General features: G+C 73.9%; 48 protein-coding genes and 3 pseudogenes (1 of these 51 running past the window's edge). 23 read left to right on the top strand and 28 right to left on the bottom strand.

Translation table 11 applies throughout. The annotated features are described in order from the left end of the window. Positions 1-660 carry the 3' end of a 6-phospho-beta-glucosidase gene (locus ACZ4W9_RS03355; protein WP_467932844.1) on the top strand. 678 nt of this gene lie to the left of the window's left edge, so only the last 660 of its 1,338 coding nucleotides appear in the window; the start codon falls outside the window, past its left edge; it ends in the stop codon at positions 658-660. A 252-nt stretch (positions 661-912) separates the two neighbouring features. Here the strand turns inward: ACZ4W9_RS03355 and ACZ4W9_RS03350 are convergent, their stop codons facing one another. Further along, positions 913-2,034 (bottom strand): ATP-grasp domain-containing protein, encoded by a 1,122-nt coding sequence (locus tag ACZ4W9_RS03350; RefSeq protein WP_467932843.1) that lies wholly within the window; start codon positions 2,032-2,034, stop codon positions 913-915. 177 nt (positions 2,035-2,211) lie between these two features. Then, on the bottom strand, positions 2,212-3,714 hold the full coding sequence (locus ACZ4W9_RS03345; RefSeq protein WP_467932841.1) for an MFS transporter: 1,503 nt from the start codon (positions 3,712-3,714) through the stop codon (positions 2,212-2,214). Between the two features lie 375 nt (positions 3,715-4,089). On the opposite strand from ACZ4W9_RS03345, the gene ACZ4W9_RS03340 reads away from it, so the two are divergent. Together ACZ4W9_RS03340 and ACZ4W9_RS03335 are read left to right on the top strand one after the other, a co-directional pair. Next, positions 4,090-4,995, top strand: a complete 906-nt coding sequence (locus ACZ4W9_RS03340; RefSeq protein ID WP_467933109.1) for a metallophosphoesterase family protein — start codon at positions 4,090-4,092, stop codon at positions 4,993-4,995. Then, positions 4,943-5,641, top strand: a complete 699-nt coding sequence (locus tag ACZ4W9_RS03335) for a 4'-phosphopantetheinyl transferase family protein (RefSeq protein WP_467932840.1) — start codon at positions 4,943-4,945, stop codon at positions 5,639-5,641. The genes ACZ4W9_RS03340 and ACZ4W9_RS03335 overlap by 53 nt, the downstream gene beginning before the upstream one ends. 75 nt (positions 5,642-5,716) lie before the next feature. Here the strand turns inward: ACZ4W9_RS03335 and ACZ4W9_RS03330 are convergent, their stop codons facing one another. Both ACZ4W9_RS03330 and ACZ4W9_RS03325 read right to left on the bottom strand, forming a co-directional pair. Next, on the bottom strand, positions 5,717-5,941 hold the full coding sequence (locus ACZ4W9_RS03330) for a hypothetical protein (protein WP_467932839.1): 225 nt from the start codon (positions 5,939-5,941) through the stop codon (positions 5,717-5,719). Positions 5,942-6,166: 225 nt separating this feature from the next. Further along, positions 6,167-6,823 carry a helix-turn-helix domain-containing protein gene (locus ACZ4W9_RS03325; protein WP_181798509.1) on the bottom strand — a complete coding sequence of 219 codons (657 nt, stop codon included), beginning with the start codon at positions 6,821-6,823 and terminating at the stop codon, positions 6,167-6,169. A gap of 243 nt (positions 6,824-7,066) precedes the next feature. On the opposite strand from ACZ4W9_RS03325, the gene ACZ4W9_RS03320 reads away from it, so the two are divergent. Together ACZ4W9_RS03320 and ACZ4W9_RS03315 are read left to right on the top strand one after the other, a co-directional pair. Next, positions 7,067-7,738 carry an MmyB family transcriptional regulator gene (locus ACZ4W9_RS03320; RefSeq protein ID WP_467932837.1) on the top strand — a complete coding sequence of 224 codons (672 nt, stop codon included), beginning with the start codon at positions 7,067-7,069 and terminating at the stop codon, positions 7,736-7,738. A gap of 146 nt (positions 7,739-7,884) precedes the next feature. After that, positions 7,885-8,310 (top strand): annotated as a pseudogene (locus tag ACZ4W9_RS03315) (discoidin domain-containing protein); the annotation flags it as partial. Positions 8,311-8,359: 49 nt separating this feature from the next. Here ACZ4W9_RS03315 and ACZ4W9_RS03310 read toward each other — a convergent pair. Beyond that, entirely contained in the window at positions 8,360-9,646 is a 1,287-nt protein-coding gene (locus tag ACZ4W9_RS03310; RefSeq protein WP_467932835.1) for an MFS transporter, read from the bottom strand. A 169-nt stretch (positions 9,647-9,815) separates the two neighbouring features. Here ACZ4W9_RS03310 and ACZ4W9_RS03305 point away from each other — a divergent pair, with 169 nt between their 5' ends. Further along, the gene (locus ACZ4W9_RS03305) at positions 9,816-11,864 is read left to right on the top strand and encodes a phosphocholine-specific phospholipase C (protein WP_467932833.1); all 2,049 of its coding nucleotides are present in this window, start codon (positions 9,816-9,818) and stop codon (positions 11,862-11,864) included. Between the two features lie 66 nt (positions 11,865-11,930). Further along, on the top strand, positions 11,931-12,782 hold the full coding sequence (locus ACZ4W9_RS03300; RefSeq protein WP_467932832.1) for an LURP-one-related family protein: 852 nt from the start codon (positions 11,931-11,933) through the stop codon (positions 12,780-12,782). Between the two features lie 73 nt (positions 12,783-12,855). Here ACZ4W9_RS03300 and ACZ4W9_RS03295 read toward each other — a convergent pair whose 3' ends face one another. Both ACZ4W9_RS03295 and ACZ4W9_RS03290 read right to left on the bottom strand, forming a co-directional pair. Next, the gene (locus tag ACZ4W9_RS03295; RefSeq protein ID WP_467932831.1) at positions 12,856-13,905 is read right to left on the bottom strand and encodes a hypothetical protein; all 1,050 of its coding nucleotides are present in this window, start codon (positions 13,903-13,905) and stop codon (positions 12,856-12,858) included. Continuing rightward, positions 13,902-14,696, bottom strand: coding sequence for a phosphatase PAP2 family protein (locus tag ACZ4W9_RS03290; protein WP_467932830.1), 795 nt, complete (start codon positions 14,694-14,696; stop codon positions 13,902-13,904). The genes ACZ4W9_RS03295 and ACZ4W9_RS03290 overlap by 4 nt, the downstream gene beginning before the upstream one ends. Positions 14,697-14,881: 185 nt before the next feature. On the opposite strand from ACZ4W9_RS03290, the gene ACZ4W9_RS03285 reads away from it, so the two are divergent. Both ACZ4W9_RS03285 and ACZ4W9_RS03280 read left to right on the top strand, forming a co-directional pair. Further along, positions 14,882-15,496: a TetR/AcrR family transcriptional regulator gene (locus ACZ4W9_RS03285; RefSeq protein ID WP_467932828.1), complete on the top strand. Its 615-nt coding sequence runs from the start codon at positions 14,882-14,884 to the stop codon at positions 15,494-15,496. 253 nt (positions 15,497-15,749) lie between these two features. Then, positions 15,750-16,019 carry a hypothetical protein gene (locus tag ACZ4W9_RS03280; RefSeq protein ID WP_467932826.1) on the top strand — a complete coding sequence of 90 codons (270 nt, stop codon included), beginning with the start codon at positions 15,750-15,752 and terminating at the stop codon, positions 16,017-16,019. A gap of 83 nt (positions 16,020-16,102) precedes the next feature. Here ACZ4W9_RS03280 and ACZ4W9_RS03275 read toward each other — a convergent pair whose 3' ends face one another. Beyond that, positions 16,103-17,143 (bottom strand): DUF2510 domain-containing protein, encoded by a 1,041-nt coding sequence (locus ACZ4W9_RS03275; protein WP_467932825.1) that lies wholly within the window; start codon positions 17,141-17,143, stop codon positions 16,103-16,105. A gap of 218 nt (positions 17,144-17,361) precedes the next feature. On the opposite strand from ACZ4W9_RS03275, the gene ACZ4W9_RS03270 reads away from it, so the two are divergent. Further along, positions 17,362-20,043 carry an ATP-binding protein gene (locus ACZ4W9_RS03270; protein ID WP_467932824.1) on the top strand — a complete coding sequence of 894 codons (2,682 nt, stop codon included), beginning with the start codon at positions 17,362-17,364 and terminating at the stop codon, positions 20,041-20,043. Between the two features lie 224 nt (positions 20,044-20,267). On the opposite strand, the gene pcaDC is transcribed toward ACZ4W9_RS03270, so the two are convergent. From pcaDC to ACZ4W9_RS03235, 7 genes are read right to left on the bottom strand one after another with little or no spacing between them, the layout of a single operon-like run. Further along, entirely contained in the window at positions 20,268-21,389 is a 1,122-nt protein-coding gene (gene pcaDC / locus ACZ4W9_RS03265) for a bifunctional 3-oxoadipate enol-lactonase/4-carboxymuconolactone decarboxylase PcaDC (RefSeq protein ID WP_467932822.1), read from the bottom strand. Then, entirely contained in the window at positions 21,386-22,726 is a 1,341-nt protein-coding gene (gene pcaB / locus ACZ4W9_RS03260; RefSeq protein WP_467932820.1) for a 3-carboxy-cis,cis-muconate cycloisomerase, read from the bottom strand. The genes pcaDC and pcaB overlap by 4 nt, the downstream gene beginning before the upstream one ends. Continuing rightward, positions 22,723-23,325, bottom strand: a complete 603-nt coding sequence (gene pcaG / locus ACZ4W9_RS03255) for a protocatechuate 3,4-dioxygenase subunit alpha (protein ID WP_467932819.1) — start codon at positions 23,323-23,325, stop codon at positions 22,723-22,725. The genes pcaB and pcaG overlap by 4 nt, the downstream gene beginning before the upstream one ends. A gap of 5 nt (positions 23,326-23,330) precedes the next feature. Next, entirely contained in the window at positions 23,331-24,104 is a 774-nt protein-coding gene (pcaH, locus tag ACZ4W9_RS03250; protein WP_467932818.1) for a protocatechuate 3,4-dioxygenase subunit beta, read from the bottom strand. An 18-nt stretch (positions 24,105-24,122) separates the two neighbouring features. Then, entirely contained in the window at positions 24,123-25,343 is a 1,221-nt protein-coding gene (locus ACZ4W9_RS03245) for a thiolase family protein (RefSeq protein WP_467932817.1), read from the bottom strand. Further along, entirely contained in the window at positions 25,340-25,984 is a 645-nt protein-coding gene (locus tag ACZ4W9_RS03240) for a CoA transferase subunit B (RefSeq protein WP_467932816.1), read from the bottom strand. The genes ACZ4W9_RS03245 and ACZ4W9_RS03240 overlap by 4 nt, the downstream gene beginning before the upstream one ends. Next, entirely contained in the window at positions 25,984-26,739 is a 756-nt protein-coding gene (locus tag ACZ4W9_RS03235; protein WP_467932814.1) for a CoA transferase subunit A, read from the bottom strand. Before ACZ4W9_RS03235 ends, ACZ4W9_RS03240 begins: the two co-directional genes overlap by 1 nt. A 186-nt stretch (positions 26,740-26,925) precedes the next feature. Here ACZ4W9_RS03235 and ACZ4W9_RS03230 point away from each other — a divergent pair, with 186 nt between their 5' ends. Both ACZ4W9_RS03230 and ACZ4W9_RS03225 read left to right on the top strand, forming a co-directional pair. Beyond that, positions 26,926-27,390, top strand: a complete 465-nt coding sequence (locus ACZ4W9_RS03230; protein ID WP_467932813.1) for a MarR family winged helix-turn-helix transcriptional regulator — start codon at positions 26,926-26,928, stop codon at positions 27,388-27,390. Positions 27,391-27,508: 118 nt separating this feature from the next. Beyond that, positions 27,509-28,699: a zinc-dependent alcohol dehydrogenase gene (locus tag ACZ4W9_RS03225; RefSeq protein WP_467932812.1), complete on the top strand. Its 1,191-nt coding sequence runs from the start codon at positions 27,509-27,511 to the stop codon at positions 28,697-28,699. Between the two features lie 88 nt (positions 28,700-28,787). Here ACZ4W9_RS03225 and ACZ4W9_RS03220 read toward each other — a convergent pair whose 3' ends face one another. Then, positions 28,788-29,861, bottom strand: a complete 1,074-nt coding sequence (locus ACZ4W9_RS03220) for an ATP-dependent DNA ligase (RefSeq protein ID WP_467932811.1) — start codon at positions 29,859-29,861, stop codon at positions 28,788-28,790. A 73-nt stretch (positions 29,862-29,934) separates the two neighbouring features. On the opposite strand from ACZ4W9_RS03220, the gene ligD reads away from it, so the two are divergent. The 3 genes from ligD (at position 29,935) to ACZ4W9_RS03205 (ending at position 32,728) form a co-directional block, all read left to right on the top strand. Next, positions 29,935-30,954 (top strand): non-homologous end-joining DNA ligase, encoded by a 1,020-nt coding sequence (ligD, locus tag ACZ4W9_RS03215; RefSeq protein WP_467932809.1) that lies wholly within the window; start codon positions 29,935-29,937, stop codon positions 30,952-30,954. A 216-nt stretch (positions 30,955-31,170) separates the two neighbouring features. Beyond that, positions 31,171-32,247, top strand: coding sequence for a LacI family DNA-binding transcriptional regulator (locus ACZ4W9_RS03210; RefSeq protein ID WP_467932808.1), 1,077 nt, complete (start codon positions 31,171-31,173; stop codon positions 32,245-32,247). Between the two features lie 235 nt (positions 32,248-32,482). Further along, complete coding sequence (locus tag ACZ4W9_RS03205) at positions 32,483-32,728, top strand: WhiB family transcriptional regulator (protein ID WP_467932807.1); 246 nt, start codon at positions 32,483-32,485, stop codon at positions 32,726-32,728. A 25-nt stretch (positions 32,729-32,753) separates the two neighbouring features. Here ACZ4W9_RS03205 and ACZ4W9_RS03200 read toward each other — a convergent pair whose 3' ends face one another. The 4 genes and pseudogenes from ACZ4W9_RS03200 to ssgD form a co-directional block, all read right to left on the bottom strand. Continuing rightward, positions 32,754-33,728, bottom strand: coding sequence for an acyl-ACP desaturase (locus ACZ4W9_RS03200; protein ID WP_467932805.1), 975 nt, complete (start codon positions 33,726-33,728; stop codon positions 32,754-32,756). A gap of 226 nt (positions 33,729-33,954) precedes the next feature. Next, positions 33,955-34,731, bottom strand: coding sequence for a dimethylargininase (gene ddaH, locus ACZ4W9_RS03195; RefSeq protein ID WP_467932804.1), 777 nt, complete (start codon positions 34,729-34,731; stop codon positions 33,955-33,957). Between the two features lie 112 nt (positions 34,732-34,843). Beyond that, positions 34,844-35,140 (bottom strand): annotated as a pseudogene (locus ACZ4W9_RS03190) (ATP-binding cassette domain-containing protein); the annotation flags it as partial. Between the two features lie 403 nt (positions 35,141-35,543). Next, positions 35,544-35,960, bottom strand: a complete 417-nt coding sequence (ssgD, locus tag ACZ4W9_RS03185; protein ID WP_467932802.1) for a spore wall synthesis regulator SsgD — start codon at positions 35,958-35,960, stop codon at positions 35,544-35,546. Between the two features lie 304 nt (positions 35,961-36,264). Between ssgD and ACZ4W9_RS03180 the strand changes: the two genes are divergently transcribed. Then, the gene (locus tag ACZ4W9_RS03180) at positions 36,265-36,603 is read left to right on the top strand and encodes a plasmid stabilization protein (protein WP_467932800.1); all 339 of its coding nucleotides are present in this window, start codon (positions 36,265-36,267) and stop codon (positions 36,601-36,603) included. A gap of 9 nt (positions 36,604-36,612) precedes the next feature. Here the strand turns inward: ACZ4W9_RS03180 and ACZ4W9_RS03175 are convergent, their stop codons facing one another. After that, positions 36,613-36,909 carry a YciI family protein gene (locus ACZ4W9_RS03175; RefSeq protein WP_467932799.1) on the bottom strand — a complete coding sequence of 99 codons (297 nt, stop codon included), beginning with the start codon at positions 36,907-36,909 and terminating at the stop codon, positions 36,613-36,615. 59 nt (positions 36,910-36,968) lie between these two features. Here ACZ4W9_RS03175 and ACZ4W9_RS03170 point away from each other — a divergent pair, with 59 nt between their 5' ends. Continuing rightward, positions 36,969-37,712: an endonuclease V gene (locus ACZ4W9_RS03170; protein ID WP_467932798.1), complete on the top strand. Its 744-nt coding sequence runs from the start codon at positions 36,969-36,971 to the stop codon at positions 37,710-37,712. On the opposite strand, the gene ACZ4W9_RS03165 is transcribed toward ACZ4W9_RS03170, so the two are convergent. Next, complete coding sequence (locus ACZ4W9_RS03165; protein WP_467932796.1) at positions 37,676-37,864, bottom strand: hypothetical protein; 189 nt, start codon at positions 37,862-37,864, stop codon at positions 37,676-37,678. The two genes, ACZ4W9_RS03170 and ACZ4W9_RS03165, sit on opposite strands and share 37 nt — an antisense overlap. Before the next feature lie 88 nt (positions 37,865-37,952). Next, positions 37,953-39,131 carry a saccharopine dehydrogenase family protein gene (locus ACZ4W9_RS03160; protein WP_467932795.1) on the bottom strand — a complete coding sequence of 393 codons (1,179 nt, stop codon included), beginning with the start codon at positions 39,129-39,131 and terminating at the stop codon, positions 37,953-37,955. Between the two features lie 347 nt (positions 39,132-39,478). Here ACZ4W9_RS03160 and ACZ4W9_RS03155 point away from each other — a divergent pair, with 347 nt between their 5' ends. The 3 genes from ACZ4W9_RS03155 to ACZ4W9_RS03145 are packed head-to-tail and all read left to right on the top strand — an operon-like array spanning position 39,479 to position 44,132. Further along, positions 39,479-40,654 carry a CaiB/BaiF CoA transferase family protein gene (locus tag ACZ4W9_RS03155; protein ID WP_467932794.1) on the top strand — a complete coding sequence of 392 codons (1,176 nt, stop codon included), beginning with the start codon at positions 39,479-39,481 and terminating at the stop codon, positions 40,652-40,654. Positions 40,655-40,698: 44 nt separating this feature from the next. Then, on the top strand, positions 40,699-41,913 hold the full coding sequence (locus ACZ4W9_RS03150) for an acetyl-CoA C-acetyltransferase (RefSeq protein WP_467932793.1): 1,215 nt from the start codon (positions 40,699-40,701) through the stop codon (positions 41,911-41,913). A gap of 41 nt (positions 41,914-41,954) precedes the next feature. Further along, positions 41,955-44,132, top strand: coding sequence for a 3-hydroxyacyl-CoA dehydrogenase NAD-binding domain-containing protein (locus ACZ4W9_RS03145; RefSeq protein WP_467932791.1), 2,178 nt, complete (start codon positions 41,955-41,957; stop codon positions 44,130-44,132). 241 nt (positions 44,133-44,373) lie between these two features. On the opposite strand, the pseudogene ACZ4W9_RS03140 reads toward ACZ4W9_RS03145, so the two are convergent. Next, positions 44,374-45,069 (bottom strand): annotated as a pseudogene (locus ACZ4W9_RS03140) (MerR family transcriptional regulator); the annotation flags it as partial. 223 nt (positions 45,070-45,292) lie between these two features. On the opposite strand from ACZ4W9_RS03140, the gene ACZ4W9_RS03135 reads away from it, so the two are divergent. Next, positions 45,293-46,759, top strand: a complete 1,467-nt coding sequence (locus tag ACZ4W9_RS03135; protein WP_467932790.1) for an amino acid permease — start codon at positions 45,293-45,295, stop codon at positions 46,757-46,759. Between the two features lie 217 nt (positions 46,760-46,976). Here ACZ4W9_RS03135 and ACZ4W9_RS03130 read toward each other — a convergent pair whose 3' ends face one another. Further along, a complete protein-coding gene (locus tag ACZ4W9_RS03130) occupies positions 46,977-48,464 on the bottom strand; it encodes a M1 family metallopeptidase (protein WP_467932789.1) in 1,488 nt (495 codons plus the stop codon). Between the two features lie 177 nt (positions 48,465-48,641). Here ACZ4W9_RS03130 and ACZ4W9_RS03125 point away from each other — a divergent pair, with 177 nt between their 5' ends. Beyond that, the gene (locus ACZ4W9_RS03125; protein ID WP_467932787.1) at positions 48,642-50,588 is read left to right on the top strand and encodes a Xaa-Pro dipeptidyl-peptidase; all 1,947 of its coding nucleotides are present in this window, start codon (positions 48,642-48,644) and stop codon (positions 50,586-50,588) included. Positions 50,589-50,969: 381 nt separating this feature from the next. On the opposite strand, the gene ACZ4W9_RS03120 is transcribed toward ACZ4W9_RS03125, so the two are convergent. Beyond that, on the bottom strand, positions 50,970-51,884 hold the full coding sequence (locus tag ACZ4W9_RS03120; RefSeq protein ID WP_467933108.1) for an FAD-dependent oxidoreductase: 915 nt from the start codon (positions 51,882-51,884) through the stop codon (positions 50,970-50,972). Between the two features lie 72 nt (positions 51,885-51,956). On the opposite strand from ACZ4W9_RS03120, the gene ACZ4W9_RS03115 reads away from it, so the two are divergent. Further along, positions 51,957-53,597 (top strand): ABC-F family ATP-binding cassette domain-containing protein, encoded by a 1,641-nt coding sequence (locus tag ACZ4W9_RS03115; protein WP_467932786.1) that lies wholly within the window; start codon positions 51,957-51,959, stop codon positions 53,595-53,597. Here ACZ4W9_RS03115 and ACZ4W9_RS03110 read toward each other — a convergent pair. Together ACZ4W9_RS03110 and ACZ4W9_RS03105 are read right to left on the bottom strand one after the other, a co-directional pair. Beyond that, positions 53,594-54,169, bottom strand: coding sequence for a DinB family protein (locus ACZ4W9_RS03110; RefSeq protein WP_467932785.1), 576 nt, complete (start codon positions 54,167-54,169; stop codon positions 53,594-53,596). The genes ACZ4W9_RS03115 and ACZ4W9_RS03110 overlap by 4 nt on opposite strands. An 86-nt stretch (positions 54,170-54,255) precedes the next feature. After that, positions 54,256-56,685: a Tex family protein gene (locus ACZ4W9_RS03105; protein WP_467932783.1), complete on the bottom strand. Its 2,430-nt coding sequence runs from the start codon at positions 56,683-56,685 to the stop codon at positions 54,256-54,258. Positions 56,686-56,855: the final 170 nt, after the last annotated feature.

Genomic DNA, 56,855 nt, shown 5'->3' with positions numbered 1-56,855 from the left:
CGGCTGTTCGGTGCCGACTGGCTGCGCTCGCTCGGCGCCGTCCCCAACGAGTACCTGCACTACTACTACTTCAACCGGGAGACCGTCCGCGCCTACCAGGAGGCCGAGCGGACCCGCGGCGCCTTCCTGCGCGACCAGCAGGCCCGCTTCTACGCCGAGGCGGCCGGCCCCGGCGGCTCCGCCCTGCGCGCCTGGGACCGCACCCGTGCCGAGCGCGAGGCGACCTACATGGCGGAGAACCGGGAGAGCGCCGGCGCCGGCGAACGGGAGGAGGACGACCTGTCCGGCGGCTACGAGAAGGTCGCGCTCGCCCTGATGCGGGCCATCGCCCGGGACGAGCGCACCACCCTCATCCTCGACGTCCGCAACCGCTCGACCCTCCGGGTCCTCGACGCGGACGCCGTCGTCGAGGTCCCGTGCCTGGTGGACGCCGGCGGCGCGCACCCCCTGGCCGCCGATCCGCTGCCCGGCCACGCCACCGGTCTGGTCTGCGCGGTCAAGGACGTCGAGCGGCAGGTGCTGTCCGCGGCGGAGTCGGGCTCCCGCGCGACCGCGGTCAAGGCGTTCGCCCTGCACCCGCTGGTGGACTCCGTGACCGTCGCCCGCCGGCTGGTGGACGAGTACACCGCCGCGCACCCCGGGCTGGGGTATCTGCGGTAGCGGAGCCGACGGGTGTGTTCCGCGGGCGCCGGCGGTCCTGCCCCGTGAGGGGGCGGTGTTTCTCCCCCCTCCCCGGGGCCGCCTCGTCGCCCGGTGCTGCTCCCGCGCGGCGGGACACGGCGTGCACCGCGTCGCGGTTCGCCGGCGGCCGGATCGCGATGTCCGCGGCACGGCGGACGCGCGCCGCGCCGCTCCGCCCGAACCGCGCGACAGCCGGCCGGCAGGAGCCGGGCGCCGTCGGAAGGCCGCCGCCTAGAGCGGCAGCACCTCACCCGCCGAGGCCGTCCGCGCGGGCGCCGGCACCGCCGGAAGCAGCGCCTCGGCCGGCTCCACCCGCTGCCGGGCCGGCCCGGCGGGCATCAGGGGACGCGGTCCCGCCACCACCGTGTAGTCCTGCCCGAGGAACGGCGGCTCGATCACCCCGGGGTCCTCGCCCAGCGCCAGCCGCACCGCCGCCCAGGGCGCGTTCACCCCGCAGAGCGACAGCTGATGCAGTCCCCCGGCGGGCCTGGTGTTGACGTCCAGCAGCACGGGACGGTCACCCAACATCCGGAACTGGATGTTGGACAGATGGTGCAGGCCGAAACCCTCGGCGATCAGCCGGGCCGGGACCAGCCACCGCTCGTCCAGGGTGAAGCCCCGGCGGCGGCCGTTCTTGGTGCGCCCGATCGCGAGCCGCACCCGGTTGTCCGGCCCGGTCAGGCAGTCCACGGACACCTCGGGCTGCCCCAGGCGGGGCATCACCAGCCAGTCCACCGGCTCCCCGGCGCGCCGCAGCGCGTCGACGACCAGGTCCAGCTGGACGTCCGGGCCCGGGAAGCCGCCGAGCTGCGGCAGCGACACGGGGGACCGGGTGATCACCCGGAAGCCCGCCCCGCCGGCGCCGGCGGCCGGCTTGAAGCACGCCCGGTGCCCGGCCGCCTCCAGCTCCTCCACCGCCGCGAGGAGGTCGTCCGCCGTCCGGACCCGCCACCACGGCGGCACCGGGACGCCCACCGAGCGCACCGCCTCGTACGCGGTCGCCTTGTCCGCGAACACGGCGACCGCCTCGGGCGTCGGCGCGAGCAGCGCCGTACCGGCCGCCGCGAACTCGGCCCGGTGCGCCACCAGGGCGGCCTGGTGCAGCCGGGGCACGAACACGTCGATGCCGCGCCGGAGGCACTGGTCGAGGGCGTACTCGACGTACGCGGCCGGGGACAGGCCCTCCGGCTCCAGCTCGGCGGTGTCGGCGGCGGCCAGCACGGGGGAGTCCGGGTCACCGTGCGTGGCGTGGATCTCGACCGCGCGGTCGCCGGGGTTTCTCCGCAGCTGCTCCATGAAGAACACGTTCTCCGCGTACGTGCGGTTGAGCCAGACGCGTACGCGAGAGAGCATGCAGGCCGCCTTTCGGGTGTGCGGGCAGGGCGGAGCGGCCCGAGCCCGGGCAGGTGGGTGAAAGGGTCACCAAACGGCCCTGTGCGAAAGGGGATCGGGGGCGCCGGTGTCGGGGCGATCATACGGCCAACCGGCACCCCCTCGTGCAACGCGCGTGTTAAGGACGCACCCCGTGTGTCAGGGGTTCTTGGCGGTCGCCGGGGCGGGCGCGGCGGCCGGTTCCGCGGCCTCCGTGGAACCCGCGACGGGAACGCCGGCGGCCTGGGCACGGGGCAGCCACAGCGCGATCAGCAGGCCGAGGGCCATGCCGGCCGCCGTGAGCAGGACGACCAGGAACTCCCCGTCCGCGGTGGCGGCCCGCAGCGCCTCACCGGTCTTGCCGCCGGTGCCGGCGTCGGCGAGCGCGGTGAGCACGGCCAGGCCGATGGCGTTGCCCAGGTTGAGGGTGGTGGAGGCCATGCCGTTGGCGATGCCCTGCTCCTGGGGCGCGATCCTGGTGGCGGCGGCGATCCACATGGCCGTCCACACGATGCCCTGGCCCACCCCGGAGACGATCAGGCCGGGTACCGCGATGCCGTAGCCGGCGTCCGCGTCGAACCCGAGGGAGAGGACCGCGGTGCCCACCGCGCCCACCAGGAAGCCCGCGATCAGCGTGGTGCGGGCGCCCAGCCGGGTGGTCATGCGCTCGCCGAGCTGGGTGCCGGCGGCGATGGCGACGGAGGGCACGAGGAACGCGAGCCCCGTCTCCAGGGCACTGAAGCCGTGCACCGACTGCAGCAGCACGGTGAGGAAGTAGGGCAGGGTGCCGAACGTGGCCATGTACAGGAACGTCACCGTGATGGCCACGCTCAGGCTGCGGTTGCGGAACAGCCGGAACGGCATCAGCGGATCGGCGCTGCGGGACTCGATCGCGGCGAACGCGGCGAGGCAGACCAGGGCGGCGACGGCCGCGCCGATGACCGCGGGGGAGGTCCAGCCCCACTCCGGGCCCTCCACCAGGGCGAAGACGAGCAGGGTGGCGCCGGCGGTGACGGTCAGGGCGCCGGGCAGGTCGAACCGGCGGCCCGCGGAGCCCGCCGGGTCGCGCGGGATGACGAACACGGCGGCCAGCGCGACGAGCCCGGCCAGCGGCACGTTGACGAAGAACACCGCGGGCCAGCCGAAGGCCTCGGTGAGCAGACCGCCCAGCAGCGCGCCGACGGTCAGGCCGCTGGCCCCGGCCCCGCCCCACACGGCGAGCGCCCGGTTCCGCTTGGGGCCCTCCTCGAACAGGGTGTTGATCAGCGACAGGGTGGACGGCAGCAGCAGCGCGCCGCCGATGCCCTGCACCGCCCGCGCCGCGACGATGACCTCCGGGCTGCCCGCCAGTCCGCCGGCCAGCGAGGAGACGGCGTACACGGAGAGGGCGAGCACGAAGATCCGGCGCCGGCCGAGCAGATCGGCGGCCCGGCCGCCGAGCAGCAGGAAGCCGCCGGCGAACACGACGTAGGCGCTGACGACCAGTTGCTGGGTCTGGCCGGGGAAGTCCAGATCGGCGCCGATGTCGGGCAGGGCGACGAACACGATGTTCAGGTCGAGGGAGAAGATCAGCTGCGCGAGCGCCAGCAGCGCCAGGCTCCAGCCCGGCCGGGCCCGGCCGGTGCCGGCCGGCTGCGTGTGCGGCCTGGGGGAGGGGGACATGGTCGGCCCTTCGGGTCATGGGCAGCGGCCCAGCTCATACGACAGTTCGCATAGTTGCGTACGATCGAACTTTCCCTCAATGGGGCCGTCGGAATCCGGCCATGTCGACGACGGTGGGCGGACTGGCGCATTCCGGTGCGCGATCTGAACGAGCGCCTGGCCGGACGGTCGCGCTACGGTGGAGCGGCGATCCCTCGCGACCCGGACCCCGGACGGAATCCGCCCGCGCATCCCTTCGACGGTGTCCGGAAAACGACCGTGGGCCGTCAAGGTGCCATCGAGTCCCGGTAGCTGACGCCCGGCCAGAAGCCTCTTGTCCCGGGCCGGGTCGGTGTGTTCTTGTGGTGACATCGGATGATCGGAAGGGGTGGCGGGGTGGAGTCGACGGCCGGGGCCGGACAGCTGCTGGCCATCAGCGACCTGCACATCGGCTATCCGGACAACCGCGCCCTCGTCGAGGCCATGCGGCCCGAGAGCGACGAGGACTGGCTGATCGTGGCGGGCGATGTCGCCGAGACCGTCGCCGACATCCGCTGGGCCCTCGGCACGCTCGCCGGCCGCTTCCGCAAGGTGCTGTGGGTGCCCGGCAACCACGAGCTGTGGACCCACCCGAGGGACCCGGTCACCCTGCGCGGCGTCGCCCGCTACGAACACCTGGTCGAGGTGTGCCGAGAGCTGGGCGTCGTCACCCCGGAGGACCCCTACCCGGTGTGGCGCGGCGCCGGCGGCCCGGCCGTCGTCGCCCCGCTGTTCCTGCTGTACGACTACTCGTTCCTGCCGGCCGGCTGCGCCACCAAGGCGGAGGGCCTGGCCTACGCGGAGGGCACGGGCATCGTCTGCAACGACGAGTTCCTGCTCCACCCCGACCCCTACCCGACCCGGGAGGCGTGGTGCCGGGCCCGGGTCGCCGAGACCGAGCGCCGGCTGGCCGAGCTGCCCGAGGACCTGCCGACCGTGCTGGCCAACCACTACCCGCTGGACCGGCACCCCACCGAGATCCTCTGGCACCCCGAGTTCGCCATGTGGTGCGGCACCGGGCTGACCGCCGACTGGCACCGCCGGTTCCGGGTCGCCACCATGGTCTACGGCCATCTGCACATCCCCCGCACCACCTGGCACGACGGAGTCCGCTTCATGGAGGTCTCCGTGGGTTACCCGCGCGAATGGCGCAAGCGTCCGGATCCCCCGGGAAGGCTGCGCCGCATCCTGCCGATGGAGGTCGAAGCAGGTGATCGAGGAGCTGCTCCCGGAGTCGGTCGTGGCCGTGGAGGCACACGCTGACGACCCGCTGTGGGAGACCCCGCTCTATCCGGCGGAGGAGGCGCTCGTCGTGCGCGCGGTGGCCAAGCGGCGCCGTGAGTTCGCCGCCGTGCGCGGCTGTGCCCGGCGCGCCATGGAGAAGCTCGGCGTACCTCCGCGGGCCGTGCTCAGCGGCGAGCGCGGCGCACCGCTGTGGCCGGCCGGGCTGGTCGGCAGCATGACCCACTGCGACGGCTACTGCGCCGCCGCGCTGGTGCGCGCCGCCGACCTCGCCTCCCTCGGCATCGACGCCGAACCGCACGGGCCGCTCCCGGAGGGCGTCGGCGACTCGGTGTTCCTGCCCGCCGAGTCCGCGCGGCTCGGCCGGCTGGCCCAGCGCCGGCCCGCCGTGCACTGGGACCGGCTCCTGTTCAGCGCGAAGGAGTCCGTCTACAAGGCGTGGTTCCCGCTCACCCGCAAGTGGCTGGACTTCTCCGAGGCCGACATCACCCTGGAACCGGACACCGGCGGCGAGTCGTACGGCACCTTGCGCGCCGAACTCCTCGTGCCCGGCCCGCTGGTCGGCGGCCGGCGCCTGCAGGTGTTCGAGGGCCGGTGGACCGTCCGGGACGGCGTGGCGGCGACCTCCGTCGTCGTCCCGCACGCGCCCGCGTCCCCGCGCCCCTGACGGCCGGTACTCCGCGCCCGTCGCATGGCACCGTTCGTGCCCCTGACGGCCGGTGCCGCGCGTACCGCCGGGCCGTCAGACGGGCGGGTACCCGTCGCGCAGCAGGCGGAAGAACTCCGCCTCGTTGCCGGCCAGCCCGGCGCACGCGAGCGCCTGTTCGGCCTCGGCCAGCACCGCGGGCGGGACGACGGCGGGCCGGCCGCCGACCGGTCCGTCGAGGGCGGCACGCACCGTGTGGAGCAGCCGCAGATACGCCTGGACGGCGGTGCGCTCACGGTCGGTCAGTACGGCGGTGGGCATCGGTCGGCTCTCCCCGGGGTAGGCGTCACGGTCACGCGCCCTGCGGCGCCGTGCGCCGCGTCCGCGGCGCACACCCCCAGCTTGCCGCCCGCCACTGACAATGCCGTCCGGCTCGGCCCGTGTTCGCCCGCTCAGCGCAGGCGCGGGAGGGAAACGGCCCCGCCCAGGGGCGCCGTACGGCCCGTGCGGGGGCCGCCTTCGCCGCGGGCGCCGTACGCGCGCGGCTCAGGACTCGGGGCGCTTGACGCTCTCCAGGAGCATGTCCAGCCATTCCGCGACCTTGTCCCGGTGCTGGTCGGTGGGCAACTGCGCGGCCCGCCAGGCGATTCCGCGCACCCCGTGGTCCTGGAGGAGCCGCTCCAGCGGATCCTCCGCGGCCTCGACGTCGGCCCGCTCCCGGTCCGCCAGCTTCTGCAGCAACTCCTGCTCGACCCGCTGCAACGCGCCCGCCAGCGCCTCGGGGTCCTCCGCGGTGAGGAAGCCGGCGTGCACCCGGAAGAAGCGCTGCAACGCGTCGCAGTGCTCCATGGTGGGCCGCCGGTCGCCGTTGATGAGGGCCCCGGCCTGCTGCCGGGACATGCCCGCGCCGTCGGCGATCTCCTGCTGGGTGTACCGGCGTCCGCCCGGCTTCAGCCGGGTGCGGCGCAGCAGGTCCAGGCGCTGCAGGAACCGGGCCTGGACGTCCGGCTCGCCCGCCGGCCGGCCGCTGAGCAGGGCCCGGACCACCGGTTCGGGCACCCCGCAGGCGATGGACAGCCGCCCGACGTCGAAGACCTCGGCGTGCGGGACGCCGAGCCGGTCGGCGAGCGCGGTGACGCGGGCGACGACGGCCGGCAGCTGGGCGGTCGCCGAGGCGCCCGGATCCTCGTAGCCATCCGTCACCGACAGAACTCCTACGTCTCTAAAGAGGGCTTCAGATGCGTCCGTGCTTCTCACGAGCGATCGCCGTGAACTTCCCGGAGAGTAGCCCCTGTCCGGAACTCACATCCAGGTGTCGCCACAACTGTGGCGAATTTCAGCCGTCAACCGGCATGAAATGCCACGATAGTTGACATGGCTCTTGCCTGGGCAGCAGGATCGCATCGCCGCGTGAAAGGCCGCAGAGGCAAGAGGGGTGACCTCCCGATGGCACATCAGGCAGGAGGGCAGCGGCCGGCACCGCGGCCCGTCCCCGACACTTGCGACACCCGGGCGTACCTCCAGGACTACGGGGCGCTGCTGGAGTACATGTCGTGTCCGTCCCTGGTCGTCGACCGCCAGTGGAACGTGGTCATGGCGAACCGGGCGTTCGAGGCGCTGTTCGGCGGCGTGCGCCCGCATCCGACGGCCATGCCGGGGGAGAACTTCCTGCGGTTCGTCCTGTTCCACCCGGACGCGGGCGAGATCCTCGGCGAGCACGAGCCGGACTGGTGCCTGCCGATGCTGGCCCAGCTCCGCACCGCCCTGGAGTCCAGCGGGCACGACCACGAACTCCAGGCCGTGCGGCGGGAGATCGCCCAGGACCCGATCATGGAGGCCGCCTACCGGCACGGCCTGCCGCACTGGATCCACGCCGTCGGCGAGGCCGCGACCCGCCTCGACGGCGCCGTACGCCTGCTGCACCACCCGGACCCGCGCCACGGGCGCACCGAGTGCCGCATCGTCGAGGAGGCGCCGCAGCCGCTGCGGGAGCTGGGCTACCGGCGCCTGACGATGGTGCTGCGCGAGCCCCGCCGCCCCGCCGCGCCGGTACGCCGTCCCCGCCGGACCCGGGGCGCCGCCTCCCACCTCACGGCCGTCCCGACGCCCGACAGCTGACCGGTCCGCCGGATCCGGGCGGCCCGCTCCCTACGCGGGATCGGCGGATGCACAGCAGCACCGCCAGACACGCCGGGCGCATGCCGGCCATCGGGGCGGTCGTCGCCCTCGCCGCCGGCCTGCTCGTCACCCTCGCCCCGGCCGGCCCGCGGCGCAACCCCGCCAAGGGCCGCCCGGCCACCGCGACCGGCCCGCGGAACGTCTACACGCCCGGCAAGGCGGTCGACGGCGACCCGGACTCCTCCTGGGAGTCGGCCGACAACGCCTTCCCGCGGTCCTGGACGGTGGACCTCGGCGCGTCCTGCGGCGTGCGCCGCCTGGTGCCGAAGCTGCCGCCGGCCGCCGCCCGGGGAGCGCGCACCCGGACCGTCGCGGTGCTCGGCGGCACCGACGGGGCGACCTGTGCGACGGTGGCCGGCGCCCAGGGCCGCCGCTTCGACCCGGCCACCGGCAACACCGCGACGGTCACCCTGCCCGGCGGCACGGACCCGCGCCATCTGCGCCTGACCGTCAGCGCCGACACCGGCCGGCCGGGCGGCCGGTTCAGCGAGGTGGAGGTGTATCCGTCCTGAGCCGGACACCGGGGGAGCCGGGCCCGGGCACCGGGGCGCGGCTCCCTCCTCAGCGCTCCAGCTCCCGGTGGGCCGTCTCCGGCAGCCGCAGGTACACCAGCGAGGACAGCAGGCACAGCGCGGCGACGTACCAGGGGAAGAGCCCGGAGCGGCCCAGTTCCTTGAACAGCGTGCCGACGTACGGGGCGGTGCCGCCGAACAGCGCCACGGTGAGCGAGTAAGGGAAGCCGATGCCGGCCGCGCGCACCCGGGGCGGGAAGACCTCGGCGTTGACGGCCGCGCTGACGGAGGTGAACCCGGTCAGCAGCACCATGCCCGCGCAACTCACCAGCAGGAGCACGGCGAAGGAGTCGCGCAGCAGGTGCAGCAGCGGCACGCACAGCACGGCGAAGCCCACCCCGAAGCCCAGCAGCAGCGGCCGGCGCCCCACCCGGTCGGACAGCAGCCCGCCGAGCGGCTGGAGCAGGGCGAAGAAGCCCAGCGAGACCGTGCTCGCGAGCAGCGCGTCCGACTTGTCGACGCCCGCGTTGAGTTCGGCGTACGTCGGCAGGTACGACGTCCAGGTGTAGTAGGCGAGGGTGCCGCCCGCGGTGATGCCGGCGATGAGCAGGGACTGGCGCGGATGGCGGCGCAGCGCCTCGAACAGGCCCGGCCGCGGCGCCTGCCGCTGCCCGGGGCTGCGGGTCTCCTCCGCGCCGCGCCGGATCCAGAAGCCGACCAGGCTGAACACCCCGCCGAGCCAGAACGGCACGCGCCAGCCCCAGCCGTCCATCGAGGGCTCGGCGAGCGTGTTCACGAGCAGGGTGGCGATGCCGGACGCGACCAGCTGTCCGGCGGTCGTGGAGACGTACTGGAAGCTGGAGAACAGCCCGCGCCGGCCCGGTCCCGCCGACTCCACGAGGAAGGTGGTCGAGGCCGCGAACTCGCCGCCCACCGACAGCCCTTGCAGCAGCCGCGCGGCGACCAGCACCACCGGGGCCGCGAGGCCCGCCGAGGCGTAGGTCGGGGTCAGGCCCACCAGCAGGCTGCTGCCGCCCATCAGCAGGATGGTGACGGTGAGGGCGGCCCGCCGGCCGCGCCGGTCGGCGACGGCCCCCATGAGCAGTCCGCCCACGGGCCGCATGAAGAAGCCGACCGCGAACACGGCGAACGTCGACAGCAGCGGCACCAGGGAGTTCCCGGCGCCCTTGGGGAAGACCGCGGCGGCGATGTAGGTGGCGAGAAACGTGTAGGCGTACCAGTCGTACCATTCCACGGCGTTGCCCATGGAAGCGGCGACAAGCTGTCGCGCGGGTCGCCTCGTCCGCTCCGGTGCCGTCGTCTGCTTGCCTGTCATGATCGCGTCCCTCCCCGGCCGGCGGGTGCCGCACACCTCATGTAGCGATGAGTTCACATCGGTGCCATCGCACCCTTCCCTGACGTTTGCTGCTCTTGGAACACTCGCTCCGCGCACGTTCCGTCATCCGGCGGCACCGTGCACGTCAGGATGAGAGGACCCTCGACCCATGCCCGAAGTCAACCGGCGGCGCTTCCTCCAACTCACGGGCGCCACCACGGCGTTCACGGCACTGGCCGGCAGCATCCAGCGTGCCGCGGCCCTGCCCGCCCGCTACCGCACCGGATCGGTGGACGACGTGGAGCACATCGTCGTCCTCATGCAGGAGAACCGTTCCTTCGACCACTACTTCGGCTCCCTGCGCGGAGTACGCGGCTTCGGCGACCCCCGCCCGGTCACCCAGAACGGCAGGTCCGTCTGGAAGCAGTCCGACGGCACGAAGGACATCCTCCCCTTCCACCCCGACGCCGACGACCTGGGCCTGGCCTTCATCCAGGACCTCCCGCACGGCTGGAACGACGGCCACACCGCGTTCAACGGCGGCAGGTACGACAAGTGGGTGCCCGCCAAGTCCGCGACGACGATGGCGTACCTGACGCGCGAGGACATCCCCTTCCACTACGCGCTCGCCGACGCCTTCACCGTCTGCGACGCCTACCACTGCTCGTTCATCGGCTCCACGGACCCCAACCGCTACTACATGTGGACGGGGTACACCGGCAACGACGGCCAGGGCGGCGGCCCGGTCCTCGGCAACGAGGAGAAGGGCTACGGCTGGACGACGTACCCCGAGCGCCTGGAGCGGGCCGGGGTCTCCTGGAAGATCTACCAGGACGTCGGCGACGGCCTGGACGCGAACGGCTCGTGGGGCTGGATCAACGACGCCTACCGCGGCAACTACGGCGACAACTCGCTGCTCTACTTCAACCGGTACCGCACCGCCCAGCCCGGCGACCCGCTGTACGACAAGGCCCGCACCGGCACCGACGCCCGCAAGGGCGAGGGCCTCTTCGACCGGCTGAAGGCGGACGTCAAGGCCGGCACACTGCCCCAGGTCTCCTGGATCGTCGCCCCCGAGGCCTTCACCGAGCACCCCAACTGGCCCGCGAACTACGGTGCCTGGTACGTCTCCCAGGTCCTGGACGCGCTCACCGCCGACCCCGACGTGTGGGCGAGGACGGCGCTGTTCATCACCTACGACGAGAACGACGGCTTCTTCGACCACGTCGTCCCGCCCCACCCGCCGGCCTCCGCCGCCCGGGGCAAGTCGACGGTCGACCCCGCGCCCGACCTGTTCAAGGGCGACGCCGGCCATGTGGCCGGCCCCTACGGGCTCGGCCAGCGGGTGCCGATGCTGGTCGTCTCCCCGTGGAGCAAGGGCGGTTACGTCTGCTCCGAGACCTTCGACCACACCTCGATCATCCGCTTCATCGAGCGCCGCTTCGGCGTCCGGGAGCCCAACATCTCGCCGTGGCGCCGTGCCGTCTGCGGCGACCTGACCAGCGCCTTCGACTTCTCCCGCCAGGACACCGCACCAGCGGCGCTGCCCTCCACGGCCGGCTACCGGCCGCCGGACCGCGACCGGCACCCGGACTACGTCCCCAAGCCGCCCGCCCAGGGCACCCTGCCCCGGCAGGAGCCCGGCAGCCGGCCCACCCGCCCGCTGAGGTACGCGCCCGTGGTGGACGGCGCCGCGGACACGGCGGCCGGCAAGTTCACCCTCACGTTCGCCTCCGGGGCGGGTGCCGGCGCGGCCTTCCTGGTGACGTCCAACAGCCGCACCGACGGCCCCTGGACCTACACCACCGAGGCCGGCAAGACGCTCTCGGACACCTGGAACTCGGTGTACTCCGGCGGCGACTACGACCTCACCGTGCACGGGCCCAACGGTTTCCTGCGCGTCTTCAAGGGCCGCAACAAGGTGGCCGGCCCCGAGGTCACCGCCCGGCACACGGGCGACGACATCGAGCTGACCTTCACCAACAAGGGCTCCGGCACGGCGCGGCTGAAGGTCACCGACGGTTACGGCGCCGCCCCGGTCACGGTGACGGTACGGCCCGGCGCGACCGTGAGGCAGACCGTGGGCCTCGCGGCGAGCAAGCGCTGGTACGACCTGACCGTGACCTCGGACGCCGACCCGGCCTTCCTGCGCGGCTTCGCCGGCCACGTGGAGAACGGACGGCCCGGCGTCAGCGATCCGGCGATCGCCACGGGGTGATCGGCCGATGAACACCGCTCCGTGCGGACTGGTCAGGTACCGGTCAGATCAGGGTAGTGTGCCCCGGTGACCACGCAATCCAACACCCCTGCCGGCTGGTACCCGGACCCGCACGGAGCCCAGAACACGCTCCGTTACTGGGACGGCACGCAGTGGACCGACCACACCAACCCGGGCCAGCAGGCCGCCGGGCAGGTCCCGCCGCAGCAGGCCCCGGCCCAGCAGGCCGCCTTCCCGCAGCAGCAGGCCGCCGCCGACCCCAAGGTCCAGCGCCAGGTGCAGCGGCAGGCCGGTGTCGCGGCCGGCGGCGCCGGCGGCGGCACCCTCTTCACCGAGCCCGTCCTGGTCGTGAACCAGAAGGCCAAGCTCATCGAGCTGACCAACGAGTACAAGGTCATGGACCAGAGCGGCCGGGAGATCGGTTCGGTCACCCAGGTCGGGCAGGGCATCCTGCGCAAGATCCTGCGCTTCGTCTCCAGCCTGGACCAGTTCCTGACCCACAAGCTGGAGATCCGCGACGCCCACGGCCGGCCGCAGCTGCTGCTGACCCGGCCCGCGAAGATCTTCAAGTCCCGGGTCGTCGTGACCCGCCCGGACGGCTCCCCGGTCGGCGAGATCGTCCAGAAGAACATGATCGGCAAGATCAACTTCGCGATGATGGCGGACGGCCGGCAGGTCGGCGCGATCAAGGCGGAGAACTGGCGCGCCTGGAACTTCGCGATCGTCGACCACGCGGACAGCGAGGTCGCCCGGATCACGAAGACCTGGGAGGGCCTGGCCAAGACGCTCTTCACGACCGCGGACAACTACGTCCTGCAGATCCACTACCAGCTGCCCGAGCCCCTGCTGAGCCTCGTGGTGGCGACCGCGCTGACGGTCGACACCGCGCTGAAGCAGGACGCGCGCGGCTGGGGGTGACCCGCGGCGGCAGGAAGAAGCGCGGCCGGTGCCGGCGGGGCCTCCCGCCGGCACCGGCCGTCGCCGTGTCCGTTCAGAGCGCGGTGAGATGCCCCGGCTGCTCCGGCTGCCGCGGCACCAGCGCGGGTCCCTCGTCGGCCGCTCGCGGCCCGCGCCGGCGTGCTGCCGGAGCCGGTTTCCCGGTGGCCGCACGCGGCCCGGGCCGGGAGCGGACCAGGGCCGGTTCCGCGGTGGCCGTGTCCGGCTCCAGGGCCAGTACGGCCGCCACCGGATGCTCCTCGTCCACCGCCGGGCCGCCGGGCCGGGGCGCCGCCCGGGTCAGGAGCAGCACACCCCAGGAGGCCAGTCCCGCGCCGACGACGGCCAGCAGCACCCCGCCGGCCCCGCCCCGCAGGCCCTGCCCCAGCAGGCTGAGGCCGATCACCGCGGCGGCCACCGGGTTGGCGAGGGTGACCACGGCCAGCGGCGCGCCCAGCCCGCCCCGGTAGGCGGTCTGGGACAGCAGCAGTCCGCCGACGGCGAACGCGGCGACGAGCACGGCGCCCACGATCACCTCGGTGCTCAGCACCGGCCCCGAACGGTCCGTGGCCGCCACCGTCACCGTCTGGGTGAGCGCGGACGCCACCCCGGAGGCGAAGCCGGACGCGGTCGCGTGCCGCAGGCCCGGCCGCGCGCCGGGCCAGGACAGCAGGCCGATGGCGGCGGCCGTCGCCCCCGAGACCGCCAGCGCCGCCGGCAGCGACAGCACCCGCGCGGGCGCCGGGCCGGACGCGGCGACCAGCAGCGCGGCCAGCCCCAGCAGGGTGAGCGCCGTACCGCGCCACTCCACCGCCCGCACCCGCCGCCCGGCCGCCCGCGCGCCCAGCGGCACGGCCGCGACCAGGGTGAGCGCGCCCAGCGGCTGTACGACGGTCAGCGGGCCGTACTTCAGGGCGACGACGTGCAGCAGCGCGGCGGCGGCGTTCAGTCCGACCGCCGACCACCAGGCGCCGGTGCCCAGCAGCCGCAGCAGCCCGGTGCCGGCGCTGCGCGCGGCCAGCCGTTCCTGGGCGACGGCGGCCAGTGCGTAGGCGACGGCCGACACCAGCGACAGGCCGAGGGCGGCCGGCGCGGCGGCGCTCACCGGCCCGCTCCCGCCAGGACGGGCTCCCGGGTGACCGGGAGGCCGGTGCCGCGTCCCGCCGTGGTGGCGGTGTGCCGGGGCCGGGGGACGGCGGCGAGGGCGAGGCCGAGCATCACCGTGGCCACGAGCGCGTCGAGCCAGTAGTGGTTCGCCGTGCCCACGATCACCAGCAGGGTGACCAGCGGGTGCAGCAGCCACAGACGGTGCCACCGGGAGCGGGTCGCCGCGATCAGGCCGACGGCCACCATCAGCGCCCAGCCGAAGTGCAGCGAGGGCATCGCCGCGAACTGGTTGGACAGGTGGTCGCTGGCGGGCGGGCCGTACACGGAGGGGCCGTAGACCCGGCCGGTGTCCACCAGCCCCGTTCCGGTCAGCATCCGCGGCGGGGCCAGCGGGAAGGTGAACGGCAGTACCAGGGCGGCCGTGGTGACCACCGCGAGGACCCGGCGGGCCCAGACGTAGTGCGCGGGCCGGCGTACGTACAGCCAGACCAGGAAGGCGAGCGTGGCCGGGAAGTGGACGGTCGCGTAGTAGGTGTTCGCCAGGTGGACGAGGGTGTCGCCGTGCAGCAGCGCGGACTGCACGGTGTTCTCGTGGGGCAGGTGCGCGGCCCGCTCCAGGTCCCACACGCGGCGAGCGTTGTGGAAGGCGTCCCCGGTGTGGCCGGTGGCCAGTCGGCGGCCCAGTTTGTAGACCAGGAAGAGCCCGGCGACCAGCAGGAACTCACGTATCAGAGGCGGACGTGCCGGGGTCGCCGGTGCCGCCTCCGCAGGCTCGGTTCGGGCATTCATCCCCCGGCCCCTTCACTGACGGTGGTGCGTGTGGTGGTGCGTACGCGCCCCGGCCGGTCGCCGGGACTGATCGATACGTTTCCGTACCGATACGCCAGTGTACCGATACGGCTGAGTACCGGTACACTGGCGTATCGATTGATGTGCGCCACACTGGAGACAGCACGAGTGAGGGGAAGCAGCGCATGACGTCGCAGGCCGCGGAGGGACCGGACACGGTTATCGCCTCGCGCCGCTCCAAGATCACGCCGGAGCGTGAGCGGGAGTTCTTCGACGCCGTGCTGGAACAGATCCGCGAGTGCGGCTACGACTCCGTCACCATGGAGGGCGTCGCCGCCAGCACCCGCTGCAGCAAGTCCACGCTCTACCGGCAGTGGAAGACCAAGCCGCAGTTCGTCGCGGCGGCGCTGCGGGCCAGCCGCCGGGTGCGGTTCGCCGGCATCGACACCGGCTCGCTCGCCGAGGACCTGCGCCAGGCCGCGCGGGCCGCGGGCGACTGGTCCGGCAAGGACACCCGGCTGCTCCAGGCGCTGGGGCACGCGGTGACCTCCGACCAGGAACTGGCCCGGGCGCTGCGCGAGGCGCTGATCCACCCGGAGATCGCCGCGCTGGAGGAGATGCTCGCCCGGGGCGTGGACCGCGGCGAGGTCCGGGCGGACCACCCCGCGCTGGAGTACATCCCCGCCATGATGTTCGGCGTTCTACGGGTACGGCCGGTCCTGAATGGGCAGTATGCCGACGCCGACTACCTGGTCCGGTTCGTGGAGGCGGCCGTGCTGCCCGCGCTCGGACTGGGATGAGACCCAGGCCGCCGTTCACGGGATGACTGAACGGCGACCTGCTCGCGCCGCACCGTGGGGACGGGGGCGGCGCGCACCCCGGCCGGGTGGGATTCCCCTTGAGCGGAGGGGAACCCCACCCGGCCGACTTGCGTTTCCGCTCCCGCCGCGCGGGGCGGGCCGGCGCGGATCCGGGTAACCGGGACCGGTGGGCGGTCGTTGGCGATGTGCTCCTCGGATGACCCTGGACGACCCTTCGAAGGGATCACGCCGGATGGCCGCCATCTGTCCGAACTGCCATCTGGCGGAAATGATCGCGTACGTCGTCAACGACGAGGGACTGCACCCCTTTCCGTGCCTGGAGTGCAACGCCGGCACACTCCGCTCGGGCCCGTACGGGCACCTCTCCGGAGCGGCGCCGTGCGCCACCGACGGCTGCCGGGGGTCCGTGCGCGACGACTACCAGTACGACACCAAGGGGCGCCTGTCCCGTCTGGACCGCATCAGGTGCCGGTTCTGCGGGACGGGCGCGGCGGGAGCCTGAGGCCGCCCGCCCGAAGCGCCCGGCCGGAGGCCCGGCCGGGCGCCGGTTGCGCGCCGCCCCGCCCGGGCCGGCACGGCCGGTGGCTACACGGCCTGTCCGTCGCCCGTGCCGGTGGCGGACGAGACCTTGATCCCCTTCACGATCCGGTCGATGACGGACGGTTCCCGGCCGACGTCCAGACCGAAGCGGACCACGACGATCCGGTCCGGGTCGTCGGGGGAGGGGAAGGCGACGGACTGGACGTAGCCGTCCGCGCCCTTGCTGGTGACCGCCTTCCAGCGCACCAGGTAGCCCTTCTGGCCGGCCACCGTCACCGCCTCGCTGGCCAGCACCTCGTGCGAGGTGATGGCGCCGTAGGTGGTGCCGCCGTAGGACTCCTTGGCGTTGGCCGCGATGTCCGCCTTCGCGACCTCCTCGGCGGTGTCCCCCTTGATCCGCAGCACGGCCGCGGGAGCCGTGTAGGCACCGCCCGCGGTGCAGGTCTGCGTCGTGTCGCCGGGGCACTTGTAGGTGTCCTCGGAGGTCACCTGCGCGCCCGCGCTCATCGTCCGGCCGGTCCAGCCCTTCGGCACCGGCAGGCTGATCCCGTTGACCGGGTCCGGCACCGTGCCACCGCCCTCGACCTCCGGCGGCCCGGACGGCCCCGGGGACGGCGACTCGCCACCGGACCCACCGGACCCGCCGGACCCGCCGGGTCCGTCCGGCCCGCCGGAACCCTCGGAGCCCCCGGACCCGCCGCCCGGGCCCTGCCCCTGCCCCTGCTGCCCCTGCCGGGAGCCCGCGCGGTCGCCGCCGCCGTCGTCCTTGGCGAGGGCGTACACGCCGACCCCGATGCTCGCCAGTACCGCGGCCGTCACCGCCACGGCTATCCCGGTGCGCAGCCCGCCCCGGGACCGGGCCGGCGGCTGCGCCGGATACGCGGGATACCCCGGGTGCCCGCCGTATTCCCCTGGAGCCGGGGCGCCCGGCCGCGCCTGCGGTGCCGGGGGACCCCACGGGGCGGCCGTGCCCGCCGGGCGGGTCCGGTCCGTCCAGGCCGTGCCGTCCCACCAGCGCTCGGTGGGCGGGCCGTCGTTCGTCTGCCCGGGGTCGGGGTACCACCCGGGAGGAGTCGCCTGCGTCATGCCCCCACGGTATGAGGTGACGGTGAAAGCGGGATGAGAGGATCCGCCGCCCCTTCGGGCGAACCCGGGCAAACCATCAGTGACCTCCCGCCGGTGTCGTCCGTGCGTACCGCCCTTCACCCGGCCGGGCAGCACCTGCGCCGACCACCCCCGCGGGCCCCGCCGGACGGCTACGCTCGGTGCCGGTGTGTCACGCGTGCGGCCCGGGGAGGGAACGGATGACGGACGGACGGCCATCGGCGGCCGGCTCGGCACCCCTGTGGGAGCGGGACACCGAGATCGCCACCGCCGTGGCGGCGCTCGACGCCCTGTGCGCCGGCCGGAACTCGGCGGGCGGCCTGCTCGTCTTCCGCGGCAAGGCCGGACTCGGCAAGACCGCGCTGCTGGCCGAGATCCGCCGCATGGCCGAGCGCCGCGGCTGCGCCGTCTGGTCCGCCCGCGGCGCCGAGACCCTCGGATCCGTCCCGTTCCACGTACTGCGCCAGCTGCTCCAGCCCGCGCTGCTGTCCCTCCCGGACGAGGAGGCCCGCGAGTACCTGGGCGACTGGCACGAGATTGCCGGCCCCGCCCTCGGCATAACCCGACCGCGCGCGGACAAGGCCGACCCGTACTACGTCCGCGACGGACTCGTCGCCGCCGTACGCCGCATCGCCCGCCGGGCCTGGCCGCTGGTGCTGCTCCTCGACGACGCCCACTGGGCCGACCCGGAGACCCTGCGCTGGCTCGCCGCGTTCGCCGAGCGCCTGGCCGACGTGCCCGTCCTCGTCGTGGTCGCCCGCAGGCCCGACCGGACCGGCGGGGCCGGCGCCCGTCATCTCGACGCGGCCGCCGCCGCCGCGGGCCGGCCGGTCAACGACCTCAGCGCCCTCACCCCGGACGCCACCGCCGGACTCACCCGCGCCACCCTCGGCCCGTACGCCGACGACGCCTTCTGCCGCGAGGTCTGGGCGGTCACCGACGGCAACCCCTACGAGACCGTCGAACTCCTCGCCAAGGTGCACGACAGCGAACTGCGGCCGGTCGAGGCGCACGCCGGGGAGCTGCGCGCGCTCAACCGCGCGGCCCGCGGCGGCGGACTGGTCGACCGCATCAGGAGCCTCGGCCTGGAGGCCACCCGGTTCGCCTGGGCCGCCGCGATCCTCGGCACCGGCATCACCGTCGGCATGGTCGCCCGCCTCGCCACCATGGACGAGGACCTCGCCCGCGAGTGCGCCGACGTACTGTGCACCGCCCGCATCCTCACCCGCCCCCAGCCGTCCGGCGGCGAACGGGACGCGGGCGAGCTGGAGTTCGTCCACCCGCTCATCGCCACCGCCGTCTACCAGTCCATCCCCTCCGGCGTGTGCACCGCCATGCACGGCGTCGCCGCGCGGATCATCACCGAGCTGGAGCGCGGCGCCGCCGAGGCCGCCCGGCACCTGCTGAAGGTGCACCCGGACGAGGACGAGGAACTCGTCGAGCAACTGCGCCAGGCCGCCCGCGAACACCTCGCCGTCGGCGCCCCGGACGCGGCCCGCCGCTGCCTGGAACGCGCGCTGCGGGAACCGCCCCGCCCCGAGGCGCACGCGCACGTGCTGTACGAACTGGGCTGCGCCACCCTGCTGACCAACCCCGCCGTCTCCATCGACCAGCTGCGCAGCGCGCTCGGCATGCCCGGCCTCGACGGGGACGACCGGGTGCACGCCGTCGTCCGCCTCTCGCAGGCCCTGCTGCACAACGACCAGCTGGAGGAGGCGGTCCGCACGGTCGGCACCGAGGCCGCCCGGCACGCGCCCGGCCCGGACCGGCTGCGGCTCCAGGCGTTCCAGTTCATGTGGGAGGGCATCCACGGCGAGACCGTCGCCCCGGACCGCTCCCGGCGCCTCGCCGAACTCGCGGGCACCTGCACCGGCCGCGACAACGCCGAACGCGCCCTGCTGATCCTGCGCGCCTTCGACGCCATGGCCCACGGCGAGAGCGCCGACGCGGTCGTCGACCTGTGCGACCGCGCCCTCGTCAACGGCCGCCTCGCGCCCGGCCTCGGCTGGACCGACCCCGAGTGGGGCATGGAACTGCTGATGATGCTCGGCAGCGCGTACGCCTACGCCGACCGGCTCGACCGCGCCGAGAGCCTGTTCTCCGAGGCCCGGCGCGTCTACACCTCGGCCGGGTGGCGCGGCGTCCACCTCTCCCTGGCCAACGCCTTCCTCGGCCTCGCCTACCGCAGACAGGGCCGGCTGCCCGACGCCGAGTCCACCCTGCGCGAGGCCGTGCGCCTCGCCGAACGCGTCGGCCGCCGCCTGCCGTTGTACTGGTCGGCCACCTGCGGGCTGGTCGACACGCTGCTGGCCCGCGGCCACGTCGAGGAGGCCTGGTCGGTCGCCGAGCAGTACGGCTTCGCGCCGCCGTACCCGTCCACCATCGTGCTGCCCGACATCCGCTCGGTGCGCGGCCGGCTGCTGCTCGCCGTCGGCCGCACCGCCGAGGGCGTCGGCGAGCTGGAGGCCGCCGAGAAGACCGCCGCCTCCCGCGGCGGCCACAACCCGGTCCTCGCGCCCTGGTCCGTCGACCTCGCCCGGGCCCTCGCCGCCTCGGACCCGGCCCGCGCCACCCGGCTCGCCGCCGACGCCCGCGAGCAGGCCGAGCGGTTCGGCACGGACACCGCCATCGGCGAGGCCCTGCGCTGCGCCGCCGCGCTGGAGACGGGCCAGCGCGCGGTACGGCTCGCCGCCCGGGCCGTGGCCTATCTGGAGGCATCGCCCTGCCAGTACGAGCACGCGGCGGCCCGGATCGAGTACGGCATCGCCGCGGGCTCGGCCGCGGACCTCACCCGGGGCCTGGACCTCGCCCGGCTGTGCGGCGCGGACGGCCTGGCGGCCAAGGCCCGCCAGGCGCTGGCGGCAGGGCCGGATCCGCGCTGAGCCGGGCGAGGCCCGGCAGTCCGGCAACCGTCCGGCGAGCGCGTCCGGCCGGTGCCGCACCGGGGCCGCGGGCGGCCCCTTGCGCGACGGGGGCCGGGTGCGGCACACGGCTCACGGCGTCGCCGCTCAGCACGCCGGGCCGGTGGACATGCCCCCGGCCCGGGCGCACCGCACCCCCGGCCACGCGCCGCCGCCGGGACCGGCGGGGCCGCCCTCGGTGCCGCTCAGGCGGTCTCCTCCTCGGCGAGCACCCGCTGGGCCGTCGCGAACGCCGAGTTGGCCGCCGGCACCCCGCAGTACACGGCCGTCTGCAGCAGCACCGCGCCGATCTCCTCCGGCGACAGCCCGTTCCGGCGCGCCGCCCGGACGTGCATGGCCAGCTCGTCGTAGTGGCCGTGCGCGACCAGCGCCGTCAGAGTGATCATGCTGCGCTCGCGGCGCGACAGCGTCGGGTCGGTCCAGATCTCGCCCCAGGCGTAGCGGGAGATGAAGTCCTGGAAGCGGGCGGTGAACGGGTTCTGCCGGGCCTGCGCGCGGTCCACGTGGGCGTCGCCGAGCACCTGCCGGCGCATCGCCAGCCCGCTCGCCGGCGGCCCGTCCAGCCGGGTGCGCAGCGCGGCCAGCACGGCCCGGGGGACCTCGGCCGGGGCCAGGTGGGAGGCCCCGGGCAGCTCCACCAGCGCCGCCCCCGGCACCGCGTCCGCGATCTCCCGCAGGTGCGCGGGCGGGGTCGCGGGATCCTCCCGGCCGGCCACGAGGAGTGTCGGTACGGTGATCCGGGCGAGCCGGTCGCGCAGGTCGAACGCGGCGAGCGCGTCGCAGCAGGCCGCGTACGCCTCCGGGTCGGCCGACCGGTGGTCCCGGATCAGTTCCGGCACGCTGAATCCGGGGGTGAACCAGCGTGCGCCGGCGCTCTCCACCAGCCACTCGAGGCCCTCGCGGCGCACCCGCTCGGCCCGCTCCCGCCAGGGCGCCGCCCCGCCGAAGTGGGCCGAGGAGCACAGCAGCGCCAGCGAGGTCAGCCGCTCGGGGTGGTGGACGGCCAGGTGCAGGCCGACCGCGCCGCCCAGGGACACGCCCGCGTAGGCGAACCGGTCGATGCCGAGGGCGTCGGCCAGCGCCAGCACCAGCGCGGCCAGGTCGCCCACGGTCGCGCCCGGCCCGATCAGGTCCGCCGCCGAACCCCCGTGCCCCGGCAGGTCCCAGCGGACCACCCGGTGGCTCGCGGACAGCTCGGGCGCCACCCGGTCCCACAGGGCCAGCGAGGTGCCGAGCGAGGGTCCGAGCAGCAGCGGCGGCGCGGAGGCGGGGCCTTCCGCGCGGTGGTTGAGGAGGGTCACGGTCAACGTCGCTCCAGAGCACGGTCGGTGAGCAGTCCGGCGAAGCCGGTGTAGCGGGCTGGGTCGGTCGCCTCGTCCAGGTCCAGGCCGGCCAACTCCTCCTGTTCACCGAGGAGGTCCCGCAACGGGCGGTCCTCGGCATGGGCGCGGCGGGCCAGTTCGGTCAGCAGCTCCCCGGCCCGCGCCCGGCCGAGGACGGGCGTGAGGAGGGCGGTCAGCCGCTCGGAGACGATCAGTCCCCGGGTGCGGAAGAGGTTCCGGCGCATCGCGTCCGGGTGCACGCGCAGCCCCTCGGCCAGCTCCGCCGCGTGCCCGGCCGCGCCGCCCACCAGCCGGAGCAGATCGCGCAGCGGCTCCCACTCGGCGTGCCAGGCGCCGGCCGGCCGTTCGTCCTCGGCGGCCAGCGAGCCGTACAGCGTCGCCGCGAGCTGGGGAGCGCGCCGGGCGGCGGACGCGAGGAGGGTGGCGCGCACCGGGTTCGCCTTGTGCGGCATGGCGGACGAGCCGCCGCCGCTGCCCTCGCTCACCTCGCCGGTCTCGGTGCGCGACAGCGTCAGCACGTCCACGGCGAGCTTGCCCAGCGCGCCCGCCGTGAAGGCCAGGCACCCGGCCAGGTCCGCGACCGGCGTGCGCAGCGTGTGCCACGGCAACGCCGGTGCGGCGAGGCCGAGTTCACGGGCGTACGCCTCCGTCAGCGCGGCCGGGTCCGGGGCGCCGTACGCCCGGAAGGCCGCCAGGGTGCCGGCGGCCCCGCCGAGCTGGGCGGGGAGCGAGCCGCGTACCCGGGCGAGGCGGTCGCGCGCGTCCAGGACCAGCGCCCGCCAGCCGGCCGCCTTCAGCCCGAACGTGGTCGGTACGGCGTGCTGGGTGAGCGTCCGGCCCGGCAGCACGGTGTCCCGGTGCCCGGCGGCGAGGCGGGCCAGCGCCCGCTCCGCGCGCCCGAGGTCGGCCAGGACCGGGCCGAGGGCGCGCACGGCGACCAGCATCGTCGCCGTGTCCATGATGTCCTGGCTGGTGGCGCCCCGGTGCACATAGGGGCCGTACTCCGGGCCGGCCGCCGCGGTCAGGTCGGCGGCCAGCGGGATGACCGGGTTGCCGCCGCCGGCGGCACGGGCGGCCAGGGAGGGCAGGTCGAACCGGGCCGGGTCGGCGGCCTCGGTCACCGCCGCGGCGGCCCCGGCCGGGGCGAGCCCCAGCGCGGCCTGCGCCCGGGTCAGCGCGGCCTCGGCGTCGAGCAGCGCCCGCAGGTACGCGGGGTCGCCGGTCTCGGACGCGGCGCCCGCCGCCCCCCGGCCGGGGTCCAGCAGGCCGGTGTCGGCGCAGGATGAGGACTCGGATGTCACTGGAACTCCAGGAAGACCGTCTCGCCTTCGCCCTGAAGGCGGATGTCGAAACGGTAGGTGCCGTTCCCCTCGTCGCCCGCGATCAGCGTGTCGCGCCGCTCGCCCACCCGGGCCAGCAGCGGGTCGGCGGCCAGCGCGGCGTCGTCGCCCGGCAGGTAGATCCGGGTGAACAGGTGGACCAGCAGGCCGCGCGCGAAGACGCAGACGCCGAGGTACGGCGCGCTGCGCCCACGCGCGCCGGGGCGCAGCGTACGCGCGTACCAGTGGCCGTCCGCGTCCGTCTGGATCCGTCCCCAGCCGGTGAACTCCACGCCGTTGCGCCCCAGGAAGCCGCCCGTGGCCGGGTCGCGGCGCAGGGAGCCGTCCACCCGCGGCACCGTGCCGTCCGGGCGCGGGCCCCACAGTTCGATCAGCGCGTCGGGCAGCGGCTCGCCGGTGCCGTCGAGGACGTACCCGTGCACGGTGACCGTGTCCGGGTGGCCGAGCGGGGCGATCTCCTCGCCGCCGCGGAACGGCAGCGCGTAGCCGTAGAACGGGCCGACCGTGTGGGACGGGGTGGGCAGCACCCGCTCCGGGCTGCCCGGGTCGATGATGGTCATGGCGGTCAGCGTCCTTCTTCGATCCAGGTGGCGGCCGGGCCGTCCAGCACGATGTCCCAGTGGTAGCCGAGGGAGAACTCGGGCACCGACAGGGCGTGGTCGTAGGTGGCGACCAGCCGCTGCCGGGCCGCGTCGTCCGTCACCGACTGCAGGATCGGGTCGTACGGGAACAGCGGGTCGTTCGGGAAGTACATCTGGGTCACCAGCCGCTGGGTGAACGCCGTGCCGAACACCGAGAAGTGGATGTGGGCCGGGCGCCAGGCGTTCACGTGGTTGCGCCAGGGGTAGGGGCCCGGCTGGATGGTGGTGAAGCGGTAGCGGCCGTCGGCGTCGGTGAGGGTGCGGCCGACCCCGGTGAAGTTCGGGTCCAGCGGCGCGTCGTGCTGTTCGCGCTGATGGGCGTAGCGGCCTGCCGAGTTGGCCTGCCAGATCTCGACCAGCTGACCGCGGACCGGCCGCCCGTCGCGGTCCAGCAGCCGCCCGGAGACCGTGATGCGCTCGCCGAGCGGCTCCCCGGTGTGCTGCCGGGTGAGGTCGCTGTCGACCTCGGTGATGTCACGCTCCCCGAAGGCGGGGGAACGCAGCTCCACCAGCTCCGGGTCCCGACGCGTGTCGATCGCCACAGGGGGCTGCTTCGGGTGGCGCAGCACGGAGGAACGGTACGGCGCGTAGTCGCGGCGCGGATGGTGCTCGACGGGCGCTCCGTCGGCGACGCGCTTGGCGTACGCGGCGCGTTCGGCGGCGATCTCCTGATCGATGTCCTGCTGGGTGAGAGCCATGGTGTTACTGACGCTTCCTTATCGTTCGAGGACGAGGGCGAGGCCCTGGCCCACGCCGATGCAGAGGGTGGCCACGCCGGTGCCGGAGCCGCGGCGGGCGAGCTGATGGGCGACCGTCCCGGCGAGCCGGGCCCCGGAGGCGCCGAGCGGATGGCCGAGCGCGATGGCGCCGCCGAGGGGGTTGAGGACGGCCGGGTCGAACTCCGGCCATTCGGCGAGGCAGCCGAGCACCTGCGCGGCGAACGCCTCGTTCAGTTCCAGGACCGACAGATCGCCGAAGCCCTTGCCGGCCTTGGCGAGGGCCCGGTTGACGGCCTCCACGGGCGCCAGCCCGAAGTACTGCGGGTCGGTCGCCGACAGGCCGGTCGCGCTGATCCGGGCCAGCGGCTCCCGGCCGGTGGCCCGCAGACCCTCCTCGTCGGCGAGGAGCAGGGCCGCGGCGCCGTCGTTCAGGGGGGAGGCGTTGCCTGCGGTGACCGTGCCGCCCTCGGCGCGGAAGGCGGGCCTCAGCTGCGCCATGGCGGCGAGGGAGGCGTCCGGCCGTACGCACTCGTCGGCGGCGAAGTCCACCGGTTCGGCCTTGCGCCGCGGGACGGGGACGGGCGCCAGCTCGGCGTCGAAGAGACCCCGCTCCCGGGCGGCGGCGGCCTTGTGGTGGGAGGCGAGGGCGAACTCGTCCTGCCGCTCCCGGGTGATGCCGTGCTTGTCGGCGATTCTTTCGGCGCTCTCGCCCAGCGGGATGGTCCACTGCGGGTCCATCCGGGGGTTGACCATGCGCCAGCCGAGCGTGGTCGAGTACAGCTCGGTGTGGGCGGCCGGGAACGGGCTGTCCGCCTTCGGCAGGACGTACGGCGCCCGGGTCATGGACTCCACCCCGCCCGCCACGGCGAGAGACGCGTCGCCCAGGGCGATGGCGCGGGCCGCCTGGACCACCGCCTCCAGGCCGGAGGCGCACAGCCGGTTCACGGTCACGCCGGGCACGGAGGTCGGCAGTCCGGCGAGCAGCGCGGCCATCCGGGCGACGTTGCGGTTCTCCTCGCCGGCGCCGTTGGCGTTGCCGAGGTAGACGTCGTCGATCCGGGCCGGGTCCAGCTCCGGGGTGCGGGCGAGGAGCGCGCGGAGGGTGTGGGCGGCCAGGTCGTCGGGGCGGACGGTGGCCAGGGCGCCGTTGTACCGGCCGAACGGGGTGCGGACGGCATCGACGATGTACACGGACTTGGGCGTGTGAGCGCGGTTCACAGCAGACTCCCCGCAACGGTCAGTTCCGCGTCGGTCCGGGCGATGACCTCGTCCACGCTCACGCCCGGCGCGGTCTCGGCCAGCGTCAGCCCGTCCTCGGTGACGTCCAGGACCGCCAGGTCCGTGATGACCCGGTTCACACACCCCTTGCCTGTGAGCGGCAGTGTGCACTCCTCGAGGATCTTCGCCGAGCCGTCCTTCGCGGTGTGCGTCATCACCACGATCACCTGCCGGGCCCCGTGCACCAGGTCCATCGCGCCCCCGATCCCGGTCACCAGCTTCCCGGGCACCGCCCAGTTGGCCAGGTCGCCCCGGGCGGACACCTGCATCGCACCGAGCACGGCCACGTCGATGTGCCCGCCCCGGATCATCGCGAACGACAGCGCCGAGTCGAAGAAGGAAGCGCCCGGCAGCACCGTCACGGTCTCCTTGCCCGCGTTGATCAGATCGGGATCGACCTGGTCCTCCGTGGGGTACGGACCGGTGCCCAGAATGCCGTTCTCCGACTCCAGGACCACCTCGACGCCCTCGGGCAGATGGTTCGGGATCAGCGTCGGCAGCCCGATCCCCAGGTTCACGTACTGGCCGTCCCGCAGCTCACGCGCCGCGCGGGCGGCCATCTCCTCGCGTGTCCAGGCCATCAGCCGCTCACCGTCCGGAACTCGATCCGCTTGTCCGCCGCCTGCTCCGGGGTGAGCGGCACCACCCGCTGCACGAAGACGCCCGGCACGTGCACCGCGTCCGGATCGAGTACGCCGGGCTCGACCAGCTCCTCCACCTCGGCGATGGTGATCCGGCCGGCCATCGCGGCCAGCGGGTTGAAGTTGCGGGCCGACCTGCGGAACACCAGGTTGCCGTGCTGGTCCCCGCGCGCGGCCCTGACCAGCGCGAAGTCGGTGCGGATGCCCCGCTCCAGCACGTACTCCACACCGTCGAACTCCCGCACCTCCTTCGGCGGCGAGGCCAGCGCGACCCCGCCCGAGCCGTCGTAGCGCCAGGGCAGCCCGCCCTCGGCGACCTGGGTGCCGACGCCGGCCGGGGTGTAGAAGGCGGGGATGCCGGCGCCGCCCGCGCGCAGCCGCTCGGCCAGCGTGCCCTGCGGAATCAGCTCCAGCTCCAGCTCACCCGCCAGGTACTGGCGGGCGAACTCCTTGTTGCCGCCGATGTACGAGCCGGTCACCCGGGAGATCCGGCCCGCGGCCAGCAGCACCGCCAGCCCGGACTCCATCGCCCCGCAGTTGTTCGACACCACGCTCAGTGCGCCGACACCGCGCTCGTACAGCGCCTGGATCAGCACGTTCGGCACACCGCTGAGCCCGAACCCGCCGACGGCGAGGGACGCGCCGTCCGGCACATCGGCCACCGCCTCGACGGCGCCGGCCACCACCTTGTCCATCCGTGAAGCTCCGTCTCTCCCGCCCAGATAGTCAGGGCACTGAGTATTTGGCTGAGGTGCCGCTCACGCTGCCATCGGAGACGTACGCCGTCAAGACCTGGATTTCTCCCACCGCGCACAACAGGACAGCCGGTCCGGCGTCCGGGTATCGTTCAGTGCACCAACGAATCGATCAGGGGAGCGCACATGGCCGCGGTGGACCTCGCCACCCATCCCGGACACCTCGCCCGGCGGCTCCAGCAGGCGCACTACCTGCTGTGGAACACGATGGTCTCCGAGGAGATCACCTCGCCGCAGTTCGCGGTCATGAACGCGCTCGTCGCCGAGCCCGGACTCGACCAGCGGACCGTGGGGGAGCGGGTGGGCCTCGACCGCTCCACGATCGCCGAGGTGATCAGCCGCCTCGACCGCCGGGGACTGCTGCACAAGGTGCGCGACCCGCGCGACGGCCGGCGCTTCTTGCTCCGCCTCACCGACGAGGGCGCACGCACCCACCGCAAGCTGTCCGTGCGCACCGCCCGGATGAACCAGGTGTTCCTCGCCCCGCTGTCCGCCGAGGAGCAGAGCCTGTTCTTCGACCTGCTCCGCCGGGTCGCCGACGCGGCCGAGGACCTGCGCCATCCGGCCGAGCCCCTGGCCGCCCGGGGCTGACCGCGCCGCTCCCGCTGACTGCCGCCGCCCCCGCCTGCCGGGTTCGGCGCCGGTCCGCCCGGGTACCCGGCCGCCACGCCCACGGACGAGGCGGTATGTGACCGAGGGAGTGTGACGCATGAAGGCAGTCACCTGGCAGGGAAAGCGCGACGTCCGGGTCGAGGACGTGCCCGACCCGCGGATCGAGGAACCCACGGACGCCGTCATCCGCGTGACGTCCAGCGGACTGTGCGGGTCCGACCTGCATCTGTACGAGGTGCTCACCCCGTTCATGACCCCGGGTGACATCCTCGGCCACGAGCCCATGGGCATCGTGGAGGAGGTCGGCCCCGAGGTGCCGAACCTGCGGCCCGGCGACCGGGTCGTGGTGCCGTTCCAGATCGCCTGCGGGCACTGCTTCATGTGCGACACGGGCCTGCCCACCCAGTGCGAGACCACCCAGGTCACCGGCGAGGGCATGGGCGCCCCCCTGTTCGGCTACACCCGCCTGTACGGCGCCGTGCCCGGCGGCCAGGCCGAGTACCTGCGGGTCCCGCAGGCGCAGTTCGGCCCGATCAAGGTCCCCGAGGGCCCGCCGGACGACCGGTTCGTCTACCTCTCCGACGTGCTGCCCACCGCCTGGCAGGCCGTCGAGTACGCCGCCGTCCCGCCCGGCGGCACCCTCGCGGTCCTCGGCCTCGGCCCGATCGGCGACATGGCCTGCCGGATCGCCAGGGCCCGCGGTGCCGAGCGGGTCCTCGGGGTCGACCTGGTGCCCGAGCGGCTGGCCCGGGCCCAGCGGCGCGGGGTCGAGACGTACGACCTCAGGGCCTTCGACGACGAGAAGGCACTGGTGCACGCCATCCGGGACGTGACCGGCGGCCGGGGCCCGGACGCCGTGATCGACGCCGTCGGCACCGAGGCGCACGGCAGCGCCGCCGCCAAGCTCGCCCAGACGGCGACCTCGATGATGCCCCGCAAGCTCAGCGGTCCGCTCGCCGAACGCTTCAGCATCGACCGCCTCGGCGCGCTGTACATGGCGATCGACCTGGTCCGGCGCGGCGGCACCATCTCGCTGAGCGGCGTCTACGGCGGCATGGCCGACCCGATGCCGATGCTCACCCTCTTCGACAAGCAGATCCAGCTCCGCATGGGCCAGGCCAACGTCCGCCGCTGGACGGACCAGATCGTCCCCTACCTGACGGACGAGGACCCGCTCGGCGTCGACGACTTCGCCACGCACCGGGTGCCGCTGGCACAGGCCCCGCACGCGTACGAGATGTTCCAGCGCAAGCAGGATGGCGCCGTCAAGGTCCTGATGCGGCCGTAGCGCGCACCAACCGGCCGCCGCGCCTGCCGGCCCGCGGACTTGCCGGCCGTGGCGCCTGCCGGCCCGCCGGCGCACCGGTCGCGGTCGCTCAGCCGCCCTTCTCGCCGAGAACCTCCGCCAGGTCGTAGCGCACCGGCTCCTCCAGCTGGGCGTAGGTGCAGCTGTCCGGCGTACGGTCCGGGCGCCAGCGGCGGAAGCGGGCCGTGTGCCGGAACCGCTGCCCGTTCTCCATGTGGTCGTAGGCCACCTCGGCCACCCGCTCCGGCCGCAGCGGCACCCACGACAGGTCCTTCTTCCCGGACCAGCGGCTCGGCGCCCCCGGCAGCCGGGCCGTCTCGTGCGCGGCCTCGTCCGCCCAGGCGGCCCACGGGTGCCCCGAGACGTCGTCCATCCGCAGCGGCCGCAGTTCCTCGGCCAGTTCGGCGCGCCTCTTCATGGAGAACGCGGCCGACACGCCGACATGCTGGAGCCGGCCCCGCTCGTCGTACAGCCCCAGCAGCAGCGAGCCCACCACCGGTCCGCTCTTGTGCAGGCGGTACCCGGCGACGACCACGTCCGCCGTCCGCTCGTGCTTGACCTTGAACATGGCCCGCTCGTCCTGGAGATAGCGCAGGTTCGGCGGCTTGGCCACGACCCCGTCCAGTCCGGCGCCCTCGAACTGCTCGAACCACCGCCGGGCCACCTCGATGTCGGCCGTCGAGGGGGCCACGTGCACCGGCGGGGTCGCGTGGGCGAGGGCCCGGTCCAGCAGGGCACGGCGGTCGGTGAGGGGCACGTCGAGCAGGGCGTGGTCGTCCAGGGCCAGCAGGTCGAAGGCGACGAAGGACGCCGGGTTCTTCTCGGCCAGCATCCGCACCCGGGAGGCCGCCGGGTGGATGCGTTCGGTCAGCGCGTCGAAGTCCAGCCGCCCGCCGCGCGCGATCACGATCTCCCCGTCCAGCACGCACCGCTCGGGCACCCGCTCCCTCAGCGCCTCGACCAGCTCGGGAAAGTACCTGGTCAGCGGCTTGCCGGTGCGGCTGCCCAGCTCGACCTCGGCACCGTCGCGGAACACGATCGACCGGAAGCCGTCCCACTTCGCCTCGTAGTGCATCCCCGGCGGGATCTTCGCCACCGACTTGGCGAGCATCGGCTTCACGGGCGGCATGACGGGCAGATCCATGCTCCGATTCTGCTCGCATGCATATGGCTTCGCCCGGTATGCGAGGTATACGGGGTGCGCCTACGGTGGCCGCATGGGCGATGCGGTGGAACTGGAGGTGGGCGGCCGGACCGTACGGCTGTCCAGCCCGGACAAGGTGTTCTTCCCGGAGCGGGGCTTCACCAAGCTGGACCTCGCCCGGTACTACGCCTCGGTCGCCCCCGGCATCCTGCGTGCCCTGCGCGAGCGCCCCACCACCCTGGAGCGCTACCCGGACGGCGTCGGCGGCGAGTGGTTCTTCCAGAAGCGGGCCCCCAAGGGCATGCCCGACTGGATCCCGACCGCCCACATCACCTTCCCCAGCGGGCGCAGCGCCGACGAGATGTGCCCCACCGAGGAGGCCGCCGTGGTGTGGGCCGCCCAGTACGGCACCCTCACCTTCCACCCCTGGCCGGTCCGCGCCACCGACGTCGACCACCCCGACGAGCTCCGCATCGACCTCGACCCGCAGCCCGGCACCGACTACGACGACGCGGCCCGCGCCGCGGGCGAACTGCGCGCGGTGCTGGACGAGTTCGGCGGACTGCGCGGCTGGCCGAAGACCTCCGGCGGCCGGGGCCTGCACGTCTTCGTCCCCATCGAGCCCCGCTGGACCTTCACCCAGGTGCGCCGCGCGGCGATCGCGGTCGGCCGGGAGATGGAACGCCGGATGCCCGGGCACGTCACCATCAAGTGGTGGAAGGAGGAGCGCGGGCGCCGCATCTTCCTCGACTACAACCAGACGGCCCGGGACCGCACCATCGCCTCCGCCTATTCGGTGCGCCCCCGCCCGCACGCCCCTGTCTCGGCCCCCCTGCGCTGGGAGGAGGTCGGCGTCGCCCACCCCCGCGACTTCGACCTCGCCACCATGCCGGCCCGGTTCGCCGAACTCGGCGACGTGCACGCCGACATGGACGACCACGCCTACTCCCTGGACGCGCTGCTGGAACTGGCCCGCCGGGACGAACACGACCACGGCCTGGGCGACCTGCCGTACCCGCCGGAGTACCCGAAGATGCCCGGCGAGCCCACCCGCGTCCAGCCGAGCCGGGCCCGCCGCACACCACCGGACTGAGCCGCCCCCGCCTCGCCCGGAGGGATCACGGCGGGACGGTCCGGGTGCCGGCCCGGGCTTGGCCCCGGACCACCCCCGGCGCCCCTCGCCGGCGTCCCGCGCGGTACGCGGCCCGGCCGGCAGCACACGGTGCACGCCCCGGCCTGCCGCGGCACCGGCCCGGGCGGCACCCCGCGGCTATCCTGAGCGCCAGCCGCCGACGAGGAGTGTCCCGAAGTGACCGAGGCAGTGTCGCGTCCCACCCTGGAGGCCGTGGCCGCGCGGGCCGGGGTGTCCCGGGCCACCGTGTCCCGGGTGGTCAACGGCGGCGACGGGGTCCGCGAGCCGCTGGCCGAACGGGTCCGCCGGGCCGTGGACGAACTGGGCTACGTCCCCAACCAGGCCGCGCGCAGCCTGGTCACCCGCCGCCACGACGCCGTCGCGGTGGTCATCGCCGAACCCGGCACCCGGGTCTTCGCCGACCCCTTCTTCGCGCTCCAGCTGCGCGGCATCAGCAAGGAGCTGACCGCGCACGACAACCAGCTGGTGCTGCTGCTCACCGAGGGCCGCGCCGACCACGCGCGCGTGGCCCGCTATCTCGCCGGCAACCATGTCGACGGCGCGCTCGTCTTCTCCCTGCACCTGGACGACCCGCTGCCCGGCCTCATACGCGACGCGGGCGTGCCCACCGTGTTCGGCGGGCGCCCGCACTGGGGCACCGCCCCCGGGGCCGGGGACCCCGGCGTGGTCTACGTCGACTGCGACAACCGGGGCGGGGCCCGCGCGGCGGTACGGCATCTGCTGGACCTCGGCCGCCGGCGGATCGCCCACCTCACCGGGGCGCTGGACCAGACCTCGGCGGTGGACCGGCTCGACGGCTACCGGGACGCCCTCGCCGAGGTGCCCGGCGCCGGTGATCCCCGGCTCGTCGTGGAGAGCGACTTCACCCCGGCCGGCGGTGAATGCGCGATGCGCGAACTCCTCGACCGCTGCCCGGACGTGGATGCCGTGTTCGCCGCGAACGACCTCACCGCGCTCGGCGCCCTGCGGGTGCTGCGCGAGCACGGCAGGCGCGTGCCCGAGGACGTGGCGGTGGCCGGCTTCGACGACATGGCGCCGCTCGCCGAGCAGACCGACCCGCCGCTGACGACGGTACGCCAGGACATCGAGGGCATGGGCCGGCTGATGGCCCGCCTGCTGCTGGAGGACCTGTCCGAGGTCCGGGACCGGGAGCGCACGACGGCCGGTGCCCCCGGCGCGGCGGGCAGGAGCGTGATCCTGCCGACCACCCTGGTGCGCCGCGCCTCCGCGTGAGCCGCGCGTCGCCCGGTCCGGTCCGCCCGCACCCCGGGTGACCCCCGATCCCGGGTGACCCGGGTGCTCCGGGTGTCCCGGGCACTCCGCGTTCCCCGGGTTTTCACACCGGCCCCGCGCGCCGCCGTGCGCGCGTCGGGACCGCGGGGGCATCATCGGGGCGGCCGACGGCCCCGGACCCGTCGTTGAGCCGGCGTTGATCGAACGTTTTTCTGTCTCGGGCAGGCTCCTGCCCATGCACATCGACACCATGACCCCGGCCGACGACACCTGGCGGGCACAGGCCCTGTGCGCACAGACCGGGCCGGACTTCTTCTTCCCCGAGCCCGGCAGCTCGGTGCGCGAGGCGAAGCGCATCTGCGCCCTGTGCGAGCTGCGCCCGGCCTGCCTGGAGTACGCGCTCGCCCACGACGAGCGGTTCGGCGTCTGGGGCGGCCTGTCGGAGAAGGAACGCCTCGCCCTCCGGCGCGCCGCCCGCTGACCCGGCCCGGCCCGCGCGCGGGGCGTCAGCCCGCGGCGCGCGCCGCCATCCGGGCCTTGCGCGCGGCCAGCTTCTCGTCGAACTTCGAAGCCTCCGCGTTCAGCCCGCCCAGGAACAGGCCGAGTTCCTCCTGCGCCCGCAGCCCGGCGGGGCCGAGGCCGTCGATCTCCAGGACCTTCAGGAAGCGCAGCACCGGCTGCAGCACGTCGTCGTGGTGGATGCGCAGGTTGTACACCTCGCCGATCGCCATCTGCGCGGCGGCCCGCTCGAAGCCGGGGATGCCGTGCCCGGGCATGCGGAAGTTCACCACGACGTCCCGGACCGCCTCCATGGTCGGGTCGGGGGCGATCTCGAAGGCGGCCTTCAGCAGGTTGCGGTAGAACACCATGTGCAGGTTCTCGTCGGTCGCGATGCGGGCCAGCATGCGGTCGCAGACCGGGTCGCCGGACTGGTGGCCGGTGTTGCGGTGGGAGATCCGCGTGGCCAGCTCCTGGAAGGCGACGTAGGCGATCGAGTGCAGCATCGAGTGCCCGTTGTCGGACTCGAAGCCCTCGCTCATGTGCGCCATGCGGAAGCGCTCCAGCTGGTCCGGGTCCACCGCGCGCGAGGCCAGCAGATAGTCGCGCATCACGATGCCGTGCCGGCCCTCCTCGGCCGTCCAGCGGTGCACCCAGGTGCCCCAGGCGCCGTCGCGGCCGAACAGCGTGGCGATCTCGTGGTGGTAGCTCGGCAGGTTGTCCTCGGTGAGCAGGTTGACCACGAGGGCGATCCGGCCGACCTCGGTGACCTTCGACTGGCTCTTCTCCCAGGCCTCCCCGTCCTCGAACAGGCCGGGGAAGTTGCGGGCGTCGCTCCACGGCACGTACTCGTGCGGCATCCAGTCCTTGGCGACCTTCAGATGCCGGTTGAGTTCGTTCTCGACCACTTCCTCCAGTGCGTACAGGAGCCGTGCGTCGGTCCAGACGGTCGGGCTGCCGAGGTGCGGGGAAGTGATCGTCACAGGAACTCCAGGGGGACGCCGGACAGAGGGCGGGGAAGGGGACGGCCCGGCGAGCGGTGCCGGGAGCCTACGTGATCGTAGGCTACGAACCCGTAGGTTACGAAGCCGTAGGTTAAGGCGGCGGTAAAGAACCCGCTGATCAGCCCACCGGTCCCGGCCTCTCCGTGTGCCCGGCGGTCCCTGGATCCGCAGGTCCCGGGGCCGCCGGGCGGCGGTCGTCATCCGATCAGGTGTACAACTCCCGCAGGCGTACGGAGAGACAGGTGACACAGCCCTCCAGCTTCTCGAACTCGCTGATGTCGACCGTCACCACGTCATGGCCGAGATCGCTCAGCAGCTCCGCCGTCCGCGGGGCGCTCGCCGCCATCAGCAGCCTGCCGCCGCCCAGCAGCACCACGTGCGCCCCGGACTCCTCCGGCACCGACAGGAACCCCGGGAACAGCGACGGCCGGTCCACCCGCGGGATGTGCCCGATCACCGTGCCGTCGGGCAGCGCGGTCACCGCCGACTTCAGGTGCAGCACCTTGCTCACCGGTACGGCCACCACGCGGGCGCCCAGCGGCTCGAAGGCCGCCCGCAGCTGCCGCACACCGGCCGCGTTGGTGCGCCCGCCGCGGCCGACGTACACCGTGTCGCCGACCTTGAGGACGTCACCGCCGTCCAGCGTCCCCGGATCCCAGATCCAGTTCACCGAGCAGCCGAGGCTCGCCACGGCCTCCTCCACGCCGGCGGTCTCCGCGCGCCGGGCGGCGGCACCCGGACGGGTGATCAGCGCGACGTTCCGGAACATGACGACGGTGTCCTCGACGAACACCGAGTCCGGGCAGTCGTCGGCCGGTTCGACCTCGATCGTCTCCCAGCCGTGCGCACGCAGGGCCGCCACATAGGCCTCCCACTGCTCGACGGCGAGCCCCACGTCGACCTGCTCCCGCGCGATGTGCGTCACCAGGCCGTCGGCGAGGCGGGGGCTGGGGCGGCGGACGAGGGCCTTCTTGCTGGGCACGACGGGCCTTTCGTGTCGGTCGGTGCGGACGGTGGTGGCCGGCGCCGGTCACCCGGCGCCGGTCCGTCATCATGCAGCGCGCCGTGGCCAGGACCAAACCCCGGCCGCCCGGTCACGCCCGTTCCGCGAGCGCCTCGGGCGTCGTCTCCGTCGGCTCCCCTCCCTCCGCCAGCAGCCACCGCGTGATCCCGATCGACCCCAGGAACGGCAGGTCGTGGCCGGCGACCAGCAGCGCGCCCTCGTACGACTCCAGGGCCTGGGTCGGCTGCCGCACGCTCGCCATGTCGAGGTTGTTCGTCGGCTCGTCGAGCAGCAGCTGCGGCGCGGGCTCGGCGAGCAACAACGCGGCCAGGGCCGCCCGGAAGCGCTCCCCGCCCGAGAGGGTGGCCGCCTTCCGGTCGGCCCGGGCGCGCCCGTGGCCGAAGACGAGGTCCAGGCCGTCGAAGACGGCGGTGCCGTCGGGCCAGGCGAAGGACAGGGAGGTACAGGTGAGGGAAGCGGACATGGGCGCCTCGCGAGGGTGTGGGCGTTCGGGTGGACGCGTATCGGGACACCACGAGGCGGAAACCGAAGGGCCGGGCAGGAAGGGCCGCGGAAGAAGGTCCTGTGCCTGGGGGACGGCTCGGACGCCGAGGTCGTCGCACGCCGCGCACACCTCACCGGTGCGGCGCGATGTCTCGGAACCTCAGACGAGCAACGTCCTGCTCCCATCGACGGCGACAGATCCGCTGTACACCGTAGGAGGGGCGGGAAAGGGCGTCAACGCGATGCGCGGCGAGGCCCCCGGGCGGCCCCTCACGCGCGCCCGGCGCTCAGCAGGCGTCCCGCATCAGCTCGGCGAGGCCGTGGTCCAGGTCGAGCTGGAGATGCTCCAGGCCGACGGGGACCAGTTCGCCCGCCGCCTCGAGGAACCGACGTATCTCGCCCGAGCGCACGTGCACGATCGCGGTGCCCTCCGGGGCGTGGAACTCCAGCACCGTGCGGTCGTACCCGTACGGCCGCACCCGCACGTCGCCCTGGCCCTCGGGCCCCTCGAGACCGGCCGTCAGCAGCTCGCGGGAGAACGTCCAGCACACGTCGACGCCCTCCAGGGTGGCCGGCGCCGGGAAGGTCATGCGGACCGCGAACGGATCGCGCCGGTCGTAGCGCAACGTGGCGGGAATGCTCTGCATGCGCGGTGCGGCGGCGACGAGACGGGCCTCTACGGGCTGCTCGATGACGGTGGACAACGCCTTGGCTCCCTCGTGACGGCTGGACTGCGCCCGGATGCGCCCACACCCGGCACTGGGAGAGACGACGGAAACGGCCGGTGCGTGCACACCCAGACCGAGTGACCTCGGTCACCGCGTTCATGCACGCGGGCGCACGACCACCTCGGCCCGCCTCTCCCGAACCGGCGTGCGCCCGGCCCTTTGGCCGGGCGCGGTGGAGCGGGCAGCTTCGCCCCCGCAGAGGTGAACCGGCGGCCGGTCCGGTGACGTGAGCGCGCGGAAGGCGGGTACCCGTCTTCCGCCGTGAAGGAAAGGAGCGATCATGCCAGCCGGTTCCAGCCCCAAGCGCGAGCGTCAGTACGAGCACATCAAGAAGAGCGCGCAGGACCGCGGTGAGAGCACCGGGCGCGCCGAGGAGATCGCCGCGCGGACGGTGAACAAGGAACGCGCCCGCTCCGGCGAGTCCAAGACCGCCAGCCGCAGCTCGACCCAGGACATGTCGTCCGGCAAGCGGGGCGGTCAGCGGTCCGGGAACCGGGTCGGCTCGCACGGCCCGACCCGCGACCAGTTGTACAACGAGGCCAGGCAGCGCGGCATCGAAGGCCGTTCGCACATGAACAAGGAGCAGTTGCAGCGCGCGCTGGACACCAAGAAGGGATGACCCGCCGGCTCAGCCCGGGGTCTGCCGGTGGCGCTCCAGCTCGGGGGCCGTCTTCGTGGCGAGGAACTCGATGACGCGGTAGGAGCAGACGCCGGCGACCACGAACGGGTCGGTGGCGACGGTCTCCTCGATCTCGGCGCGGTTCCCCGCGACGGCCAGGATCACCCCGCCGTCGCGGGGGTTCTTGCGCCCGGAGGCCAGGAACAAGCCCTTCTCGTACTGCCGCTCCAGCCAGGCCACGTGGTCGGGCAGGAGGGCGTCCACGGCATCGAGGGGCGCGGTGTGGTTCAGCTCGAGCACGAACATGATCGCGAGGCTACCCCCGCCCCGCCGCCGGTGACCGGCGAACGCGTAGAGTCGCCCGCGTGACGATCGTCGGCATCCCCGCGGGCTGGCCCGCGACGAAGGAGGCGGCCCGCGCCGTCCAGGACGAACTGCGCGGCCGCGTGGTACTCGACGAGCCCGGACCGCCGCCCGGTACGGGCCGCGTCACCGGGGTCGACGTCGCCTACGACGACGCCCTGGACCTGGTCGCGGCGGCGGCCGTGGTGCTGGACGCCGCCACCCTGGACGTCGTCGCGGAGGCGACGGCCGTCGGCCGGGTCTCCTTTCCGTACGTGCCCGGGCTCCTCGCCTTCCGGGAGATTCCGACGGTGCTGGCCGCCCTGGACCGGCTGCCCGGCCCGCCCGGCCTGGTCGTGTGCGACGGCTACGGCCTGGCCCACCCGCGCCGCTTCGGCCTCGCCAGCCACCTCGGGGTGCTCACCGGCCTGCCGGTCATGGGCGTCGCCAAGAACCCGTTCACCTTCACCTACGACGAACCCGGCCCCGAGCGGGGCGGTACGGCCCCGCTGCTCGCCGGGACCGAGGAGGTGGGGCGCGCCCTGCGCACCCGGGACGGCGTCAAGCCGGTCTTCGTCTCCGTCGGCCACCGGGTGAGCCTGGCCGGCGCCCTCGCGCACACCCTCGCGCTGACCCCCCGGTTCCGGCTCCCGGAGACCACCCGCCGGGCCGACGCCCTGTGCCGGCGGGCCCTGCGCGAGGCGGCCCGGGACCTGACCGGCGGCAGCGGTCAGGACGCCTCGACACGCCAGGCGCCGACCTCCTGATACGCCGCGTCGTACACGGCCGAACCGTCACCGGGCTCCAGGGTGTGGTGCCGCAGGCTGCCGCCCCAGTAGCGCAGGATGCGCTCCAGTTCGCGCACCCGCTCCTGGGCGTCCGCCTGGTCGTCCACGGTCACTTCGAGCACGAACCTCACGTCCGTTCCGCCTCCTCGGGCCGCTCGGGCAGGGGCTCCATCGTCGCAGCCGGGCGGACGCGGACCCGCCGGGACCGATGCGTTCCGGTCAGCGCCGCGCCGCCACCCGAAAGGTGATCCCGGCCGCGCGCAGCCGCCCGGTCAGGGCGTCGCCCATCGCCTCGGCCGTGGTGACCTGACCGGCCGTCGGCGGCAGGTCGTCGAGGGCCAGGCACAGGGCGGCCTCGGCGAACATCTTCGCCGTCTCGTCGTAGCCGGGGTCGCCGCCCGCGACCTCGGTGTACACGCGCCGTCCGCCGCCCTCGCCGACGAACCGCACCCGGAACCAGCTCTCCGCCCGCCGCCGCGGACTCGGTCCGTCACCCGGGCGGAGCAGGTCCGACAGCCGGCGCCGGACGGGCGGCACCTGGGCCGCGACCGCCACCGCGCCGACGGCGGCGGCCCCGCCGAGGGCGACCGGCAGCCGGCGTACGGCGGCATAGTGGCGGTAGCGGAAGTCGGGGCCGTACCGCTCCAGCGCCCGCGCCGAACGGCGTACGACCTGCGGGTCGAGGGTGGGCAGCGGCAGCGCCCACGCGCCGGCCTCGGGGGCGAACCTCGGCGCGCCGGCCGGCGCCGTCACCCGGCGGCCCGGCAGCCGCGGTTCGTGCCGGGCCCGTTCCCGGGCGGCGGCCCGCATCCGCCGGACGCGGGACAGCTGGTTCAGGGCCGAGGCGAGGGTGCCGCCGGAGAAGGCGGCGTCCGCGGTCACGTAGCCGTCCACGGTCAGTGGCACGCCCTCGGGCAGCTGCCGGACCGTGAAGTACACGCCGAGATCGTGCGGCACCGAGTCGAAGCCGCAGGCGTGCACGAGGCGTGCGCCCGTCTCCCGCGCGCGGGCGTCGTGCCGGACGTACATCAGGTCCACGAACTCCGGCTCGCCGGTCAGGTCCAGGTAGTCGGTGCCGCTGTCGGCGCAGGCGGCGACGAGTTCCCCGCCGTACAGCACGTACGGCCCGACGGTCGTGGCGACCACGCGCGCCTGACCGGCGAGCGTGCGCAGACCGGCCGGTTCGCGCACGTCGGCCCGCAGGACGCCGATGCCGTCGCCGCCGGGCAGGCTCGCGCGCAGCCGCTCCAGCCGTCCTTCGTCGCGGCCGGCGACCGCCCAGCGCAGGCCCCGCGGCGCGTGCTCGGCGAGGTAGCGGGCGGTGAGCGTGCCGACGAAGCCCGTGGCTCCGAAGAGCACGAGGTCATAGGGACGGCCGGTGTCGCTGCTGCTGCTCATGTCTCCCCTTGTCTCCCCTGGTCCGCACACCCCGGCGCAGCCCGCGCCGCTGTCGGTGGCCGAGGCTAGCGTGAGAGTGCGCAGTCCGAAGACCAGTCCGGAGGCAGCGGTGGCCGCAGCCAGGAAGGCCCCGCGCCCGCGGGAGCCGGCGCACGTGCCCCGGCGGGGCCGGCGGCGCCGGGCTTCCGGCGGGCCGACACGAGCCGCGTTCACTCGTCCGGGTGGTGGCCGACGCGCGGGGCACTTGGCTAAGCGCTTGCTCGTTGAGGTCTTGTGCTCCATGGAACACGTTCTTAGCATCACCGGTGTTACAGCAGTGGTGTCACACACGATCGGGGGCTGGACGCATGACAACGGCACAGACGGCGCCGGCGCCGGGCACCGGCCCGCTCTCCGGCGTGCGCGTGGTGGAACTGGCCGGCATCGGACCGGGCCCGTTCGCCGCCATGCTGCTGGCCGACCTCGGCGCCGACGTGGTCCGGGTGGACCGCCCGGGCGGCGCGGGCCTCGGCCTCGACCCGGCCCGCGACCTCACCAACCGCAACAAACGCTCGGTCGTGGTCGACCTCAAGGCGCCGGACGGCCCTGCGCGCGTCCTGGACCTCGCCGAACGGGCCGACATCCTCGTGGAGGGCTACCGCCCGGGCGTCGCCGAACGGCTCGGCGTCGGCCCCGGGGACTGCCACGCCCGCAACCCCCGCCTGGTGTACGGCCGGATGACCGGCTGGGGCCAGGACGGCCCCCTCGCCCGGCGCGCCGGCCACGACGTCGCCTACATCGCGCTCACCGGCACCCTCGGCATGATCGGCCGCCCGGACGAGCCCCCGGCCGTGCCCGCCAACCTCCTCGGGGACTACGCGGGCGGCTCCCTCTACCTGGTCGTCGGCGTCCTCGCCGCCCTGCACCACGCGCGCGCGACCGGCACCGGCCAGGTGGTCGACGCGGCCATCGTCGACGGCACGGCCCACCTGTCCACGATGATCCACGCCATGCTCGCCGCCGGCGGCTGGCAGGACCGGCGCGCCGCCAACCTCCTGGACGGCGGCTGTCCCTACTACGGCACGTACGAGACCGCAGACGGCGCGTACATGGCCGTCGGTGCCCTGGAGGAGAAGTTCTACGCGGAGTTCCTGCGCCTGCTCGGCCTCACGGGCCTGGACTCCGCCCGCACCGACCCCACCCGCTGGGGCGGGCTGCGCGAACGGATCGCCGCCGCCTTCAAGTCGCGCACCCGGGCCGAGTGGACGGCCGTCTTCGCGGACTCCGACGCCTGCGTCGCGCCCGTGCTCGGCCTGCGCGAGGCCCCGCACCACCCGCACCTCGCCGCCCGCGGCACCTTCACCGACCACGACGGCATCACCCAGCCCGCCCCCGCCCCCCGCTTCTCCGCGACCCCCACCGCCGTCCGCACCGGCCCCGCCCGGCCCGGCGCGGACACCGCGGCGGTCACCCGGGACTGGCGCCTGCCGGCCCGCCCGACCGACGGCCCCCGCACCGGCGGCGCGGCCACCGACCGCGGCTGACCGCCGCCCGCCCCGCTCGGCCCACCCTCCCGAAAGGCACACCAGTGAGCACCGAAGCGTACGTGTACGACGCGATCCGCACCCCGCGCGGGCGCGGCAAGGCGAACGGCGCCCTGCACGGCACGAAGCCGATCGACCTCGTCGTCGGCCTCATCCACGAGATCCGCGCCCGCTTCCCGGACCTGGACCCGGCCGGCATCGACGACATCGTGCTCGGCGTGGTCAGCCCCATCGGCGACCAGGGCTCCGACATCGCCCGGATCGCCGCCCTCGCCGCGGGGCTGCCGGACACCGTCGCGGGCGTCCAGGAGAACCGCTTCTGTGCCTCCGGCCTGGAAGCCGTCAACCTCGCCGCCGCCAAGGTCCGGGCCGGCTGGGAGGACCTGGTCCTGGCCGGCGGGGTCGAGTCCATGTCCCGCGTCCCGATGGCCTCGGACGGCGGCGCCTGGTTCAACGACCCGATGACCAGCCTCGCCGTCAACTTCGTGCCGCAGGGCATCAGCGCCGACCTCATCGCCACCATCGAGGGCTTCTCCCGCCGCGACGTGGACGAGTACGCGGCGCTGTCCCAGGAACGCGCCGCCAGCGCCTGGAAGGAGAACCGCTTCGAGCGCTCCGTCGTCCCCGTCAGGGACCGCAACGGCCTGGTCGTCCTCGACCACGACGAGCACCCGCGCCCCGGCACCACCGCCGACTCCCTCGCGAAGCTCAAGCCGTCCTTCGCGGACATCGGCGACCTCGGCGGCTTCGACGCGGTCGCGCTGCAGAAGTACCACTGGGTGGAGAGCATCGACCACGTCCACCACGCGGGCAACTCCTCCGGCATCGTCGACGGCGCCGCGCTCGTCGCGATCGGCTCCCGGGAGGCCGGCGAACGCCACGGCCTCACCCCCCGCGCGCGGATCGTCTCCGCCGCCGTCTCCGGTTCCGAGCCGACCATCATGCTCACCGGCCCCGCCCCCGCCAGCCGCAAGGCCCTGGCCAAGGCCGGCCTCACCATCGACGACATCGACCTGGTCGAGATCAACGAGGCGTTCGCCGCGGTCGTGCTCCGCTACGCCAAGGACATGGGCCTGAGCCTGGACAAGATCAACGTCAACGGCGGCGCCATCGCCTTCGGCCACCCGCTCGGCGCCACCGGCGCCATGATCCTCGGCACCCTCGTCGACGAACTGGAGCGCCAGGACAAGCGCTACGGCCTCGCCACGCTGTGCGTCGGCGGCGGCATGGGCATCGCCACCGTCATCGAGCGCATCTGAACTCCCCGCGGAACCACGCTACTTCAACGGAGACGACTGTCATGACCGAGAGCACGACCATCCGCTGGGAGCAGGACGACACCGGTGTCGTCACCCTCGTCCTGGACGACCCGAACCAGTCCGCGAACACCATGAACCAGGCGTTCCGCGACTCCCTCGCCGTGATCACCGACCGGCTGGAGGCCGAGCGGGACTCGATCCGGGGCGTCATCCTCACCTCGGCGAAGAAGACCTTCTTCGCCGGCGGCGACCTGCGCGACCTCATCCGGGTCACCCCCGAGACCGCGCGGGAGCTGTTCGACGGCGGCCTCGCCGTCAAGCGCAACCTGCGCCGCATCGAGACCCTCGGCAAGCCGGTCGTCGCGGCGATCAACGGCGCGGCCCTCGGCGGCGGCTTCGAACTGGCCCTCGCCTGCCACCACCGGGTCGCCCTCGACACCCCCGGCACGAAGATCGGCTGCCCCGAGGTCACCCTCGGCCTCCTCCCCGGCGGCGGCGGAGTGGTGCGCACCGTACGGCTGCTGGGCATCGCCGACGCCCTGCTGAAGGTCCTCCTCCAGGGCACCCGGTACAACGCCCGGCGCGCCCGGGACAACGGCCTCGTCCACGAGGTGGCCGAGACCCCCGGGGAACTGATCGCCAAGGCCCGCGCCTTCATCGACGCGCACCCCGAGTCCCGCCAGCCCTGGGACACACCGGGCTACCGCATCCCCGGCGGCACCCCGGCCCACCCGAAGTTCGCCGCCAACCTGCCGGCCTTCCCGGCCGGGCTGCGCAAGCAGACCCACGGCGCCCCCTACCCGGCCCCGCGCAACATCCTCGCCGCGGCCGTCGAGGGCGCCCAGGTCGACTTCGAGACCGCCCAGGTCATCGAGGCCCGCTACTTCGTGGAACTGGCCGCCGGGCAGACCTCGAAGAACATGATCCAGGCGTTCTTCTTCGACCTCCAGGCGGTCAACTCCGGCGCGAACCGGCCCCGGGGCACCGAGCCCCGCGCGGTGCGCAGGGTGGCCGTCCTCGGCGCCGGCATGATGGGCGCCGGCATCGCCTACGCCTGTGCCCGCGCGGGCATCGACGTCGTCCTCAAGGACGTCTCGCCCGAGGCCGCCGCCAAGGGCAAGGCGTACTCGGAGAAGCTGTGCGCCAAGGCCGTGGCCAAGGGCCGTACCAGCCAGGAGAAGGCCGACGCGCTGCTCGCCCGGATCACCCCCACCGCCGAGACGGCCGACCTCGCCGGCTGTGACGCGGTCATCGAGGCCGTGTTCGAGGACACCTCCCTCAAGCACAAGGTGTTCCAGGAGATCGAGTCGGTCGTCGCCCCCGACGCGCTGCTGTGCTCCAACACCTCGACCCTGCCGATCACCACGCTCGCCGAGGGCGTCGAGCGCCGGGCCGACTTCATCGGGCTGCACTTCTTCTCGCCGGTCGACAAGATGCCGCTCGTCGAGATCATCAAGGGCGAGCGGACCGGCGAGGAGGCGCTCGCGCGCGCCTTCGACCTGGTCCGGCAGATCAACAAGACCCCGATCGTCGTCAACGACTCGCGCGGGTTCTTCACCTCCCGGGTGATCGGCCACTTCATCAACGAGGGCGTCGCCATGGTCGGCGAGGGCGTCGAGCCCGCCTCCGTGGAGCAGGCCGCAGCCCAGGCCGGCTACCCGGCCAAGGTGCTCTCCCTCATGGACGAGCTGACCCTCACCCTGCCCCGCAAGATCCGCGGCGAGACGAAGCGGGCCGTGGAGGAGGCCGGCGGCACCTGGACCGCGCACCCCGCCGAGGCGGTCGTCGACCGCATGGTGGACGAGTTCGGCCGCACCGGCCGCAGCGGCGGCGCGGGCTTCTACGACTACACCGAGGACGGCAGGCGGGCCGGGCTCTGGCCGGGGCTGCGCGAGCACTTCACCCAGCCCGGCTACGAGATCCCGTTCCGGGACATGCAGGAGCGCATGCTCTTCGCCGAGGCGCTGGACACCGTGCGCCTGCTGGAGGAGGGCGTCCTGACCTCGGTCGCCGACGCCAACATCGGCTCCGTCCTCGGCATCGGCTTCCCCGGCTGGACCGGCGGTGTGCTCCAGTACATCAACGGCTACGAAGGGGGCCTGCCCGGCTTCACGGCCCGCGCCCGCGAGCTGGCCGAGCGCTACGGCGAGCGGTTCACCCCGCCCGCGCTGCTCGTGGCGAAGGCGGAGAAGGGGGAGACCTTCACCGACGCCCGCTGAGCCCCCTCACCCGGCCCCGCCGCATCCGGCGCCACGCGCGGCCGTCCCCGCCCTACTCCTCCGCACGCGGGACGGCCGTGGCGTCCGTCCGGTCCGGCTGCTCGGCGCGAAGGGCGGCCGTGGCGTCCGCCGGCCCGGACCGGTCGGGGTGCGGGGCGGCCGTGCGGTCCGTCCGGTCCTGTTCCTCCGCGCCCGGAGCGGCCACCCCCATGGCCGCCGTGCCGTCCGCCCCGGGCGGGTGCTCCGCCGCGTCCAGCCACTGCCGCAGTTCCTCGCGCAGCGAGCGCTGGAAGGTGGTGAGCAGCGCCTGCACGACGAGCGGGTGCATATGGGCCGACAGGGACCTCACGTCCCGCGTGTCCCGTTCCGCCACGGCCTCGCGCAGCAGGTCCGACAGCTCGTGCGCCGCCGCCCGCGCGTGGCCGGTCAGGACGGTCCGCGCGGCCAGGATCGTCTCCTGCGCCAGCGGCATGTCCAGCAGCCGCACCGCGAGCCGCAGCAGACCGCAGTCCACGCGGAAGGACTCCCCGTCCCGCGTGACCACGCTCATCGCGGCGAGCCGGTCCAGGTCCTCCGCCGCCAGCCGCCGGCCCGCCCGCCGCTCCAGCTCCGCGCGGGAGACGGTCTCCACGGTGTCCGGCGCCCAGGAGGCGACCACCGCCCGGTGGATCGCCAGATCGTGCGGGCCGAGGCCGGCCGGCAGCTGCCGCAGATGCCGCTCGATCGCGGCCAGGGTCATGCCCTGCCGCTGCATTTCTTCGATCAGCTCCAGCCGGGCCAGATGGTCGCGGCCGTAGTGACCCACCCGGCGCGGACCGATCACCGGCGGCGGCAGCAGCCCCCTGGTGCCGTAGAAGCGGACCGTGCGGACCGTGACGCCCGCCCGCGCGGCCAGCTCGTCGATCGTCAGGGTCGGCTCCCCGGTGTCGGTCGTCATGTGCAGCAGTATCGCTGTCTCACCAATGGTGTGAAACCCGCCGGGAACCCGTGGCGGTCGTGTGAGAAGTACCGCTCTGTGACGTGGACCACCGCTTACCGGCCGGTCCGTCTGGGAAGCTGCTGCCTTGGTCTGTGCCGCGACACAAGGGGTGGTGCGGGCCAAGACCTGCACGAACCCCGGTCCCTCACAGGTCCGGGCGTACCAGGAAGTGAAACCACCCGTGAGCAAGGAAGCCGTGGAACCGGCACAGGCCACCACCCACCCCCAGGTGGCCCAGACGCCCGCGGACGCGGGCGACGCCGGTTACAGCAAGGACCTCAAGGCCCGTCACGTCAACATGATCGCCATCGGCGGTGCCATCGGCACCGGCCTCTTCCTGGGCGCCGGCGGACGCCTGCACAACGCCGGCCCGGCGCTCGCCCTGGCCTATCTGGTCTGCGGTGTCTTCGCCTTCTTCGTGGTGCGGGCCCTGGGCGAGCTGGTCCTCTACCGCCCGTCCTCCGGGTCCTTCGTGTCGTACGCGCGCGAGTTCCTCGGCGAGAAGGGCGCCTATGTCGCCGGCTGGATGTACTTCCTGAACTGGTCGACCACCGGCATCGCCGACATCACCGCGATCGCGCTGTACACGCACTACTGGAGCATGTTCACCTCCATCCCCCAGTGGGTGCTGGCGCTGATCGCCCTCGCCGTCGTCCTCACCGTGAACCTGATCTCGGTGAAGGTCTTCGGCGAGATGGAGTTCTGGTTCGCGATCATCAAGGTCGCCACCCTCGTGGGCTTCATGCTGATCGGCATCTTCCTGCTGGCCACCCAGCACGACGTCGGGGGCAGCAAGCCGGGCCTGAGCGTCATCACCGACCACGGCGGCGTCTTCCCGCACGGACTGATGCCCGTGGTCCTGGTCATGCAGGGCGTGATCTTCGCCTACGCCGCCCTGGAGCTGGTCGGCGTGGCCGCCGGCGAGACCGCCGAGCCGGAGAAGGTCGTCCCGCGCGCGGTGAACTCGATCATGTGGCGGGTGGGCCTGTTCTACGTCGGCTCGGTCGTGCTGCTCGCCCTGCTGCTGCCGGGTTCGGTGTACTCCGCCGACCAGAGCCCGTTCGTGACCGTGCTGTCCAAGATCGGCGTTCCGGCGGCCGGCGACGTGATGAACCTGGTCGTGCTGACCGCCGCCATGTCCTCGCTGAACTCCGGCCTGTACTCCACGGGCCGCATCCTGCGCTCGATGGCCATGGCCGGCTCGGCGCCCAAGTTCACCCGCGTGATGAGCCGCAGCCAGGTGCCCTACGGCGGCATCCTGCTGACCTGCGCCGTCTGCGTGCTCGGCGTCGGCCTGAACTACCTGGTGCCGAGCAAGGCCTTCGAGATCGTGCTGAACGTCGCCTCGCTCGCCATCATCAGCACCTGGGTGATCATCATGATCTGCCACCTGGTCTTCGTCCGCCGCGCCCGCGCCGGCCTGGTCACCCGGCCGCACTTCCAGCTGAAGTTCAGCCCGGTCACCGAGATCGTCACGGTGGTGTTCCTGCTGGTCTGCCTCGGCATGATGTGGAACGACGAGGAGGTCGGCCGCAAGACCCTGATGCTGATCCCCGTGATCGCCGTCATGCTGGTCGCCGGCTGGTTCGGCATCCGCCGTCAGGCGGCCAAGGACGCCGCCAAGGCCTCGTCCGAACTGCCCGGGTAAAGCCCGCCGCCCCCGTCGGCGGCATCCCCCGCGGTGGCGTCATGCCGGGCGCCGCGCCCGGTACGGCGCCCTCGCGGGCGGCCTACGCCTGTGCCGTCCCGGCCCGACCGCGCGGACGCGATGGGCCGGGAGGAAGCGCTGCGGCGGGCGGCCGTACCGGGCCCCCGAGGCACCGGGGCCCCGGGAGCCCGGCCCCCGGTGCCCGTGGCCGGCCGGGTCAGTGCGCGTGCACCTCGTTCGTCGCCTCGATCTTCTTCCACGACTTCGGCTGCGCCACCGCCGTACCCGTCTTCAGCAGGGCGCGGGCCGAGGGCGCGACCGGCTTCGACGGCTGGAACAGCCAGGTGTCGAACAGCGCGGCCAGCGGCTTGCCGGACACCCGCTCGGCGTAGCGCTGGAAGTCGGCCACCGACGCGTTGCCGTAGGCGTGCTCCTTCGGCCAGCCCTTCAGGACGGCGAAGAACGCGTCGTCGCCGATCTCGTTGCGCAGCGCCTGGATCGCGAGGGCACCCCGGTCGTAGACGGCGCCGGCGAACTGGTTGTCCGGACCCGGGTCGCCGGGCGCGATCGTCCAGAACGCGTCGTCGGCCGGGTGCGAGGCGTACACGTAGTCGGCCAGCTGCTGCGCGGTGCCCTCGCCCTCGTGCTCAGACCACAGCCACTGGGCGTAGCGGGCGAAGCCCTCGTTGACCCAGATGTCCTTCCAGCCCTTGACCGACACGTAGTCGCCGTACCACTGGTGGGCCAGCTCGTGCACGACCACGGAGGTGTTGGCGCCGTTCGCGAACTGCCGCGGGCTGTAGTAGACGCGGCTCTGCGTCTCCAGCGCGTATCCGGTGGTGGTGTTCGGCACGTACCCGCCGGCCGAGGAGAACGGATACGGCCCGAAGTAGCCGCTCAGCCAGTCCACGATCTCCCCGGTGCGCTCCACGCTGGCCCGCGCGGCGCCCTCGTTGTCGCCGAGGTCCTTGCTGTAGGCGTTGAGGACGGGCACCCCGCCGTCGGAGGTGCCGGTGGTGATGTCGAACCTGCCGAGCGCCAGCGTGGCCAGGTAGGTGGCCTGCGGCTTGTTCTGCCGCCAGTTGTAACGGGTCCAGCCCAGCTTCGAACCGGTCGACTGGAGCGTCCCGTTGGAGATGGCCTGGGTGCCGTCCGGGACGGACACCGACACGTCGTAGGTGGCCTTGTCGGTCGGGTGGTCGTTGCTCGGGAACCACCACCAGGCGGCCTCGGGCTCGTTGGCGGCCACCCCGCCGTCGGGGGTGCGGTGCCAGGAGGTGAAGCCGTAGGCGCTCTTCGACGACGGCACTCCGCTGTAGCGGACCACGACCGTGACCGCCGTGCCCTTGGGCAGCGGGGTCTTCGGGGTGACGACCAGCTCGTGCTCGCCGGAGGTGGTGAAGGCGGCCTTGGCGCCGTTGACCCGCACCTCGCTGACGTCCAGCAGGAAGTCCAGGTCGAAGCGGGACAGGTCCTGGGTGGTTTTCGCCAGGATCGTCGCCGTGCCCTGCAACTCGTCCGTCTTCGGCTGGTACTGCAGCCTCAGGTCGTAGTGGGAGACGTCGTAGCCGCCATTGCCGTAGTACGGGTAGTAGGGGTCGCCGATGCCCGGCGCGCCGGTGGTGTAGCTCGCGGCCGATGCCGGGATCGCCAGCAGTACGGAGGCCGCCGCCAATGCGCCCGGCGCGATGATTCTGCGGTGCACGTCAGCTCCAAGTCGTCAGGACACGGGTCCGTTCGGAAAGGCTCTGTCCGCAGCCTATTCATTGCCGGTGATCACTGCCCTGTCCATGGCACCTGCTGTCACATGATCGCCATTCAGCCGTCACGCGGCCCGGAGAGTCCTCTTCTGCGCGGGAGTTGACCGGAGTACCGTCCGCGCATGCCGACACGCACGCGCTCCGCGATCCGCAGAACGCTCGTCACCGCCGTCGCCGTCGCCCTGACGGCCCTCCTCCCCACTCCGGCCGGCGCCCGCCCCGCGCCCCGGGAGAGCACCCCCGTCTACTCCTACGACCAGGCGATCCGCGAGTCCGTATGGGTGGACACGGGGCTCGACGAGGACGCCGACGGCAAGGGCGACCGCGTCGCCGCCGACATCGTCCGGCCCGCCGAACCCGCCCGGCGGGGCCGCAAGGTGCCGGTCATCATGGACGCCAGCCCGTACTACTCCTGCTGCGGGCGCGGCAACGAGAGCCAGCTCAAGACGTACGACGCGCGGGGCCACGTCGTCCAGATGCCGCTGTTCTACGACAACTTCTTCGTACCGCGCGGCTATGCCTTCGTCGGCGTCGACCTCGCCGGCACCAACCGCTCCGACGGCTGCGTGGACATCGGCGGCCCCTCCGACATCCGGTCCGCGAAGGCCGTGATCGACTGGCTGAACGGCCGCGCCCGGGCCTACACGAGCCGTACCGGCGGCACTCCGGTGCGGGCCGGCTGGACCGACGGCCGCACCGGGATGATCGGCAAGAGCTGGGACGGCACCATCGCCAACGGCGTCGCCGCCACCGGCGTCAAGGGCCTGAAGACCATCGTCCCGATCAGCGCGATCTCCTCCTGGTACGACTACTACTTCGCCCAGGGCGCCCCCCTCTACGACGGCGGCCCCGACCGGCTCGCCGACCGCGTCGAGAGCGACGCCGCGCACGCCCACTGCGCGGCCGTCCAGCGCAGGCTGGCCGAGGGCAGCCCGCGCAACGGCGACCGAACCCCCCTGTGGACCGAGCGGGACTACGTCGAGGACGCGGCGAAGGTGCGGGCCAGCGTCTTCCTGGTGCACGGCGCACAGGACCTCAACGTCCGCACCCAGCACGTCGGCCCGTGGTGGGACGCCCTCGCCCGAGGCGGTGTCCGGCGCAAGATCTGGCTGTCCCAGACCGGGCACGTCGACCCCTTCGACTTCCGGCGCGGCGCCTGGGTCGACACCCTGCACCGCTGGTTCGACCACGAACTCCTCGGCTACGACAACGGCATCGACCGCGAGCCGGCGGCCGACGTCGAACGCCACCCCGACCAGTGGGTCACCACCCCCGTCTGGCCCCCGGCCGGCACCCGCGCCACCGTGCTGCGCCCGGCCCCGGGCCGCCAGGCCGGCGTCGGCACGCTCGGCCTCGGCCGGGCCCACGGCACCGCCGCCTTCACGGACGACCCCCGGCTGAGCGAGACCGACTGGGCCGCCCACATCACCACGGCCACGCCCGAGAAGGCGGGCTTCCTCACCGCGCCCCTCTCCCGCGCCCTCAGGCTGGCCGGGTCCGCCGGGGTGACGGTCACCGCGACCCCGACCACCCGCTCCGCCCATCTGTCCGCCGTCCTCGTCGACATCGGCCCGGACACCATCCGCGACTACGCCGACCCGGCCGAGGGCATCACCACCCTCGCCGAGCGCACCTGCTGGGGCGCGAGCACGGCCGGGGACAGCGCCTGCTTCAAGGAGACCCGGGCGAAGACGGCGGCGGTCGGCTACACCGTGGTCAGCCGCGGCTGGGCCGACCTCGGGCACCACGCCTCGGCGACGAAGGGCGTCCCGCTCACCCCGGGCAAGGCCTACACGATGACCCTCCGGCTCGGGACCACCGACCACGTCGTGCCCGCGGGGCACCGGCTGGCGCTGATCCTCGCGGGCACGGACAAGGACCTCCTCGAACCGCCGTCCACCCGGCCGACGCTCACCGTGGACCTGTCCCGTACGACGGCGAAGGTGCCGCTGGTGGGCGGGGCGGCGGCGTTCGCCCGGGCCGCGTCCGGCGGCGCGGGGGTGCCGGAGCCGACGGTGCTGGAGGGGGTGGCGCCGCCGCGGGCCGGCCTGCACGTACCGGTCGGCTGAGGGCCCGGCCGGCCCGAGGGCGGTTCCCCGCGACCCGGGGGAGCCGCCGCCCGGCCGGTCCGGACGCGGGTGGCCGGCCGCCGTGCCCGGCCGCGGGCCGTCGGGGACTGGGCCGCGGGCCGTCGTGGGCCGGGCGCGCGGTTCCCCGCCCGCGCCCGGGGAGCCGCCGCCCGGCCCGGCCGAAACGCCGCCCCTTCGCCGTGACGGCCCGCTGAGCCCACCGGGAAGCGCCGGCCCCCTTGGCCGACGACGCTCAGGCCGTCGGAAACGCCGGCCCCTCCGCGTCACGGCACTCCGGAGGTCGCGGAGGCAGACCCGCCCCTCCGCGTCACGGCGCCCAGGACCCCGGAGGGACCGGCCCGGCCCTTTGGACGAAGGCGCTCAGCCGGCCGGGAACGCCAGCTCGGCAGCCTCCCGGGCACAGCCCCAGGCCACCGTGACGCCGGCGCCGCCGTGGCCGTAGTTGTGGACCAGGACGCGCCCGTCCGGCAGGGGCCGGCGCTCCAGGCGTACCGCCTTCCGGGCCGGGCGCAGGCCCACCCGGTGGGCGAGTACGCGGGCACCGGCGACCTCGGGCCGGACTGCCGCGCAGCGGGCGACGATCGCCACGGCGGTCCCGGGGTCCGGCTCCAGGTTCCAGTCGTCCTCCTCCGCCGTGCCGCCCAGCAGCAGCCGGTCCGGCTGCGGGATGACGTACGTGGACGCGGCCGTGGAGTCGTCGACGGCGGTGAACCACTCGGTGACGCCCGGGTTCTCCACCACGACCAGCTGCCCCCGCACGGGCCGCACCGCCGGGTCGGGGACCAGGTCGCGGGCCCCGAGACCCGTGCAGTTGACCACCACGGCGGCGGGCACGGCCGCCAGGTCGGTCACCGTACGGACCTCCACCGTGCCGCCGGCCTCCTCCAGCCGCCGCCGCAGCCACTCCAGATGCACCGGCATGTCGACCACCGGCAGCCGCGCCGCCAGCCCCCCGGCCACCGTCCGCAGCCCCGGCACCCGGCCCGCCCAGGCGCCCAGCTCCGCGAGCCGGGCCCCGTGATGGACGCCGTCGACCAGGCGCACCCCGGTCTCCTCCGGCCGCGCCGCCAGCTCCCGGTGGACGCGCAGGGACTCCAGGGCCCAGGCCCCGGCCAGCCGCTCCGGTCGGATGCGGTACGGCCACCACAGGCCGCCGGCGACCATCGAGGCGGTCCGCTCGGCCGGCTCCCGCACCCACACCCGTACCCGCCGCCCCGACTCGGCCAGCAGCACGGCCGTCGTCAGCCCGACGACGCCGCCCCCGACCACGATCACTTCGTCACTCGCCTCGGTGTCCACGCCAGGACGATAGGCCCCGCCCGCGCCGCCGTTAGGATCGGCCTCCTGATGACTGCCACCCTCGTTGCCAAGAACCTCGCCGCCGGGCACGGCGACCGGCCCCTGTTCTCCGGGCTCGACCTGGTCGTCGCGCCCGGCGATGTGATCGGGCTGGTCGGCGCCAACGGCGCGGGCAAGTCGACCCTGCTGCGGATCCTCGCCGGACTCGCCCCGCCCGGGCAGGGCGAACTGAGGCTGTCCCCGCCGGCCGCGACCGTCGGCCACCTGCCGCAGGAGCCGGAGCGCCGGCCCGGCGAGACCGTCCGGGAGTTCCTGGCCCGCCGCACCGGCGTCGCCGCCGCCCAGCGCACCATGGACGAGGCCACCCAGGCCCTGGTCGACGGCGCCCCCGGCGCCGACGACGCCTACGCCACCGCCCTGGAGCGCTGGCTCGGACTCGGCGGCGCCGACCTGGAGGAACGCGCCGAGGAGGTCACCGGCTCCCTCGGCCTGGCGGTGGACCCGGACCAGCCGATGACCGCCCTGTCCGGCGGCCAGGCGGCCCGCGCCGGCCTCGCCTCCCTGCTGCTGTCCCGCTACGACGTCTTCCTGCTGGACGAGCCCACCAACGACCTGGACCTGGACGGCCTGGAGCGCCTGGAACGGTTCGTCACCGGCCTGCGCGCGGGCACCGTCGTCGTCAGCCACGACCGCGAGTTCCTCAGCCGCACGGTCACCAAGGTCCTCGAACTCGACCTCGCCCAGCGGCAGATCAACCTCTACGGCGGCGGTTACGCGGCCTACCTGGAGGAGCGCGAGGTGGCCCGCCGGCACGCCCGCGAGGAGTTCGAGGAGTACGCCGACAAGAGGGGCGCCCTCCAGGAGCGCGCCCAGACGCAGCGGTCCTGGATGGACAAGGGCGTGAAGAACGCCCGCCGGAAGGCGGGGAGCGACAACGACAAGATCGGCCGCAAGTTCCGCAGCGAGGCCAGCGAGAAGCAGGCCGCCAAGGCCCGGCAGACCCAGCGCATGATCGAGCGCCTGGAGGTGGTCGAGGAACCCCGCAAGGAGTGGGAGCTGCGCATGGAGATCGCGTCCGCCCAGCGGTCGGGCGCGGTCGTGGCGACGCTGCGGGACGCCGAGGTGCGGCGCGGCGGCTTCACCTTCGGGCCGGTGTCGCTCCAGGTCGACTGGGCGGACCGGATCGCGGTGACGGGCGCCAACGGCGCCGGCAAGTCCACCCTGCTCGGCGCCCTGCTGGGCCGGATCCCGCTCGACGCCGGGCACGCGGCCCTCGGCTCCGGTGTACTGGTCGGCGAGGTCGACCAGGCCCGGCGGCTGTTCCACGGCCCCGAGGACCTGCTCGACGCCTTCCGCGCGGCCGTGCCCGACACCGAGCCGGTGGAGGTCCGCACCCTGCTGGCCAAGTTCGGCCTGAAGTCCGAGCACGTCCTGCGGCCCGCCGAGACCCTCTCCCCGGGCGAACGCACCCGCGCCGCCCTCGCCCTGCTCCAGGGCCGGGGCGTGAACCTCCTGGTCCTGGACGAGCCGACGAACCACCTGGACCTGCCGGCCATCGAGCAGCTGGAGTCGGCTCTCGACGCCTACGAGGGCACCCTGCTGCTGGTCACCCACGACCGGCGCATGCTGGACGCGGTCCGGGTGACCCGGCGCCTGGAGGTGGCGGACGGCAAGGTGACGGAGCGCTAATCCCCGTCCCCGGCCGCCTGCTCCGCCGCCCGCTGGACCCGGCCGTGGTGGTCCGGGTCGTGGGGCGCGACGTTGCGACCGTCCGGCCGCTGGCCCACGGCCCCGTCGATCAGCTCGCGCACGATGTCCGCGTGACCGGCGTGCCGCTGGGTCTCGGCGACCATGTGGGTCAGCGTCCGGTGCAGGGTGATCTCCCCGGGCGCGCCCGGCACCCGGCCGACCGCGTCCAGGGGGAGCGCCGCGATGGTCTCGTCCGCGTGCGCGCAGGCCCGCCGGTACCGCTCGGTGATCTCCTCCCGGGTCTCGTCGGCCCGCGCCCACAGGTCCGAGTCCGGCTCGGCGCCACCCGTGATCCACAGGGGCGTACCGGTGAAGGGCCGGCCGAAGGCCGCGCCGAAGTACAGGGCCTCGGCACCCGCCAGATGCTTGACCAGGCCCAGCAGACTGGTGCCGGTGGGCGTCAGCGGGCGCCGGATGTCGTACTCCGCGAGACCGTCGAGCTTCCAGAGCAGCACGTCCCGTGCGTCCTGGAGATACACCTGAAGGTCGGCTTTGGGATCTGATCGCGTCATGCGACGAGTCTGACGACCGGATGATCCTTGTCCACGGTTTTTCCGGGGCCGGACGGGAGAGCCGCCCGGCCCCGGATGCCGTGCCGTCAGCGCTTCTTCGGGTCCAGCAGCCCCGCGCGGCGCAGGGCGTCCGCCATCGCGCCGTTGGCGGGCGCCGCGGCCTGGCGCCCGCCGCGGTCGCCGCCGCCCCGGCCCTGCCGCTGGCCCTGACCGCCGCCCTGCCGCTGGCCCTGGCCCCGGCCCTCGCCTTGTTGGCCGCCCTGCCGCTGCTGGGGCGGGCGGGCACCGCCGCGCTGCGGCCGGCCGCCGCCCTGCCCCTGCGGGGCCGCCTCGTCGTCCAGCCGCAGGGTCAGGGCGATCCGCTTGCGCGGGATGTCCACGTCCAGGACCTTCACCTTGACGATGTCACCGGGCTTGACCACATCGCGCGGGTCCTTCACGAACGTCTTGGACATCGCCGACACGTGCACCAGACCGTCCTGGTGGACACCGACGTCCACGAACGCGCCGAACGCGGCCACGTTCGTCACCACGCCCTCCAGGACCATCCCGGCGGACAGGTCGGAGATCTTCTCCACGCCCTCCTTGAAGGTGGCCGTACGGAACGCGGGACGCGGGTCGCGGCCCGGCTTCTCCAGTTCCTTGAGGATGTCGGTGACGGTCGGCAGACCGAAGGTGTCGTCCACGAAGTCGGCCGGCCTGAGCGAGCGCAGCACGCCCGTGTTGCCGACGAGGGACGCCACCTCCTGACCCGTGGTCTTCACCATGCGGCGCACCACCGGGTAGGCCTCCGGGTGCACGCTGGAGGCGTCCAGCGGGTCCGCGCCGCCCCGGATGCGCAGGAAGCCCGCGCACTGCTCGTACGCCTTCGGGCCGAGCCGCGCCACCTTCTTCAGCTCCGCGCGGGAGGTGAAGGGGCCGTTGACGTCCCGGTGGGCCACGATGTTCTCGGCGAGCCCCGCGGAGATGCCCGACACGCGCGAGAGCAGCGGCACCGACGCGGTGTTGACGTCCACGCCGACGCCGTTCACACAGTCCTCGACGACCGCGTCCAGCGAGCGGGACAGCTTCACCTCGGACAGGTCGTGCTGGTACTGCCCGACACCGATGGACTTCGGGTCGATCTTCACCAGCTCGGCCAGCGGGTCCTGCAGGCGCCGCGCGATGGACACCGCGCCCCGCAGCGACACGTCCAGGTCCGGCAGTTCCCGCGAGGCGTATTCGGACGCCGAGTACACCGACGCACCCGCCTCGGACACCATCACCTTGGTGAGCTTCAGCTCGGGGTGGTTCGCGACGAGTTCGCCGGCGAGCCTGTCGGTCTCGCGGGACGCCGTGCCGTTGCCGATCGCGATCAGCTCGACCGCGTGCTCCTTCGCCAGCCGCGCCAGCGTGGCGATCGCCTGGTCCCACTTGTTGGCCGGCACATGCGGGTGGATCACGTCCGTGGCGACGACCTTGCCGGTGGCATCCACCACGGCCACCTTCACACCCGTACGGAAACCGGGGTCGAGGCCGAGCGTGGCGCGGGTGCCCGCCGGGGCGGCCAGCAGCAGGTCCCGCAGGTTCGCCGCGAACACGTTCACCGCCTCGTCCTCGGCGGCCGTGCGCAGCCTGAGGCGCAGGTCGATGCCGAGGTGGACCAGCACCCGGGTGCGCCAGGCCCAGCGGACCGTGTCCGTCAGCCACTTGTCGCCCGGGCGGCCCCGGTCGGCGATCCCGAACCGCGAGGCGATGAGGCCCTCGTACGACGACGGGCCCTCGGTCGCCTCCTCCGGCTCCAGGACGAGGTCCAGGACCTCCTCCTTCTCCCCGCGCAGCAGCGCCAGGATCCGGTGCGAGGGCAGCTCGGTGAACGGCTCGGCGAAGTCGAAGTAGTCGGCGAACTTGGCGCCCGCCTCCTCCTTGCCCTCACGCACCTTCGCGGCGAGCCGCCCGCGCACCCACATGCGCTCCCGCAACTCGCCGATCAGGTCGGCGTCCTCGGCGAACCGCTCGGTGAGGATCGCCCGGGCGCCGTCCAGCGCGGCCTGCGCGTCGGCCACGCCCTTGCCGGCGTCCACGAACGCGGCGGCCGCGGCCGGCGGTTCCACCGTCGGATCGCCCAGCAGCCCGTCCGCCAGCGGCTCCAGGCCCGCCTCACGCGCGATCTGCGCCTTGGTGCGCCGCTTGGGCTTGTACGGGAGGTAGACGTCCTCCAGCCGCGCCTTGGTCTCGGCGCCGCGGATCCGCGCCTCGAGCTCCTCCGTGAGCTTGCCCTGCTCCCGCACCGACTCCAGGATCGCGGTCCGCCGGTCCTCCAGCTCCCGCAGATAGCGCAGCCGCTCCTCGATGGTGCGCAGCTGCGCGTCGTCGAGCATCTCGGTCGCTTCCTTGCGGTAGCGCGCGATGAAGGGCACTGTCGAGCCGCTGTCCAGCAGCTCCACCGCGGCCTTGACCTGCCGCTCCCGTACGCCGAGCTCCTCGGCGATCCTGCTTTCGATGGACCCTGCTCCGAGGGACCCGGGTGTGGTCACGTCCCGTACCGCCTTCTCCACTGGGGTTGCGCGGCAATTGTGGCAGGTGACACCGACAACCGGGGATCAGGGCGGCGCCCGGCGGCGGGGGGGGGGGGGGGGGGGGGGGGGGGGGCTTTCTCGCTCTGTGGACGAAGATCCACCAACAAACCAGAAGAAAGCCCAGAAAA

Source organism: Streptomyces sp. NPDC029296 (assembly GCF_055569255.1).
This window is presented reverse-complemented; position numbering and strand designations above follow the sequence as displayed.

Bases quoted from the DNA above. Each gene is read 5' to 3' on its own strand.
- ACZ4W9_RS03350 (WP_467932843.1), bottom strand. From the start codon at position 2,034: ATGCTCTCTCGCGTACGCGTCTGGCTCAACCGCACGTACGCGGAGAAC.
- ACZ4W9_RS03345 (WP_467932841.1), bottom strand. From the start codon at position 3,714: ATGTCCCCCTCCCCCAGGCCGCACACGCAGCCGGCCGGCACCGGCCGG.
- ACZ4W9_RS03330 (WP_467932839.1), bottom strand. From the start codon at position 5,941: ATGCCCACCGCCGTACTGACCGACCGTGAGCGCACCGCCGTCCAGGCG.
- ACZ4W9_RS03320 (WP_467932837.1), top strand. From the start codon at position 7,067: ATGGCACATCAGGCAGGAGGGCAGCGGCCGGCACCGCGGCCCGTCCCC.
- ACZ4W9_RS03310 (WP_467932835.1), bottom strand. From the start codon at position 9,646: ATGACAGGCAAGCAGACGACGGCACCGGAGCGGACGAGGCGACCCGCG.
- ACZ4W9_RS03305 (WP_467932833.1), top strand. From the start codon at position 9,816: ATGCCCGAAGTCAACCGGCGGCGCTTCCTCCAACTCACGGGCGCCACC.
- ACZ4W9_RS03290 (WP_467932830.1), bottom strand. From the start codon at position 14,696: ATGAATGCCCGAACCGAGCCTGCGGAGGCGGCACCGGCGACCCCGGCA.
- ACZ4W9_RS03285 (WP_467932828.1), top strand. From the start codon at position 14,882: ATGACGTCGCAGGCCGCGGAGGGACCGGACACGGTTATCGCCTCGCGC.
- ACZ4W9_RS03280 (WP_467932826.1), top strand. From the start codon at position 15,750: ATGGCCGCCATCTGTCCGAACTGCCATCTGGCGGAAATGATCGCGTAC.
- ACZ4W9_RS03275 (WP_467932825.1), bottom strand. From the start codon at position 17,143: ATGACGCAGGCGACTCCTCCCGGGTGGTACCCCGACCCCGGGCAGACG.
- ACZ4W9_RS03270 (WP_467932824.1), top strand. From the start codon at position 17,362: ATGACGGACGGACGGCCATCGGCGGCCGGCTCGGCACCCCTGTGGGAG.
- pcaG (WP_467932819.1), bottom strand. From the start codon at position 23,325: ATGACCATCATCGACCCGGGCAGCCCGGAGCGGGTGCTGCCCACCCCG.
- pcaH (WP_467932818.1), bottom strand. From the start codon at position 24,104: ATGGCTCTCACCCAGCAGGACATCGATCAGGAGATCGCCGCCGAACGC.
- ACZ4W9_RS03240 (WP_467932816.1), bottom strand. From the start codon at position 25,984: ATGGCCTGGACACGCGAGGAGATGGCCGCCCGCGCGGCGCGTGAGCTG.
- ACZ4W9_RS03235 (WP_467932814.1), bottom strand. From the start codon at position 26,739: ATGGACAAGGTGGTGGCCGGCGCCGTCGAGGCGGTGGCCGATGTGCCG.
- ACZ4W9_RS03230 (WP_467932813.1), top strand. From the start codon at position 26,926: ATGGCCGCGGTGGACCTCGCCACCCATCCCGGACACCTCGCCCGGCGG.
- ACZ4W9_RS03225 (WP_467932812.1), top strand. From the start codon at position 27,509: ATGAAGGCAGTCACCTGGCAGGGAAAGCGCGACGTCCGGGTCGAGGAC.
- ACZ4W9_RS03220 (WP_467932811.1), bottom strand. From the start codon at position 29,861: ATGGATCTGCCCGTCATGCCGCCCGTGAAGCCGATGCTCGCCAAGTCG.
- ligD (WP_467932809.1), top strand. From the start codon at position 29,935: ATGGGCGATGCGGTGGAACTGGAGGTGGGCGGCCGGACCGTACGGCTG.
- ACZ4W9_RS03205 (WP_467932807.1), top strand. From the start codon at position 32,483: ATGCACATCGACACCATGACCCCGGCCGACGACACCTGGCGGGCACAG.
- ACZ4W9_RS03180 (WP_467932800.1), top strand. From the start codon at position 36,265: ATGCCAGCCGGTTCCAGCCCCAAGCGCGAGCGTCAGTACGAGCACATC.
- ACZ4W9_RS03175 (WP_467932799.1), bottom strand. From the start codon at position 36,909: ATGTTCGTGCTCGAGCTGAACCACACCGCGCCCCTCGATGCCGTGGAC.
- ACZ4W9_RS03160 (WP_467932795.1), bottom strand. From the start codon at position 39,131: ATGAGCAGCAGCAGCGACACCGGCCGTCCCTATGACCTCGTGCTCTTC.
- ACZ4W9_RS03155 (WP_467932794.1), top strand. From the start codon at position 39,479: ATGACAACGGCACAGACGGCGCCGGCGCCGGGCACCGGCCCGCTCTCC.
- ACZ4W9_RS03145 (WP_467932791.1), top strand. From the start codon at position 41,955: ATGACCGAGAGCACGACCATCCGCTGGGAGCAGGACGACACCGGTGTC.
- ACZ4W9_RS03125 (WP_467932787.1), top strand. From the start codon at position 48,642: ATGCCGACACGCACGCGCTCCGCGATCCGCAGAACGCTCGTCACCGCC.
- ACZ4W9_RS03115 (WP_467932786.1), top strand. From the start codon at position 51,957: ATGACTGCCACCCTCGTTGCCAAGAACCTCGCCGCCGGGCACGGCGAC.
- ACZ4W9_RS03110 (WP_467932785.1), bottom strand. From the start codon at position 54,169: ATGACGCGATCAGATCCCAAAGCCGACCTTCAGGTGTATCTCCAGGAC.